Source organism: Enterobacter sp. Res13-Sevr-PEC09-46 (assembly GCF_015672585.1).
GTDB lineage: Bacteria > Pseudomonadota > Gammaproteobacteria > Enterobacterales > Enterobacteriaceae > Enterobacter > Enterobacter hormaechei_C.
Genome location: NZ_JADABR010000033.1, coordinates 57672 through 113955 on the forward strand (window position 1 = coordinate 57672; position 56284 = coordinate 113955).

General features: G+C 56.3%; 56 protein-coding genes and 1 tRNA gene (1 of these 57 running past the window's edge). 34 read left to right on the top strand and 23 right to left on the bottom strand.

All coding sequences use genetic code 11. The features are described 5' to 3' along the window. Positions 1-271 precede the first annotated feature (271 nt). The 7 genes from galP (at position 272) to ruvX (ending at position 5840) form a co-directional block, all read left to right on the top strand. The gene (galP, locus tag IMQ56_RS20265; protein WP_015571832.1) at positions 272-1669 is read left to right on the top strand and encodes a galactose/proton symporter; all 1398 of its coding nucleotides are present in this window, start codon (positions 272-274) and stop codon (positions 1667-1669) included. Between the two features lie 58 nt (positions 1670-1727). Then, on the top strand, positions 1728-2225 hold the full coding sequence (locus IMQ56_RS20270) for a SprT family zinc-dependent metalloprotease (protein ID WP_015571833.1): 498 nt from the start codon (positions 1728-1730) through the stop codon (positions 2223-2225). A gap of 94 nt (positions 2226-2319) precedes the next feature. Continuing rightward, on the top strand, positions 2320-3027 hold the full coding sequence (gene endA, locus IMQ56_RS20275; RefSeq protein ID WP_003860034.1) for a deoxyribonuclease I: 708 nt from the start codon (positions 2320-2322) through the stop codon (positions 3025-3027). Positions 3028-3078: 51 nt separating this feature from the next. After that, positions 3079-3810, top strand: a complete 732-nt coding sequence (gene rsmE, locus IMQ56_RS20280) for a 16S rRNA (uracil(1498)-N(3))-methyltransferase (RefSeq protein ID WP_017382923.1) — start codon at positions 3079-3081, stop codon at positions 3808-3810. A 31-nt stretch (positions 3811-3841) separates the two neighbouring features. Continuing rightward, positions 3842-4789 carry a glutathione synthase gene (gene gshB / locus IMQ56_RS20285; protein WP_015571835.1) on the top strand — a complete coding sequence of 316 codons (948 nt, stop codon included), beginning with the start codon at positions 3842-3844 and terminating at the stop codon, positions 4787-4789. 74 nt (positions 4790-4863) lie between these two features. After that, entirely contained in the window at positions 4864-5424 is a 561-nt protein-coding gene (locus tag IMQ56_RS20290) for a YqgE/AlgH family protein (protein ID WP_006811924.1), read from the top strand. Then, complete coding sequence (ruvX, locus tag IMQ56_RS20295) at positions 5424-5840, top strand: Holliday junction resolvase RuvX (RefSeq protein ID WP_006811925.1); 417 nt, start codon at positions 5424-5426, stop codon at positions 5838-5840. Before IMQ56_RS20290 ends, ruvX begins: the two co-directional genes overlap by 1 nt. Positions 5841-5849: 9 nt before the next feature. Here ruvX and IMQ56_RS20300 read toward each other — a convergent pair whose 3' ends face one another. Then, the gene (locus IMQ56_RS20300; protein WP_017692691.1) at positions 5850-6830 is read right to left on the bottom strand and encodes a type IV pilus twitching motility protein PilT; all 981 of its coding nucleotides are present in this window, start codon (positions 6828-6830) and stop codon (positions 5850-5852) included. Positions 6831-6847: 17 nt separating this feature from the next. On the opposite strand from IMQ56_RS20300, the gene IMQ56_RS20305 reads away from it, so the two are divergent. From IMQ56_RS20305 to IMQ56_RS20330, 6 genes are read left to right on the top strand one after another with little or no spacing between them, the layout of a single operon-like run. Next, a complete protein-coding gene (locus tag IMQ56_RS20305; RefSeq protein WP_017692690.1) occupies positions 6848-7549 on the top strand; it encodes a YggS family pyridoxal phosphate-dependent enzyme in 702 nt (233 codons plus the stop codon). Between the two features lie 21 nt (positions 7550-7570). Then, the gene (locus IMQ56_RS20310; RefSeq protein ID WP_015571838.1) at positions 7571-8137 is read left to right on the top strand and encodes a YggT family protein; all 567 of its coding nucleotides are present in this window, start codon (positions 7571-7573) and stop codon (positions 8135-8137) included. Then, the gene (gene yggU / locus IMQ56_RS20315; RefSeq protein ID WP_003860023.1) at positions 8134-8430 is read left to right on the top strand and encodes a DUF167 family protein YggU; all 297 of its coding nucleotides are present in this window, start codon (positions 8134-8136) and stop codon (positions 8428-8430) included. The genes IMQ56_RS20310 and yggU overlap by 4 nt, the downstream gene beginning before the upstream one ends. A 3-nt stretch (positions 8431-8433) precedes the next feature. Further along, complete coding sequence (locus tag IMQ56_RS20320) at positions 8434-9027, top strand: XTP/dITP diphosphatase (RefSeq protein ID WP_196063888.1); 594 nt, start codon at positions 8434-8436, stop codon at positions 9025-9027. After that, positions 9020-10168 carry a radical SAM family heme chaperone HemW gene (gene hemW, locus IMQ56_RS20325; protein WP_017382926.1) on the top strand — a complete coding sequence of 383 codons (1149 nt, stop codon included), beginning with the start codon at positions 9020-9022 and terminating at the stop codon, positions 10166-10168. Before IMQ56_RS20320 ends, hemW begins: the two co-directional genes overlap by 8 nt. A gap of 56 nt (positions 10169-10224) precedes the next feature. Beyond that, positions 10225-10563: an endonuclease domain-containing protein gene (locus tag IMQ56_RS20330; protein ID WP_048219509.1), complete on the top strand. Its 339-nt coding sequence runs from the start codon at positions 10225-10227 to the stop codon at positions 10561-10563. Between the two features lie 83 nt (positions 10564-10646). On the opposite strand, the gene IMQ56_RS20335 is transcribed toward IMQ56_RS20330, so the two are convergent. The 3 genes from IMQ56_RS20335 to trmB are packed head-to-tail and all read right to left on the bottom strand — an operon-like array spanning position 10647 to position 12465. Next, entirely contained in the window at positions 10647-11363 is a 717-nt protein-coding gene (locus IMQ56_RS20335) for a DUF2884 domain-containing protein (protein ID WP_003862419.1), read from the bottom strand. Positions 11364-11419: 56 nt separating this feature from the next. Next, a complete protein-coding gene (locus IMQ56_RS20340) occupies positions 11420-11746 on the bottom strand; it encodes a YggL family protein (protein ID WP_003862421.1) in 327 nt (108 codons plus the stop codon). After that, positions 11746-12465, bottom strand: coding sequence for a tRNA (guanosine(46)-N7)-methyltransferase TrmB (trmB, locus tag IMQ56_RS20345; RefSeq protein ID WP_015571843.1), 720 nt, complete (start codon positions 12463-12465; stop codon positions 11746-11748). Before trmB ends, IMQ56_RS20340 begins: the two co-directional genes overlap by 1 nt. 144 nt (positions 12466-12609) lie before the next feature. Here trmB and mutY point away from each other — a divergent pair, with 144 nt between their 5' ends. The 4 genes from mutY (at position 12610) to IMQ56_RS20365 (ending at position 16702) form a co-directional block, all read left to right on the top strand. Continuing rightward, positions 12610-13662: an A/G-specific adenine glycosylase gene (mutY, locus tag IMQ56_RS20350; protein ID WP_169810235.1), complete on the top strand. Its 1053-nt coding sequence runs from the start codon at positions 12610-12612 to the stop codon at positions 13660-13662. A gap of 26 nt (positions 13663-13688) precedes the next feature. Beyond that, a complete protein-coding gene (locus tag IMQ56_RS20355; RefSeq protein ID WP_003862425.1) occupies positions 13689-13961 on the top strand; it encodes an oxidative damage protection protein in 273 nt (90 codons plus the stop codon). 124 nt (positions 13962-14085) lie between these two features. Beyond that, entirely contained in the window at positions 14086-15162 is a 1077-nt protein-coding gene (mltC, locus tag IMQ56_RS20360) for a membrane-bound lytic murein transglycosylase MltC (RefSeq protein WP_017382930.1), read from the top strand. Between the two features lie 283 nt (positions 15163-15445). After that, entirely contained in the window at positions 15446-16702 is a 1257-nt protein-coding gene (locus IMQ56_RS20365; RefSeq protein WP_015571846.1) for a nucleoside permease, read from the top strand. 79 nt (positions 16703-16781) lie between these two features. Here IMQ56_RS20365 and citG read toward each other — a convergent pair whose 3' ends face one another. Genes citG through IMQ56_RS20405 form a run of 8 tightly spaced genes read right to left on the bottom strand, consistent with a single transcriptional unit; the run spans position 16782 to position 24093 of the window. Beyond that, complete coding sequence (gene citG, locus IMQ56_RS20370) at positions 16782-17585, bottom strand: triphosphoribosyl-dephospho-CoA synthase CitG (protein ID WP_047746952.1); 804 nt, start codon at positions 17583-17585, stop codon at positions 16782-16784. Beyond that, entirely contained in the window at positions 17563-18102 is a 540-nt protein-coding gene (citX, locus tag IMQ56_RS20375; RefSeq protein ID WP_022651835.1) for a citrate lyase holo-[acyl-carrier protein] synthase, read from the bottom strand. The genes citG and citX overlap by 23 nt, the downstream gene beginning before the upstream one ends. Continuing rightward, positions 18099-19622, bottom strand: coding sequence for a citrate lyase subunit alpha (gene citF, locus IMQ56_RS20380; RefSeq protein ID WP_023304410.1), 1524 nt, complete (start codon positions 19620-19622; stop codon positions 18099-18101). Before citF ends, citX begins: the two co-directional genes overlap by 4 nt. 10 nt (positions 19623-19632) lie before the next feature. After that, positions 19633-20508: a citrate (pro-3S)-lyase subunit beta gene (gene citE / locus IMQ56_RS20385; RefSeq protein ID WP_015571849.1), complete on the bottom strand. Its 876-nt coding sequence runs from the start codon at positions 20506-20508 to the stop codon at positions 19633-19635. Beyond that, on the bottom strand, positions 20505-20798 hold the full coding sequence (gene citD / locus IMQ56_RS20390; protein ID WP_017382935.1) for a citrate lyase acyl carrier protein: 294 nt from the start codon (positions 20796-20798) through the stop codon (positions 20505-20507). The genes citE and citD overlap by 4 nt, the downstream gene beginning before the upstream one ends. A 16-nt stretch (positions 20799-20814) precedes the next feature. Further along, positions 20815-21837, bottom strand: a complete 1023-nt coding sequence (gene citC, locus IMQ56_RS20395) for a [citrate (pro-3S)-lyase] ligase (protein ID WP_063158055.1) — start codon at positions 21835-21837, stop codon at positions 20815-20817. Positions 21838-21850: 13 nt separating this feature from the next. Continuing rightward, positions 21851-22714, bottom strand: coding sequence for a fumarylacetoacetate hydrolase family protein (locus IMQ56_RS20400; protein ID WP_015571851.1), 864 nt, complete (start codon positions 22712-22714; stop codon positions 21851-21853). A gap of 17 nt (positions 22715-22731) precedes the next feature. Next, positions 22732-24093: a 2-hydroxycarboxylate transporter family protein gene (locus IMQ56_RS20405; protein ID WP_015571852.1), complete on the bottom strand. Its 1362-nt coding sequence runs from the start codon at positions 24091-24093 to the stop codon at positions 22732-22734. Between the two features lie 345 nt (positions 24094-24438). On the opposite strand from IMQ56_RS20405, the gene IMQ56_RS20410 reads away from it, so the two are divergent. Both IMQ56_RS20410 and IMQ56_RS20415 read left to right on the top strand, forming a co-directional pair. After that, positions 24439-26076 carry a sensor histidine kinase gene (locus IMQ56_RS20410; protein WP_017382937.1) on the top strand — a complete coding sequence of 546 codons (1638 nt, stop codon included), beginning with the start codon at positions 24439-24441 and terminating at the stop codon, positions 26074-26076. Further along, positions 26066-26758 carry a response regulator gene (locus tag IMQ56_RS20415; RefSeq protein ID WP_015571854.1) on the top strand — a complete coding sequence of 231 codons (693 nt, stop codon included), beginning with the start codon at positions 26066-26068 and terminating at the stop codon, positions 26756-26758. The genes IMQ56_RS20410 and IMQ56_RS20415 overlap by 11 nt, the downstream gene beginning before the upstream one ends. A gap of 76 nt (positions 26759-26834) precedes the next feature. Here the strand turns inward: IMQ56_RS20415 and IMQ56_RS20420 are convergent, their stop codons facing one another. Continuing rightward, positions 26835-28973, bottom strand: coding sequence for an ornithine decarboxylase (locus IMQ56_RS20420; RefSeq protein WP_196063889.1), 2139 nt, complete (start codon positions 28971-28973; stop codon positions 26835-26837). Positions 28974-29154: 181 nt separating this feature from the next. On the opposite strand from IMQ56_RS20420, the gene IMQ56_RS20425 reads away from it, so the two are divergent. Together IMQ56_RS20425 and IMQ56_RS20430 are read left to right on the top strand one after the other, a co-directional pair. After that, the gene (locus IMQ56_RS20425; RefSeq protein WP_017692680.1) at positions 29155-29868 is read left to right on the top strand and encodes a DUF554 domain-containing protein; all 714 of its coding nucleotides are present in this window, start codon (positions 29155-29157) and stop codon (positions 29866-29868) included. A gap of 95 nt (positions 29869-29963) precedes the next feature. Continuing rightward, positions 29964-30039: transfer RNA gene (locus tag IMQ56_RS20430), tRNA-Phe, on the top strand. 76 nt (positions 30040-30115) lie between these two features. Here IMQ56_RS20430 and IMQ56_RS20435 read toward each other — a convergent pair. Together IMQ56_RS20435 and IMQ56_RS20440 are read right to left on the bottom strand one after the other, a co-directional pair. Continuing rightward, a complete protein-coding gene (locus tag IMQ56_RS20435) occupies positions 30116-31900 on the bottom strand; it encodes a hybrid sensor histidine kinase/response regulator (protein ID WP_047062718.1) in 1785 nt (594 codons plus the stop codon). Further along, a complete protein-coding gene (locus IMQ56_RS20440; RefSeq protein ID WP_017382736.1) occupies positions 31897-32529 on the bottom strand; it encodes a response regulator transcription factor in 633 nt (210 codons plus the stop codon). The genes IMQ56_RS20435 and IMQ56_RS20440 overlap by 4 nt, the downstream gene beginning before the upstream one ends. Before the next feature lie 175 nt (positions 32530-32704). On the opposite strand from IMQ56_RS20440, the gene IMQ56_RS20445 reads away from it, so the two are divergent. Continuing rightward, entirely contained in the window at positions 32705-33019 is a 315-nt protein-coding gene (locus IMQ56_RS20445) for a lipoprotein (protein ID WP_017382737.1), read from the top strand. Between the two features lie 116 nt (positions 33020-33135). Further along, positions 33136-36183, top strand: coding sequence for an autotransporter outer membrane beta-barrel domain-containing protein (locus IMQ56_RS20450; RefSeq protein WP_196063890.1), 3048 nt, complete (start codon positions 33136-33138; stop codon positions 36181-36183). Positions 36184-36244: 61 nt separating this feature from the next. On the opposite strand, the gene IMQ56_RS20455 is transcribed toward IMQ56_RS20450, so the two are convergent. Then, positions 36245-36772 carry a LuxR C-terminal-related transcriptional regulator gene (locus IMQ56_RS20455; RefSeq protein WP_045324834.1) on the bottom strand — a complete coding sequence of 176 codons (528 nt, stop codon included), beginning with the start codon at positions 36770-36772 and terminating at the stop codon, positions 36245-36247. Between the two features lie 668 nt (positions 36773-37440). On the opposite strand from IMQ56_RS20455, the gene pgaA reads away from it, so the two are divergent. Genes pgaA through pgaD form a run of 4 tightly spaced genes read left to right on the top strand, consistent with a single transcriptional unit; the run spans position 37441 to position 43580 of the window. Further along, positions 37441-39879, top strand: coding sequence for a poly-beta-1,6 N-acetyl-D-glucosamine export porin PgaA (gene pgaA / locus IMQ56_RS20460; RefSeq protein WP_039269773.1), 2439 nt, complete (start codon positions 37441-37443; stop codon positions 39877-39879). 8 nt (positions 39880-39887) lie between these two features. After that, positions 39888-41825, top strand: coding sequence for a poly-beta-1,6-N-acetyl-D-glucosamine N-deacetylase PgaB (gene pgaB / locus IMQ56_RS20465; RefSeq protein ID WP_047716343.1), 1938 nt, complete (start codon positions 39888-39890; stop codon positions 41823-41825). Continuing rightward, on the top strand, positions 41818-43149 hold the full coding sequence (gene pgaC, locus IMQ56_RS20470) for a poly-beta-1,6-N-acetyl-D-glucosamine synthase (RefSeq protein WP_015571860.1): 1332 nt from the start codon (positions 41818-41820) through the stop codon (positions 43147-43149). The genes pgaB and pgaC overlap by 8 nt, the downstream gene beginning before the upstream one ends. Further along, the gene (gene pgaD / locus IMQ56_RS20475) at positions 43146-43580 is read left to right on the top strand and encodes a poly-beta-1,6-N-acetyl-D-glucosamine biosynthesis protein PgaD (protein ID WP_032655018.1); all 435 of its coding nucleotides are present in this window, start codon (positions 43146-43148) and stop codon (positions 43578-43580) included. The genes pgaC and pgaD overlap by 4 nt, the downstream gene beginning before the upstream one ends. Positions 43581-43632: 52 nt before the next feature. Here pgaD and gss read toward each other — a convergent pair whose 3' ends face one another. Then, a complete protein-coding gene (gene gss, locus IMQ56_RS20480; RefSeq protein ID WP_015571862.1) occupies positions 43633-45495 on the bottom strand; it encodes a bifunctional glutathionylspermidine amidase/synthase in 1863 nt (620 codons plus the stop codon). Between the two features lie 183 nt (positions 45496-45678). Here gss and yghU point away from each other — a divergent pair, with 183 nt between their 5' ends. Both yghU and fucR read left to right on the top strand, forming a co-directional pair. Further along, complete coding sequence (gene yghU, locus IMQ56_RS20485) at positions 45679-46545, top strand: glutathione-dependent disulfide-bond oxidoreductase (protein WP_196063891.1); 867 nt, start codon at positions 45679-45681, stop codon at positions 46543-46545. A 76-nt stretch (positions 46546-46621) separates the two neighbouring features. After that, positions 46622-47383, top strand: coding sequence for an L-fucose operon activator (gene fucR / locus IMQ56_RS20490; protein WP_015571863.1), 762 nt, complete (start codon positions 46622-46624; stop codon positions 47381-47383). Here fucR and IMQ56_RS20495 read toward each other — a convergent pair. Then, positions 47373-48920, bottom strand: coding sequence for a methyl-accepting chemotaxis protein (locus IMQ56_RS20495; protein ID WP_017382744.1), 1548 nt, complete (start codon positions 48918-48920; stop codon positions 47373-47375). The genes fucR and IMQ56_RS20495 overlap by 11 nt on opposite strands. 151 nt (positions 48921-49071) lie before the next feature. Between IMQ56_RS20495 and IMQ56_RS20500 the strand changes: the two genes are divergently transcribed. Further along, entirely contained in the window at positions 49072-50112 is a 1041-nt protein-coding gene (locus IMQ56_RS20500) for an aldo/keto reductase (RefSeq protein ID WP_032649519.1), read from the top strand. Positions 50113-50193: 81 nt separating this feature from the next. Here IMQ56_RS20500 and IMQ56_RS20505 read toward each other — a convergent pair whose 3' ends face one another. Both IMQ56_RS20505 and IMQ56_RS20510 read right to left on the bottom strand, forming a co-directional pair. Continuing rightward, the gene (locus IMQ56_RS20505) at positions 50194-50682 is read right to left on the bottom strand and encodes a TIGR00645 family protein (protein ID WP_006811956.1); all 489 of its coding nucleotides are present in this window, start codon (positions 50680-50682) and stop codon (positions 50194-50196) included. A gap of 43 nt (positions 50683-50725) precedes the next feature. Next, positions 50726-51229: a hypothetical protein gene (locus IMQ56_RS20510; RefSeq protein ID WP_015571866.1), complete on the bottom strand. Its 504-nt coding sequence runs from the start codon at positions 51227-51229 to the stop codon at positions 50726-50728. Positions 51230-51332: 103 nt separating this feature from the next. Between IMQ56_RS20510 and IMQ56_RS20515 the strand changes: the two genes are divergently transcribed. Both IMQ56_RS20515 and IMQ56_RS20520 read left to right on the top strand, forming a co-directional pair. Beyond that, positions 51333-51737 carry a hypothetical protein gene (locus IMQ56_RS20515; RefSeq protein ID WP_032649523.1) on the top strand — a complete coding sequence of 135 codons (405 nt, stop codon included), beginning with the start codon at positions 51333-51335 and terminating at the stop codon, positions 51735-51737. Position 51738: 1 nt separating this feature from the next. After that, on the top strand, positions 51739-52164 hold the full coding sequence (locus IMQ56_RS20520) for a hypothetical protein (protein ID WP_017382748.1): 426 nt from the start codon (positions 51739-51741) through the stop codon (positions 52162-52164). Positions 52165-52244: 80 nt separating this feature from the next. Here the strand turns inward: IMQ56_RS20520 and exbD are convergent, their stop codons facing one another. After that, positions 52245-52670: a TonB system transport protein ExbD gene (exbD, locus tag IMQ56_RS20525; protein WP_001251472.1), complete on the bottom strand. Its 426-nt coding sequence runs from the start codon at positions 52668-52670 to the stop codon at positions 52245-52247. Between the two features lie 4 nt (positions 52671-52674). Beyond that, positions 52675-53406 carry a tol-pal system-associated acyl-CoA thioesterase gene (exbB, locus tag IMQ56_RS20530; RefSeq protein ID WP_003862482.1) on the bottom strand — a complete coding sequence of 244 codons (732 nt, stop codon included), beginning with the start codon at positions 53404-53406 and terminating at the stop codon, positions 52675-52677. Positions 53407-53657: 251 nt separating this feature from the next. Between exbB and metC the strand changes: the two genes are divergently transcribed. Both metC and yghB read left to right on the top strand, forming a co-directional pair. Then, positions 53658-54845 carry a cystathionine beta-lyase gene (gene metC, locus IMQ56_RS20535; protein ID WP_003862484.1) on the top strand — a complete coding sequence of 396 codons (1188 nt, stop codon included), beginning with the start codon at positions 53658-53660 and terminating at the stop codon, positions 54843-54845. 142 nt (positions 54846-54987) lie between these two features. Continuing rightward, positions 54988-55647, top strand: a complete 660-nt coding sequence (yghB, locus tag IMQ56_RS20540) for a DedA family general envelope maintenance protein YghB (protein WP_015571869.1) — start codon at positions 54988-54990, stop codon at positions 55645-55647. Positions 55648-55692: 45 nt separating this feature from the next. Here the strand turns inward: yghB and IMQ56_RS20545 are convergent, their stop codons facing one another. Then, positions 55693-56284: the 3' portion of an AraC family transcriptional regulator gene (locus tag IMQ56_RS20545; RefSeq protein WP_015571870.1), read on the bottom strand. 308 nt of this gene lie beyond the right edge of the window; the window shows 592 of its 900 coding nt (coding positions 309-900); its start codon lies beyond the right edge, outside the window; it ends in the stop codon at positions 55693-55695.

The window sequence follows — 56284 nt, forward strand, 5'->3', positions numbered from 1 at the left end:
TACACCTCACTCTCTATACCCCGCTTTCAGAATATTCTCTTTGCATGAACGCATTTCTTCTGCTGTTACATTCCCTTTCAGTTAAGTCTGAAATTTGTGCAAACGCGATGCACATCAATTAATTTACCTCTATATTTTCAAAGCTTTAATTATTTTTACGGTTACAAGCCAGTGTAACCGATTACACCGTTGTGATTTGACTCACATATTTTTATGAGCCGCTCACCTACTCTTAATATCGTAAAAACTGATAACCCAACTGGAGGGCATAATGCCTGACAATAATAAACAGGGGCGTACGTCCAATAAGGCAATGACGTTCTTCGTCTGCTTCCTCGCCGCTCTGGCAGGATTACTCTTTGGCCTGGATATTGGCGTAATTGCCGGTGCATTACCTTTCATCACCGATGAGTTCCAGATTAGCGCACACACTCAGGAATGGGTGGTTAGCTCCATGATGTTCGGTGCCGCCGTCGGCGCGGTCGGTAGCGGCTGGCTCTCCTTTAAGCTCGGGCGTAAAAAGAGCCTGATGATCGGCGCGATCCTGTTCGTTGCCGGCTCACTGTTCTCTGCCGCTGCGCCTAACGTTGAAGTGCTGATCATCTCCCGCGTGCTGCTCGGTCTGGCAGTGGGCGTGGCGTCTTATACTGCCCCGCTGTACCTGTCTGAAATCGCTCCGGAAAAAATCCGCGGCAGCATGATTTCCATGTATCAGCTGATGATCACTATCGGTATTCTGGGGGCTTATCTCTCGGATACCGCATTCAGCTACAGCGGCGCATGGCGCTGGATGCTGGGCGTAATCATCATTCCAGCCATCCTGCTGCTGATTGGCGTCTTCTTCCTGCCGGACAGTCCGCGCTGGTTCGCCGCCAAACGCCGCTTCCATGATGCCGAACGCGTGCTCTTACGCCTGCGTGATACCAGCGCCGAAGCCAAAAACGAGCTGGAAGAGATCCGCGAAAGCCTGAAGGTCAAACAGTCCGGCTGGGCGCTGTTCAAAGAGAACAGCAACTTCCGCCGCGCGGTGTTCCTCGGTGTGCTGTTACAGATCATGCAACAGTTCACCGGGATGAACGTCATCATGTATTACGCGCCGAAAATCTTCGAACTGGCGGGCTACACCAACACCACCGAGCAGATGTGGGGCACCGTGATCGTCGGCCTGACCAACGTGCTGGCGACCTTTATCGCTATCGGTCTGGTGGACCGCTGGGGACGTAAGCCAACCCTGACGCTGGGCTTCCTGGTGATGGCCGTCGGGATGGGCGTGCTGGGTACCATGATGCACATGGGCATTCACTCTCCAACGGCACAGTACTTCGCCGTGGCGATGCTGCTGATGTTTATCATTGGGTTTGCGATGAGCGCCGGTCCGCTGATTTGGGTGCTGTGCTCTGAGATCCAGCCGCTGAAAGGGCGTGATTTTGGTATCACCTGTTCTACCGCGACCAACTGGATTGCCAACATGATCGTCGGCGCAACGTTCCTGACCATGCTCAATACCCTGGGTAACGCCAATACCTTCTGGGTCTACGCCGGTCTGAACCTGTTCTTTATCGTTCTCACTATCTGGCTGGTTCCTGAAACCAAACATGTTTCACTGGAACACATTGAACGTAACCTGATGAAAGGTCGTCCTCTGCGCGAAATCGGCGCACACGACTGATCCTCCTGCGGGAGGCGCCTCTTGCGCCTCCCCGCTTCCCGCTTTATGCTCTGCCCCTATGAAAGCTCCCCGTCTCCCCATCGCCATTCAGCAAGCCGTCATGCGCAGCCTGCGGGAAAAACTCGCCCAGGCCAACCTGAAGCTCGGCCGCAATTATCCTGAACCGAAGCTGGTCTATCAGCAGCGTGGCACCGCGGCAGGCACCGCCTGGCTGGAATCGTATGAGATCCGCCTGAATCCGGTGCTGATGATGGAAAACCAGCAGGCGTTTATCGACGAAGTCGTCCCGCACGAACTGGCGCACCTGCTGGTGTGGAAACACTTTGGCCGCGTCGCGCCGCACGGCAAAGAGTGGAAATGGATGATGGAGGCGGTGCTCGGGGTTCCGGCTCGCCGCACCCATCAGTTCGAGCTGGAATCGGTACGCCGCAATACCTTCCCTTACCGCTGCCAGTGTCAGCAGCACCAGCTTACCGTCCGCCGCCATAACCGCGTGGTGCGCGGCGAGGCGACCTATCGCTGCGTTAAATGCGGCGAACCGCTGGTTGCGGAATAATCACTCGAACTTTCAGGAACTTTCCTGATCTGACTGATTGCATACGGGAACAACATTCGTTACGTTGCGGGCTCGTTTTGACACGGAGTGTAAGATGTCCCGTAATGTTTCTCTCGCGGTCGCTTTTCTGGCGACAGCGCTCTCCGGCCATGCTCTGGCCGACGGTATTCACAGTTTCTCTCAGGCAAAAACCGCGGGCGTAAAGATTAACGCCGACGTACCGGGTGATTTCTACTGCGGCTGTAAAATTAACTGGCAGGGTAAGAAAGGGGTCGTGGATCTTGGATCCTGCGGCTATAAGGTGCGCAAGAACGAGAATCGCGCCAGCCGAATCGAATGGGAACACGTTGTTCCGGCCTGGCAGTTTGGCCACCAGCGCCAGTGCTGGCAGGACGGTGGACGTAAAAATTGCGCAAAAGATCCGGTCTACCGCCAGATGGAAAGCGATATGCACAACCTGCAACCCGCCGTGGGTGAGGTCAATGGCGACCGCGGAAACTTCATGTACAGCCAGTGGAACGGTGGCGAAGGCCAGTACGGTCAGTGCGCCATGAAGGTCGATTTCAAAGAGAAAGTCGCCGAACCACCTGCCCGCGCGCGCGGCAGCATCGCCCGCACTTATTTTTATATGCGCGACCGCTACGATCTCAATCTTTCCCGCCAGCAGACGCAGCTCTTCAATGCCTGGGACAAGCTCTACCCGGTGACGGACTGGGAATGCCAGCGCGATGAACGTATCGCCAAAGTCCAGGGGAATCACAACCCTTACGTCCAGCGGGCTTGCCAGGCGCAAAAGAGCTAACCTACACTACGGCAATTCGCTTATATCGCATGACACATGGAATTTCTGACTATGCGCATCCCTCGCATCTATCACCCTGAACTGATTACCCCAGGCGGCGAAATCGCCCTGTCTGATGATGCCGCTAACCATGTAGGTCGCGTGCTGCGCATGGGGGCAGGCCAGGCGATTCAGCTCTTTGACGGCTCTAATCAGGTTTTCGACGCTGAAATTACGCGCGCCGATAAAAAAAGCGTGCACGTGAAGGTGCTGCGTGGCGACGTGGACGACCGGGAATCCCCGCTGCACATTCACCTGGGCCAGGTGATGTCGCGTGGGGAAAAGATGGAGTTCACCATTCAGAAATCCATTGAACTGGGTGTAAGCCTCATTACGCCACTTTTTTCTGAGCGCTGCGGCGTTAAACTGGATGCGGAACGTCTGAACAAAAAGATCCAGCAGTGGCAAAAAATTGCCATTGCGGCCTGCGAACAGAGCGGCCGCAACCGTATCCCGGAGATCCGCCCGGCGATGGATCTGGAGGACTGGTGTGCAGAAGAGGAAAGCGGGCTTAAGCTCAATCTTCATCCGCGCGCCAGCGCCAGCATCAATACGCTGCCGCTGCCCGTTGAGCGTGTACGCCTGCTGATTGGCCCGGAAGGCGGCCTGTCGGCTGACGAAATTGCCATGACGGCGCGTTACCAGTTTACTGATATTCTGTTGGGACCTCGCGTTCTGCGCACTGAGACAACGGCACTCACCGCCATTACCGCGCTACAGGTGCGATTTGGCGATCTGGGTTGAAGCAAAGCCTGACCCATAACCGGAGAAGAAGATGATTAAGCTCGGCATCGTGATGGACCCCATCGCAAACATTAACATCAAGAAAGACTCCAGCTTCGCTATGCTGCTGGAAGCGCAGCGTCGCGGCTATGAACTCCACTATATGGAGATGAACGATCTTTACCTGATCAACGGTGAAGCCCGCGCACGCACCCGCATCGTTAACGTCGAGCAGAACTACGAAAAATGGTACGAATTCGGTACCGAGCAGGATATTGCCCTGGCCGACCTTAACGTGATCCTGATGCGTAAAGATCCGCCGTTCGACACCGAATATATTTACGCCACCTATATCCTTGAGCGTGCCGAAGAGAAAGGAACGCTGATCGTCAACAAGCCGCAGAGCCTGCGCGACTGCAACGAGAAGCTCTATACCGCATGGTTCTCTGACCTGACGCCGGAAACGCTCGTCACCCGCAGCAAAACGCAGCTGAAAGAATTCTGGCAGAAGCACGGCGACATCATCATGAAACCGCTGGACGGCATGGGTGGCGCGTCGATCTTCCGCGTGAAAGAGGGCGATCCGAACATTGGCGTGATTGCCGAAACGCTGACCGAGCTGGGAACCCGCTACTGCATGGCGCAGAACTATCTGCCGGCCATTAAAGACGGCGACAAGCGTGTGCTGGTCGTAGACGGCGAGCCGGTGCCTTACTGCCTGGCGCGTATCCCGCAGGGAGGGGAAACCCGTGGCAACCTGGCGGCTGGCGGCCGTGGCGAACCGCGTCCGTTAAGCGAAAGCGACTGGGAAATTGCCCGCCGCGTCGGCCCTACGCTGAAAGCCAAAGGCCTGATCTTCGTCGGCCTCGATATCATCGGCGATCGCCTGACCGAAGTGAACGTCACCAGCCCGACCTGCATTCGTGAAATCGAAGCGGAATTCCCGATCTCGATCACCGGAATGCTGATGGACGCTATCGAAAAACGTTTACAGAAATAACCTGTGACAGCGCCTGTGTTTATCCCCATACTGGGCGCTGTCGCTTTTTAAACCAGGAAACAGTACCTCTGACAATGAATTTACAGCATCACTTTCTTATTGCCATGCCTGCTCTCCAGGATCCGATTTTCCGCCGCTCCGTGGTCTATATTTGCGAATACAACGAAGACGGCGCGATGGGGATTATCATCAATAAGCCGCTGGAAAACCTCCAGGTGGAAGGCATTCTGGACAAGCTGAAAATCCCTGCTGAAGCGCGGCTGCCGGAAATCCGTCTCGATAAACCGGTGATGCTCGGCGGCCCGCTTGCAGAAGATCGTGGCTTTATCCTGCATACCCCGCCGGTTTTCTCGTCCAGCATTCGTATCTCCGATAACACCGTCGTCACCACCTCTCGCGACGTGCTTGAAACGCTAGGCACTGCCAGTCAGCCTTCTGAGGTGCTGGTTGCGCTCGGCTACGCCTCCTGGGAAAAAGGGCAGCTGGAACAAGAAATTCTGGACAACGCCTGGCTGACAGCCCCTGCGGATATGAATATCCTGTTTAAAACCCCTATCGCCGATCGCTGGCGTGACGCGGCAAAACTGATTGGCATTGATATTCTGACCATGCCTGGTGTTGCGGGGCACGCGTAATGAGCGGCACCCTTCTCGCCTTCGACTTCGGCACCAAAAGCATCGGCGTCGCTGTGGGTCAACGGATCACCGGCACCGCTCGCCCGCTCACGGCGCTGAAAGCTAACGACGGCACGCCGGACTGGAACCTTATTGAGCGCTTGCTCAAAGAGTGGCAGCCGGACGACGTGATTGTCGGCCTGCCGCTAAACATGGACGGCACCGAGCAACCGCTTACCGCCCGCGCGCGCAAATTCGCGAACAAAATCCATGGCCGCTTTGGCGTCTCCGTTAAGCTGCACGATGAACGTTTGAGCACCGTCGAGGCACGCGCTGGCCTGTTCGAGCACGGTGGCTTCCGGGCGCTGAACAAAGGCAGCGTGGATTCAGCTTCAGCCGTCATTATCCTCGAAAGCTATTTCGAACAGGGTTACTGAGCGCCGGGGCTACAGCCGCCCCTGCGCCCGTCGCTCCGCCAGACTCTGCTCAAAGTTCTGCATTCCCGCCTGCTGCCCCGTTTGAATAATGCCCGGCAGTTGCCAGGTTTTGCCTTCGCGGATCAGGTTTGCCGCCGCCGAGGTATTCACCAGTAGCTCATACAGCGCCACGCGCCCGCCCTGGACATCCTGACGTAGCTTCTGCGCCAGGACCGCACGCAGGCTTCCCGCCAGCTGATTACGCACCGGATCTTTCTCCTGAGCCGGAAAGGTGTCGACCAGGCGCTCGATCGCCTGCGCCGCACCGCGCGTGTGCAGCGTGGCTAACACCAGATGGCCGGTTTCCGCCGCCGTCAGCGCCAGGCGTATCGTCTCGCTGTCGCGCAGCTCACCAAGCAGAATCACATCCGGATCTTCACGCAGCGCGCTGCGCAGCGCCTCGGCAAAGGACGGGCTGTGCTGGCCTATCTCCCGCTGCTGAATCAGGCAACGTTCGCTCTGGTACATAAACTCCACCGGATCTTCCAGGGTCAGAATATGCCCGTCCGTCTGGTGATTGAGGAAATCGACCATAGCGGCCAGGGTGGTCGATTTCCCACTGCCGGTGGCGCCGGTGACCAGAATCAGGCCATTGTCATTGGACAGTAGTTCCGGGATCGCTCGCGGCACACCTAGCGCAGAGAGCTGCGGGCACGTCAGCGGCAACAGCCGCAGCGCAATCGAAACGCCGAGCATATGCTTAAACGCACTGCCGCGCAGCCGCTGACGGCCTGCGAGGGTAACGGCAAAATCCACCTGCCCGTTTGCCCACCATGCGCCCTGCTGTTCGTCGTTGAGCCACGCTTTTAATAACGCCTCCACATCCGGGGGCGGAAACGGCGCAGGTTCAAGACGGCCTGACCTGCGCCAGCGCGGTGGCGAATCACTGCACAGGTGTAGATCGGAGACGTTATGCTTTACACTAAGGGCCACAATTTCTTCCACATCCATAGACTACTCCTCGGAAAATGAACGACATTGCGCATAACCTGGCACAGGTCCGGGACAAAATCTCAGCCGCGGCAACGCGTTGCGGCCGTGCTCCAGAAGAAATTACGTTGCTTGCAGTCAGCAAAACTAAGCCTGCGAGCGCCATCGCAGAAGCGATAGCCGCCGGTCATCGTGCCTTTGGTGAAAACTATGTGCAGGAAGGCGTGGATAAAATTCGCGCTTTCCGGGAACGGGGAAATACAGACCTGCAATGGCACTTTATCGGTCCGCTACAGTCGAACAAAAGCCGTCTGGTAGCAGAGCACTTTGACTGGTGCCACACCATCGATCGTCTGCGCATCGCTACCCGTCTGAGCGACCAGCGCCCTATGGAGATGCCAGCGCTTAACGTGCTGATTCAAATCAACATCAGCGATGAAAACAGCAAGTCCGGCATTACGCTGGGCGAACTGGAGGCGCTGGCGGCAGACGTGGCGGCGCTGCCGCGCTTAACCCTGCGCGGGCTGATGGCTATCCCGGCGCCAGAGTCAAGTTATGAAAGGCAGTTTGCCGTGGCACAGCAAATGGCTGTAGCATTTGAGGCGCTTAAAGCGCGCTATGACACGGTAGACACGCTTTCTCTGGGCATGTCGGACGATATGGAAGCCGCCATCGCGGCAGGCAGCACCATGGTGCGCATCGGCACGGCAATTTTCGGTGCGCGCGATTACCCCCAATAATAAGGAAACCTGAGGAACGCCATGAAGACGTTGACTTTCCTGCTTTCAACGGTCATTGAACTGTATACGATGGCGCTGCTGTTGCGCGTCTGGATGCAGTGGGCCCGTTGTGATTTTTACAATCCATTCTCACAATTTATCGTGAAAATCACGCAGCCCGTTGTGGGGCCGCTTCGCCGCGTCATTCCGGCAATGGGGCCAATTGACAGTTCATCTCTGCTGATGGCGTTTATTCTGAGCGTTATCAAAGCGATCGTGCTGTTTATGGTCATCACTTTCCAGCCGATTATCTGGATTTCAGCCGTTCTGATCCTGGTTAAAACCGTCGGCTCGCTGATCTTCTGGGTCCTGCTGGTGATGGCGATCATGAGCTGGGTAAGCCGGGGCCGTAGCCCGGTGGAGTACGCGTTGATTCAGCTGACTGAACCGTTGCTGCGTCCGATTCGTAGCCTGCTGCCTGCAATGGGCGGAATCGACTTCTCCCCGATGCTTCTCGTTCTGCTGCTGTACGTGCTGAATATGGGTATCGCGGAACTGTTACAGGCGACGGGTAATATGCTGCTGCCGGGGCTGTGGATGGCGTTATGAGTGCAGTTAGCCCCTGCGCCGACGGGCTGGTTTTACGGCTGTACATTCAGCCGAAAGCCAGCCGCGACAGTATTGTTGGGCTGCATGGCGACGAGCTAAAAGTCGCCATCACTGCCCCGCCGGTTGACGGCCAGGCGAATGCGCATCTGACCAAATATCTGGCTAAACAGTTTCGCGTCGCTAAAAGCCAGGTCATCATTGAGAAAGGTGAACTTGGCCGGCATAAACAGGTAAAAATCCTTAACCCGCAATCTATCCCGACGGAAGTCGCGGCTCTGACAGAACAGGACTAAACCATGCAGAAAGTTGTTCTCGCCACCGGTAACGCCGGTAAAGTGCGCGAGCTGGCCTCGCTATTAAATGATTTTGGGCTGGACGTGGTGGCTCAGACCGAGCTGGGCGTGGACTCCGCCGAAGAGACCGGCCTGACGTTTATCGAAAACGCCATTCTGAAAGCGCGCCATGCGGCGCATATCACCGGACTGCCCGCGATAGCCGATGACTCCGGTCTGGCCGTGGATTTTCTGGGCGGTGCGCCGGGGATTTACTCCGCCCGCTATTCCGGGGTGGACGCCACCGACCAGCAGAATCTGGAAAAGCTGCTTGTGGCCCTGAAAGACGTCCCTGACGAACAGCGTACCGCGCAGTTCCACTGCGTGCTGGTCTACATGCGTCACGCGGAAGATCCCACGCCGATTGTCTGTCACGGCAGCTGGCCGGGCGTGATCACCCGTGAAGCGGCGGGCAACGGCGGCTTTGGTTACGACCCGATTTTCTTTGTCCCGACCGAGGGAAAAACCGCTGCGGAACTCACCTGCGAAGAGAAAAGCGCGATCTCCCACCGTGGACGCGCCCTGAAACTGTTACTGGAAGCACTGCGTAATGGCTAATTTGCCGCCTCTGAGTCTTTATATTCACATCCCATGGTGCGTGCAGAAATGCCCGTACTGCGATTTCAACTCGCACGCGCTGAAGGGCGAAGTGCCGCACGATGATTACGTCGCGCATCTGCTGGCCGATCTGGATGCTGATGTATCGTACGCACAGGGACGTGAAGTGAAGACCATTTTTATTGGTGGCGGTACACCGAGCCTTCTTTCAGGCCCGGCGATGCAGACGCTGCTGGATGGAGTGCGCGCACGCCTGAACCTGGCAGTGGATGCTGAAATTACGATGGAAGCCAACCCCGGTACCGTTGAGGCCGATCGTTTTGTCGAGTATCAACGCGCGGGCGTGAACCGTATCTCTATCGGCGTGCAGAGCTTTAGCGAGCCAAAGCTGAAGCGTCTGGGGCGTATCCACGGTCCGGAAGAGGCAAAGCGCGCGGCAAACCTGGCAACAGGGCTTGGGCTGCGCAGCTTTAACCTCGACCTGATGCACGGCCTGCCGGATCAGTCTCTCGAAGAAGCGCTGGACGACCTGCGTCAGGCGATTGAACTGAATCCGCCGCATCTGTCGTGGTATCAGCTGACCATTGAGCCGAACACCCTGTTTGGTTCCCGTCCTCCGGTGCTGCCGGACGACGACGCGCTGTGGGATATCTTCGAGCAGGGCCACCAGCTTTTGACCGCGGCGGGGTATCAGCAATACGAAACGTCGGCGTATGCGAAGCCGGGCTATCAGTGTCAGCACAATCTGAACTACTGGCGTTTTGGTGATTATCTGGGAATTGGCTGCGGCGCACATGGCAAAGTGACCTTCCCGGACGGACGCATTCTGCGTACCGCCAAAACGCGTCACCCGCGCGGGTATATGGAAGGCCGCTACCTGGAGCGTCAGCACGACGTCGAGGCGGCGGATAAGCCGTTTGAGTTCTTTATGAACCGCTTCCGTCTGCTGGAAGCCGCACCGCGCGCGGAATTTACGCGTTATACCGGGCTGCCGGAGTCAGTGATTCGTCCGCAGATTGACGAGGCGCTGGCGCAGGGGTATCTGACCGAGTGTGATGAGTCCTGGCAGATCACCGAGCACGGCAAGCTGTTCTTAAACTCCCTTCTTGAGCTGTTCCTCGCTGAAAATCCTGAAGGCTGATTCAGAATTTTACATCCCGTTCTGCTGGCTGAGGGAAAGGCTGGCAGAGTGTGGGGATGGAAAAATCAAAACAACTCCGCAAACAAATGACACCCGAAGAAGTACGCCTCTGGTATTTGCTCAGAGGTCGTCGTTTCTTCGGGTATAAGTTTCGTCGTCAGATGCCGGTTGGGCCGTATATCGTGGATTTTGCCTGCTTTAAGGCGAAGCTGATTATTGAGCTGGACGGTGGGCAGCATCAGAACAAAGAGAAGTATGATTCTCACCGTACCGAGTTTTTGAATGCGAACGGCTGGGAAGTCGTACGGTTCTGGAATAATGAATTCAGGACTAATGAGGAGCAGGTGCTGATGGCTATTTTGCAACGATTGCAATGCCTGATGCCCTCACCCTAACCCTCTCCCACAGGGAGAGGGAACTGGTTACTCCCTCTCCCTGTGGGAGAGGGCCGGGGTGAGGGGTCCTGCGCGCAGAGGCGTTACTTCAGCGTCCCCACCAGCGCCTTCCGACTGTCTTCCAGCGACACCACGCGTTTACACACGTCTTTGCCGAACTGCTGGAAATCGGCTTCCTGATTCTTCCACTCGTTCTGAATCGAGGTTTGCAGTCCGCCCAGGCTACCCAGTACACCCTGCAACGGATTACCGCCACCCTTCAGCACCGCTTTGGCGCCCATCTCGTTGATGCTGTCCTGGAGAATGCCGCCCATCGCCTGGTTCACCAGCTGCTGACCGTCGGCACGCACCTGATCGATCGCCTTATAGTGGAACGTCAGGCCATCAGAGCGCGTCTCGATAATACGGTTCATCTGCTCTTTCAGCTGTTTATCCAGCTTCGTCAGGCGGGTGCGCATATTGCTGCTCTCCCCCACCTCTTTGGTGATGATTTTATCCAGCGCCACGCGGCTCTTTTCAACGCGGGTCAGCGCGCCATCGTTGATCCAGGGCAGCGCGGTACGCAACTCGGCCTGGTAGTCCATCGCCTGCTCGCGCTGGGCGGCCGTCAGGTTTTGCGGTTTGCCGTTAAAGGTCACGTTGCCATCCGGCGTAATCACCAGATTGCCGTTCTCGCCCTTAACCTGCACGGTTTGCGGACTCAGCACCACGTCATCACGCGGGGTGACGCTACATTTATACTCCGCATGGGCGGTGGATCCGATTGCCAGTAAAGCAACAGCCAGCAACGTTTTGCGCATCTTTAACACTCCCTCAGACAAAATGGGCCAGCTAATGCTGGCCCGTTCTTGCTTTATTAGTCCCACCAAACGTCGAAAAGTTCGCTAACGCGGACATCTTCCAGTTTGTGGTCTTCAAGCCATTTGCGTACCAGCGCCTGATGCTCTTCGGTGCATTTCCCCACTTCCTGGGTGCAAATCAGACCTTCCCACGCCAGATAGCCGCTACCGTCGAAGGCCAGCTTGTTTGGCTCGATCACCTCGTTGATAAACGCATCAACGTCCTGATCGATCTGCTCAACGCTGGTGCCTTCCGGGAAACGCCAGGCAACGGAGAAACCCACTTCCTGGAATTCTTCGATGTGCATCTTTTTACGCAGACGACGGCTACGATTCTTTGCCATTATTTCACCCTCTCGAACATTAAGTCCCATACGCCGTGACCAAGACGATGGCCACGCTGTTCAAATTTTGTCACCGGACGTGAATCCGGACGCGGTACGTAGTCGTTGCTTTCAGACTGATTTTTATACCCGTCCAGGGACGACATCACTTCCAGCATATGTTCCGCATAAGGTTCCCAGTCGGTTGCCATGTGGAAAACGCCGCCCAGCTTGAGCTTACTTTTCACCAGCTCGGCAAACGGCGCCTGAACGATACGGCGTTTATTATGACGCGCTTTGTGCCATGGGTCAGGGAAAAAGAGCTGAACCATGTTCAAAGAATTGTCAGGAATCATTTTGTGCAGCACTTCCACCGCGTCGTGACACATGACGCGCAGGTTCTCAACGCCCTCTTCGTGGGCCGTTGCCAGGCACGCGCCGACGCCCGGCGAGTGAACTTCGATACCGAGGAAGTTCTGCTCCGGGCGCGCTTTTGCCATGGTCACCAGCGAGGTGCCCATGCCAAAACCAATCTCCAGCGTCACTGGCGCGTCGCGGCCAAACAGGTCGGTGAAGTCGAGCGGTTGCTCGCTGAACTCAACGCCCATCACCGGCCAGTAGTTGTCCAGCGCGTGTTGCTGCCCTTTTGTCAGGCGCCCCTGACGGCGGACAAAGCTGCGAATACGGCGCAGCGGGCGACCGTTTTCATCAAATTCCGGTGAAATGACGTCGTTTTTCATAAAAGAGTTGTCTGCTTGTGAGAATGTTCGGGAAACGGGCATTATCCAAAGTTAAGGCTTCTATGCAAGCATGGGAAAGATCCGGTTTACAGCAGATTGACGCTGTGCTGCAATCTGCGTCCCTGATTAAGCGAATCGATGACCATGCAAGCCTCTCAATTTTCAGCCCAGGTGCTGGACTGGTACGACAAATACGGGCGTAAAACCCTGCCCTGGCAAATTGAAAAAACGCCGTACAAAGTATGGCTCTCCGAGGTGATGTTGCAACAAACGCAGGTCGCGACGGTCATTCCTTACTTCGAGCGTTTTATGGCGCGCTTCCCGACAATCACCGATCTGGCCAACGCGCCGCTGGACGAGGTACTGCACCTGTGGACAGGCCTCGGCTATTACGCCCGCGCGCGCAACCTGCACAAAGCCGCAAAGCAGGTCGCCACCCGCCACAACGGTAAATTCCCGGAGACCTTTGACGAGGTGGCGGATTTGCCCGGCGTCGGGCGTTCAACCGCAGGCGCAATCCTCTCCCTCTCTTTAGGCAAACATTTCCCTATTCTCGACGGCAACGTCAAGCGCGTGCTCGCACGCTGCTACGCCATAGATGGCTGGCCGGGCAAGAAAGAGGTTGAGAAACGCCTGTGGGAGATCAGTGAAGCGGTCACTCCGGCGAAAGGGGTGGAGCGTTTTAACCAGGCGATGATGGATCTGGGCGCGATGGTCTGCACCCGTTCAAAACCGAAGTGCGAACTTTGCCCGGTAAACAACCTCTGCGTGGCGTATGCGAACCACACCTGGGCGCAGTATCCGGGGAAAAAACCGAAGCAGACGCTGCCTGAACGCACCGGGTACATGCTGCTGATGCAGCATGGCGACGAGGTGTTTCTCGCTCAGCGCCCGCCGAGTGGCCTGTGGGGTGGTCTATACTGCTTCCCACAGTTTGAGGATGAAGCCTCGCTTCGGGCATGGCTTGAACAGCGCGGCATTGCGGCCGATACCCTGACGCAACTCAACGCGTTCCGTCATACCTTCAGCCATTTCCATCTGGATATTGTGCCGATGTGGCTTCCCGTGTCCTCATTCACGTCGTGCATGGATGAAGGCAACGCTCTCTGGTATAACTTAGCGCAACCGCCATCAGTCGGGCTGGCGGCTCCCGTGGAGCGCCTGTTACAGCAATTACGTGTCGGTGCAATGGTTTAGCATCGGCAAGACAAAGAGGAATGAGTATGGCCAGAACCATTTTTTGTACTTTCCTACAGCGCGACGCTGAAGGCCAGGATTTCCAGCTCTACCCGGGCGACCTGGGTAAGCGCATTTACAACGAGATCTCCAAAGAAGCCTGGGGACAGTGGCAGAAGAAGCAGACCATGCTGATCAACGAGAAAAAGCTCAGCATGATGAACCCGGAACACCGCAAACTGCTGGAGCAGGAGATGGTGAACTTCCTGTTCGAGGGTAAAGACGTCCATATCGAAGGCTATACGCCACCGGAAAAATAATACTCTGCGGCTACTGCCCGGCGGCGCTGCGCTTGCACGGGCCTACGGTTTCGTAGGCCGGGTAAGCGCAGCGCCACCCGGCAACAGCAACCCCAAAGCAAACACAACACGCACTCCCGGAATGATGAAAAAACTTTTAGCGCTAGCCCTTGTTGCGCCGTTGCTTGTGTCTTGTTCTTCCAAAAAAGGCGATGAATACAACGAAGCCTGGGTCAAGGACACCAACGGTTTTGACATTTTGATGGGGCAGTTTGCCCACAACATCGAGAACATATGGGGATTTAACGAAGTTCTTATTGCCGGACCGAAGGACTACGTTAAGTACACCGACGCCTATCAGACCCGTAGCCACATCAACTTCGATGACGGTACGATTACGGTTGAAACCATCGCAGGGACTGAACCTGCGGCGCATTTACGTCAGGCCATCATCAAAACCCTGCTGATGGGCGACGATCCGGGGTCTATCGACCTCTACTCTGATGCCGATGACATCACCATCTCCAAAGAGCCGTTTCTGTATGGCCAGGTCGTTGACCAGACCGGTCAGCCGATCCGCTGGGAAGGCCGCGCCACGAAATTTGCCGACTACCTGCTGCAAACGCGCCTGAAAAGCCGCACCAACGGCCTGAAAGTGATCTACAGCGTCACGATCAACCTGGTGCCGAACCACCTCGACAAGCGTGCGCATAAGTATCTGGGCATGGTGCGTCAGGCGTCGCGTAAGTATGGCGTGGATGAGTCGCTGATCCTGGCGATTATGCAGACCGAGTCCTCGTTCAACCCCTACGCGGTAAGCCGTTCCGACGCGCTGGGGCTGATGCAGGTTGTACAGCACAGCGCCGGTAAAGACGTGTTCCGCGCACAGGGGAAATCCGGCACGCCGAGCCGCAGCTACCTGTTCGATCCGCAAAGCAACATTGATACCGGTACGGCCTACCTGGCGATGCTGAACAATGTCTACCTGGGCGGGATTGATAACCCAACCTCACGCCGCTATGCGGTGATCACCGCCTATAACGGTGGCGCGGGCAGCGTGCTGCGCGTCTTCTCAAATGACAAAGTGCAGGCCGCGAACATCATCAACAGCATGGCGCCGGGGGATGTCTACTCAACCCTCACCACCCGCCACCCGTCTGCGGAATCACGCCGCTATCTGTATAAGGTGAATACGGCGCAGAAGAACTACCGTCGCCGCTAGAAAACTACCCCTCACCCTGCCCTCTCCCAGAGGGAGAGGGTATTCAAGTTCCCTCTCCCTCTGGGAGAGGGTTAGGGTGAGGGGACATCAGACCGCACCCATCTCACCCCACCCATACGAAAATGCTATTTGCATCACAATCCAGACTGCAAATTAATGTGGATTGCATTTTTTTGCGGGAGGTAACAAAACATATCGTTGCCAACTGATAGAATTGCATCAAATAACAACCCTGAATGTTCCCAAAACAACATATCTCCCGCTCACTTGTGAGGAAAGTAACATGAACCTTAAGCTGCAGCTTAAAATCTTGTCGTTTCTGCAGTTCTGCCTGTGGGGTAGCTGGCTGACTACACTCGGCTCCTATATGTTTGTGACGCTCAAGTTCGATGGTGCGTCGATCGGTGCCGTTTACAGCTCGCTGGGTATTGCGGCTGTCTTCATGCCAACGCTGCTTGGTATCGTGGCGGATAAATGGCTAAGCGCGAAATGGCTGTATATGCTTTGCCACCTGGTGGGTGCGGGGACGCTGTTTATGGCGGCCGAAGTGACCACGCCGGGGGCGATGTTCATGGTGATCCTGCTTAACTCGCTGGCCTATATGCCAACGCTTGGCCTGATCAACACCATCTCCTACTATCGCCTGAAATCTGCCGGTCTGGATATCGTCACCGACTTCCCGCCAATCCGTATCTGGGGCACCATCGGCTTTATCATGGCGATGTGGGGCGTGAGCTTCGCGGGCTTCGAGCTGAGCCATATGCAGCTCTACATCGGCGCGGCGCTCTCCGTACTGCTGGCGCTGTTCACCCTGACACTGCCCACCATTCCGGTATCTAATCAGCAGAAAAACCAGAGCTGGAGCACCATGCTTGGCCTGGACGCCTTCGCACTGTTTAAAAACAAGCGCATGGCGATCTTCTTTATCTTCTCCATGCTGCTGGGCGCGGAACTGCAAATCACCAACATGTTCGGTAATACCTTCCTGCACAGCTTCGATAACGATCCGCTGTTTGCCGGGAGCTTTATCGTCGAACACGCGTCGGTGATGATGTCCATCTCGCAGATCTCCGAGACGCTGTTCATCCTGACCATCCCGTTCTTCCTGAGCCGCTACGGTATCAAGAACGTCATGCTGATCAGTATCGCCGCCTGGATGTTGCGCTTCGGTCTGTTCGCCTATGGCGACCCGAGCGCGTTCGGCACCGTGCTGCTGGTTCTGTCGATGATTGTTTACGGCTGTGCCTTCGACTTCTTCAACATCTCCGGCTCGGTGTTTGTGGAAAAAGAGGTGAAGCCTGAAATCCGCGCCAGTGCGCAGGGCATGTTCCTGATGATGACCAACGGCTTCGGCTGTATTCTGGGCGGCGTGGTGAGCGGCAAAGTGGTTGAGATGTATACCACTAACGGCATCACCAACTGGCAACCAGTGTGGCTGATCTTCGCCGGGTACTCGCTGGTGCTGTTCTTCGCGTTCATCGCGCTGTTCAAGTACAAGCACGTGCGCGAACCGCACGGTGCGCAGCCGATCGCGCATTGATTGTTGTGCCCGGTGGCGCTGCGCTTACCGGGCCTACAAAACCAGACCGTAGGCCGGGTAAGGCGTAGCCGCCACCCGGCTATTTTATTCCAGAAAGTACCCACCCCACCGACAGCAAATCCGCGCTGCCGCCCGGGCTCAGGTTGCGTTCAATCAATGCCTTATCCATCTTCAGCAACGCCTCGCAGTCCCAGCCGTTAGCCAGCAGTTCCCGCGCGTAGCCCTGAACGTAGCGCAGCCCCTCAATGCCGCCGCGCGAAACGAGATTGCTGTCCTGATTTACCGCCATCAGGCGCAACAGCAGGCCGTGAAGCGACTGACCGTTCCACGCATCCAAAGCCTTACGCACCGTGGCAAAGCCGCTTTCTGCCTCGCCACGCGCGCCGGTTAAACCGTACAGCTGAAACTGCCGCTCCCCCGCCGTTGCCTGCCCACTGCGCCCGGCCAGCTCCCTCGCCACCAGCCCATGACAGATGTTACTTACCTCACAACAGAGGCTATCCGCAGAGATATTTTTCACACGCCCGGCGGCGAAGCAGAGCAAACCGAGGGCAAAAATCCCGCCCTTGTGGGTATTTACCCCGCCCGTGGCGGCGTACATTGCCTGCTCGCAGGCCATTCCCATTGGGCGAAGAATCCGCAACTGCCGATCGGCAGGTTTGGCCGCATGTGCTTCCCCCAGTTCCGCAAACCGGGCAAACCACGGCGTAATCGCCATAATGCTGCGGACAAACAAGGCATGGTCCATATCGCGATGGGAGCCGTTATTGAGCCTGTCCACCAGCCCCGGTTTTGGCGTCAGCTCCAGCTCCTGCCACAGCGCCGCTTCGGCAAGCGCAGGCACGTCAACCGGGCGCGGTTCAGTCGCGAGCAAACCAGTCATCGATCATCTTCTCCACGCGGGAAACCACCTGCTCAGCGGGGTGATTGCGCGAACGGGAACAGGCGTGGGCGGGCTCGTCACAGATCAGGCAGCGTCTGAGATTCGCCCCCAGCGACTGACGCCCGACGTGGCCGTTTTCAGGGCAGATCACATCCAGATCCCACAGCCTGCCGAGTGGGTGCGTCTGCTCCAGTTCTGCACAGTGCGCCTTAATTTCCGCCGCCGGATGCGCGATGCACCACAAGGCTTCAGGTCCGGTGGGTAGCCACAGCACCTTACGGTCCAGCACCTGCCAGCGGTTTTCCCACAGCAGCTGGTCGCACATTTGCAGCGCCACGCCCATGGTGTTGCGATAGCGAAGGCTGTCTTTGATTTCCCCGGGCGTAACCAGCGTGAGGGAGATCACCGGTTGTTGATAGTGCGCAAGCATGTCAGCCTGGCGCGCTGCGCGGCGCTCTTTCGCCGCCAGCAGTTCGTCCAGGCTGACACCCGTCCGCACGGGTGTCGCAATAGTCACACTTCCTCCTTTACCTGTCGAACGGTGTCGATCACGCTGCCGTCGCGGTAGCGGATCACCCCGACGATTTTGTCGGTGAACTCAATCGGTTTCGGTACGCCTGTCAACGAAATCGCTCGCTCATACAGCGCGTTGATATCTACAACCTTCAGCCCTGCTTCCATAAGTCGTTCGCGGATCTCCGGGCGCGCCGGGTTGACCGCAATACCGTGGTCGGTGACCAGCACGTCAATGCTCTCCCCCGGCGTGAGGCGGGTGGTAACGCGCTTCACGACGGTCGGGATGCGGCTTCGCAGCAGCGGCGCGACCACAATGGTCAGGTTGGCTGCCGCCGCCACGTCGCAGTGTCCGCCGGATGCGCCACGCATCACGCCATCGGAGCCGGTGATGACATTGACGTTAAAGTCGACGTCGATTTCCAGGGCGCTGAGGATCACCACGTCGAGCTGGTCGCAGCTTGCCGCCTTGCTGCCGGGGTTGGCGTAGACGTTGGTGGAGATCTCCACGTGGTTCGGGTTGCGCGCCAGCGAGGCCGCTGCCTGGCCGTCAAAGCACTGGGTGTCGAGCAGCTTTTCGATGAGCCCCTTCTCGTGCAGATCCACCAGGCTGCCGGTGATGCCGCCAAGGGCGAAGCGCGCCTTCACGCCGCCGCGCTCCATCTTCTCTTCCATAAAACGGGTGCAGGCGGTAGCCGCTGCACCGGAGCCGGTCTGCATCGAGAAGCCTGGTTTGAAATAGCCAGAGTGTTCAATCACGTCCGCCGCATATCGGGCGATCATCAGCTCGCGCGGGTTGCTGGTGACGCGCGCCGCGCCGACGCTGATTTTCGCCGGGTCGCCCACGCTCTCCACCTGCACGATGTAGTCCACCTGATCCTGCACCAGGCTGGCGGGCATATTGGGGAATGGCACCAGCGCTTCGGTCAGCAGCACCACCTTACGGGCAAAGTGCGCATCCACCATGGCGTAGCCCAGCGAGCCGCAGCAGGATTTGCCGTGCGTCCCGTTGGCGTTGCCAAACTCATCGCTGCACGGCACGCCGAGAAACGCCACGTCGATATTCAGCTCGCCGTCCTGGAGCAGCTTCACGCGCCCGCCGTGGGAGTGAATTTGCACCGGCTCGTCCATCAGCCCGTGGGAGATGGCATCCGCCAGCCTGCCGCGCATGCCGGAGGTGTAAATCCGGGTGATGACGCCACTCTCGATATGCTCGATCAGCGCGTCGTTGCAGGTCATCAGCGAGCTGGAAGCCAGGGTCAGATTTTTGAAACCCATCCGCGCCAGCAGCGCCACGACGGTGTTGATCACCCGGTCGCCTTCGCGAAAGGCATGGTGGAAGGAGATGGTCATCCCGTCCTGCAAGCCGCTGCGCTTAACCGCCTCTTCAATTGAGGCGCAGAGCTTGCGGCTGTGCTTCGCCTCGCTGTCCGCCAGCCACGGCGTCGCGCTGTGGGCGGTATCAAAGGGTTTCAGATCCCGCAGATGGGGGAAATTTACATGGAGAAGTTCTGTCTGATTCATTATGTCATCCTTACCGACGCACGCCAGAGGCCGCCGCGCGCTCCAGCACCACCTGCGCGTGGTTAATAATCGGTGCATCCACCATTTTGCCGTTGAGCGACACCACGCCCAGGCCGTTACGCTCGCCCTCTTCTGCCGCCTCAATCACCCTTTTGGCGTGATCCACCTCTTCCTGAGTCGGGGCGTAGGCGTTGTGCAGCAGGTCTATCTGGCGCGGGTTAATCAGCGATTTGCCGTTGAAGCCCATCTTGCGGATCAGGTCGACCTCGCGCAGGAACCCGGCTTCGTCGTTAACGTCGGACCACACCACGTCGAAGGCGTCGATACCGGCGGCGCGTGCGGCGTGCAGCACGGCGCAGCGGGCATAGAACAGCTCGGTGCCGTCGCCGCGCTCGGTCTGCATGTCCATCACGTAGTCAAAGGCGGCCAGCGCGATGCCGATCAGGCGCGGGGAGCTGCGGGCAATCGCCACGGCGTTGATGACGCCAATGGCCGATTCAATCGCCGCCATCACGCGGGTGGAACCCACATCACGCCCGCACTCCTTCTCGATACGCTCGAGGTGGCCTTCCAGCTCGTAAATATCGTCCGGGGTGTCGGTTTTCGGCAGGCGAATCACGTCCACGCCCGCGCGCACGGCGGCCTCCAGATCCAGCAGACCAAACGGCGTGCTCAGCGGGTTAATGCGCACCACGGTTTCGATATCCTGATACATTGGGTGCTGCAACGCGTGGAACACCAGCATGCGTGCGGTGTCTTTCTCGCGCAGGGCCACGGCGTCCTCAAGGTCAAACATGATGGAGTCGGGGCGGTAGATAAAGGCGGTAGAGAGCATGGCGGCATTGGCGCCTGGCAGGAACAGCATACTGCGGCGGAGTTTGCTCATTTCAGCGCCCCCCAGTTGATGGCCTGTTCATCGGCGGCACGCAGAAGCGCGCTTTGCAGGCGAGCGCGGATCACACAGTCCAGCGCCCCTTTGTCTTCAATAATGATTAATCCCTGGTGCACGTTCATGGCGCGCAATGTGTCGTTGACCACCTGGCGTATTTGCTCGCCAAACTGCTTAATCACTTCACTGTGGATGACAATCTCCAGCTCACCGTGAGCGGGGGCGATTTTCACCATCAGGTCGCTGGACTCCTGCGTTCCGGCCAGCGCCTCCCTTACAATATTCATGATAAATTCCTGATAGTTATGCGACTTCCGCACTCGCACGATAATGTGCTTCGAGGTGCGCGAAGGTGGAGTCCGGGACAATCTCCCGGATCCGGGAAAACTGCTGTGTCTTGAGTAAACGGCGCACTTCCGAGGCCGAAATGGCGTTGCCGGTGGCTTTGATGCGCGGCATCTCCACCACGTCGATGTGCGAGGCCAGCAGGTCGTGCAGCGTCTGGTTGTATTGCCGCGTGATGTCGCAGAACGGCTCCGAGCCGATGAAGCGGTGCGTGATGCCCAGCGCCGGGGCGATATAGTCCCGGAAGATCAGCACGTCGATCTCGCTCCACGCCTGCTGCACTTTGCCGGTCTCCTTCAGGAAGTAGGCCGGAAACGTGGCGCGGGAGATGATGTACTGCGAGCCTTCATGCACCACCACGTTCGGCAGATGCGCCACGCCCGCACGCACCATCTCAATGCGCGCGCTGAACGGGAAGAACGAGGCGTCTTCACGCACCACAAACAGATGCAGGGCATCGCACTGCGCCGCCGCCTGCTCCACCAGATGACGGTGGCCGAGGGTGAACGGATTGGCGTTCATCACGATCGCGCCCGTTTTTTCCCCACACCGGCGCTTCGCGCGCAGGGATCGGCAGTAGCGCGCGATCCCCTGCGGAGTGTTCTCCATTAGCACCGCGTTGTTCCCGCTCTGGGCAATCGGCCAGAAACCGCTGCGGCCAAAGCGCTCCTTATTGCACGGACGGGTGCAGAGGAAGAGGTGAAAATGGCCGCGCTCCAGCGCCGCGTTTTCCACCTCTGCAAGCAGACGCGCGCTGAGGTTTTCCCCACGAAGCTGCTCGTTGACCGCCACGCATTTGATGACGTTGGCAGCCAGCCCGGCGCAACCCACCAGCTGCGCGCCGGACCAGGCTTCGACAAACAGCGTGATGTCGTTGTCCAGGCCAAGGCCGCTGTCTGCCAGCAGGTAGCGGATCTGGCTTAAGCGTTCTGGGTGTTTCGCCACAACGGTGTGCCGAAAATCAATGGGTTGCGATTGCATGCTGCCGCCTTACTCAGTGCGCTGCCGCGAGCCCGACGGCTGGCGCTTCCACGATCACGTTGCTCAGATGACCGATATGCTCGATCTCCACCTCAATGCGATCCCCCTCCTTCATAAACAGCGGCGGGTTGCGCTTTTTACCCACGCCACCAGGCGAGCCGGTGATGATCACGTCGCCCGGGCTGAGACGGGTGAAGGTGCTGATGTACTCGATCAGCTCCGCCACCTTGTGGATCATGCTGCTGGTGTTGTCTTCCTGCACCATGCGGCCGTTCAGCCAGGTGCGGATCGCCAGGCTGTGCGGGTCCGGGATCTCATCCGCCGTCGCCATCCACGGGCCGAACGCCCCGGTCTGGCGCCAGTTTTTCCCGGCGGTGAACCAGGTGTGCTGCCAGTCGCGGGCGGAGCCGTCCATGTAACAGCTGTAGCCCGCCACGTGGCGCAGGGCGTCGTCGCGGCTGATGTTCTCCCCGCCTTTGCCGATGATCACCGCCAGCTCGCCTTCGTAGTCGAACTCGCTGGAGTGGCGCGGCTTCAGCACCGGCTCGTTGTGGCCGGTCTGTGAATCCGGGAAGCGGACAAACAGCGTCGGGGCCGGGTTGTGCTGGTCAAACTCCTTGCGCTTGTCGGCATAGTTCATGCCCACGCAGAGGATTTTTTCCGGCTGGACAATCACCGGTAAGAAGGTGATGGCGTTCAGCGGTACATCCACCGCGTCGTTCAGAAAACGGGTGGCCTGCGCCAGCCCGTTCCCCTGCAACAGCGCTTTAAGGTCGCCATAGCGGTCGCCCAGGCGGCGGCCCAAATCAATCACGCCTTCGGCCTGTACGATGCCGTAGCTGCGTTTTCCCTGGTATAAAAAGCTTGCGAGTTTCATTGTTCTTTCCTGAAAACTTAAACGAGGAAGTTGCCCAGAATCAGCAGTGAGACAGAGACGTTAATCGCGCCGCCGATACGGGTAGCAATCTGGGCGAATGGCATCAGGCTCATGCGGTTGCCTGCGGTCAGGATCGCCACGTCACCGGTGCCGCCCTGCCCGCTCTGACAGCAGGAGACGATGGCGACATCAATCGGGTGCATACCAATCTTTTTGCCAACGAAGAATCCGGTCGCCACCAGCGCGGAAACGGTGCTGACAATCACCAGCAGGTTGCTGACGGTGAACGCCGCCACCAGTTCATGCCATGGGGTAATCGCCACGCCGACAGCGAAGAGGATTGGGTAGGTCACGGAGGTCTGGAAGAATTTGTACACCACCTGGGAACCCTCCAGCAGACGCGGAGAGGCGCCGTTGCAGAGCTTCACCAGCACCGCCATAAACAACATGCCCACCGGCGCTGGCAGACCAATCAGCTTGTGACCGAGCATGCCCAGCATGTACAGCAGCACCGCCAGCAGCGCGCCCGAGGCGATTGTCGTCACGTCCGCTTTGCCGGAGAACGCAGGTTGGGAAACAGTGGCATCAGCGTTGGCGCGATTCGGCATCAGCTGGCCTTCACCGGTCAGGTGCGGGTAGCGTTTACCGAGCTGGTTGAGGCAACCGGAGATAATGATCGCCGTCAGGCCGCCGAGCATCACCATCGGCAGCACGCGGCCGAGCGCCACGCCCTGATCCATATGCAGCAGGGTGGCATAGCCGATAGAGAGCGGGATCGCCCCTTCCCCGACGCCGCCCGCCATGATCGGCAGAATGATAAAGAAGAAGATCTGGAACGGCTCGAGGCCCAGCGCCAGCCCAACACCCATGCCGACAATCATGCCGACGATTTCACCGCACAGCATCGGGAAGAAGATGCGCAGGAAGCCCTGGATCAGCACGGTGCGGTTCATACTCATGATGCTGCCGACGATAATGCAGCAGATATAGAGGTAGAGAATATTGGTGGATTTATAGAATTTGGTCGTGGACTCAACCACCACGTCCGGCAGCAGGCCGTAATAGACCAGCGCGGAAGGGATAAAGGTGGCGCAAATTGCCGCCGCACCGAGCTTGCCGACAATCGGCAGGCGTTTGCCGAACTCACCGCAGGCAAAGCCGAAGAAGGCCAGCGTGGCCACCATGACCACAATGTCGCTCGGCAGTTTTCCGCCCAGGCAATCAATCGCAATCAGCGCGCCCGCCAGAACGAACAGCGGCAGAGGAATAATCCCGATTTTCCAGGTATCCATAATATGCCACCAGCGCTCTTTGAGCGATGGCCGCTGAATATCAATCGGGTCGTGGGTAACAGAGAATGAATCGTCAGTTGTGCTCATAATAAGCCCCTTAGTTATTTTGTGCGTTCAGCTTAGAGTCACAAAGGCTTACTTTATGTGAGGGATGGCATATTAAAAGCGAAGTTTTAATGGACGCTATGGTTTTAATGGTTTCTTTTATTTAATGTGATTTACGCCTTATTTATTGCCGTGGTTTTTATGGTTTCTTTTCTTAACTGAACAAAGAAATAACATTTATTCATTTAACCTTAAGAGGATGAGACTTTCGGAAAAATCTTTTACAGGCTGCGCTGTGCAAGGGATCACAAGTTTTCGGCAAAGCGGGCATCCTGGCTTTAAAAGATGATATATTCAGCCGACCTGTTGATATCTCGCGTGATAGTTATGAAAGTATCGTTTCAGATCAAGCTGTTTATTTCGCTGGTCGCCTTTTTCTCAGTGCTGTTCGCATTACTGGGCGGATATTATTATGTCGATGTCGGCAGGCAGCTTTATCAGGAAATGAGCGCGCGCGCAAAAATACAGGCCGAAGAAATTGCGCTTATTCCTACCCTGCGAAAAGAAGTCGAACAAAAGGATATCCTGGGTATCCATGACTTTATGCAGAAAATAGCCGCCCGCAGCGACGCCAGTTTTATTGTGATTGGTGACAATAAGGGGCTGCATCTTTTCCACTCCGTGTTTGCCGACCGGGTAGGCAAAACGCTGGTTGGCGGAGATAACGACGAGGTATTACACGGCAAAAGCACCATCACCATCCGCAAGGGCGGGTTAGGCATTTCGCTGCGCAGCAAAGCGCCCATTTTTAATGATGCCGGGCAGGTGGTGGGGATTGTTTCGGTAGGCTATCTCACGAGCTATCTGGACACCATCACCGTCAACAAGGTGGTTAATATCCTGATTGCCGCCGTGCTGCTGCTTATCGCCCTGTTTATTTTCTCCTGGTTCTTCACCCGCAGCATCAAGAAGCAGATATTCTCTCTGGAGCCGCGCGAAATCGGCCTGCTGGTGCGCCAGCAAAAGGCGATGATGGAATCCATTTATGAAGGGGTGATTGCCATCGACGACGATCTCCGCATTGAGGTGATCAACCAGGCGGCGCGTAAATTATTAGGCTTACGCCAGCCCGCCCGCGAACTGCGGGGTCAGCTCATCAGCCAGGTGATCGCGCCCGTCCCGTTCTTCAACGCGCAAACCATGCTTGCGAAAGACACCCACGATGAGATCTGTCGCTTTAACGATCTCACAGTTATTGCCAGCCGGGTGCGGATCATGCTGGAAGATGCGTTGCAGGGCTGGGTGATCACCTTTCGCGATCGCAACGAGATCGACTCGCTCAGCGCCCAGCTCAGCCAGGTGAAGCGCTACGTTGATAACCTGCGCATCATGCGCCATGAACAGCTGAACCGCATGACTACGCTGTCCGGCCTGCTGCATATGGGCCGTTATGACGAAGCGATTCGCTACATACAGGCGCAGTCGGAACACGCTCAGGAGCTGCTGGACTTTATCTCGTCCCGCTTTAGCTCTCCGACGCTGTGTGGTTTGCTGCTTGGAAAGGCCGCCCGCGCGCGTGAAAAAGGCGTTGAGCTGAGTTTCGACCCGGCCTGCCGGGTGGATAAACCGTTCCTGCCGCTGCTCGAATCGGAACTTATCTCGATCATCGGGAACTTGCTGGATAACGCCATTGAAGCGACCCAGCGTGCACCGCTCCCGCATGCCCCGGTGGACGTGCTGATAAAGCTGAACGAGCAGGAACTGATTATTGAAGTCGCCGACCAGGGCGTCGGCATCACACCGGAGATCCGCGACCGGATCTTTGAGCGCGGCATCACCACCAAAACGCGCGGCGATCATGGTATTGGCCTGTATCTGATTGAAAGCTATGTCACACAGGCTGGCGGTGCAATTGAAGTTGCCGATAACACCCCACGCGGTGCCATTTTCTCACTGTTTATTCCCGCCACGGGAACGGCCCGGCACCCCGTACAGGAACTGGAAGATACCGACTATGCAACATGAACTTATCGACGTACTGATTGTTGAAGACGAGAACGAACTGGCGCAACTGCACGCGGAGCTTATCGGTAAACATCCGCGCCTGAGGCTGGTGGGGATTGCCGCGTCGCTGGCCGACGCGCAGGTACAACTGGAGAGCAAACAGCCGAAGCTGATGCTGCTGGATAACTACCTGCCGGACGGCAAAGGCATCACCCTTATCAGCAACCCGATGCTCACCCGCGCCAACTGCTCGGTGATTTTCATCACCGCCGCCAGCGATATGGACACCTGTAGCCAGGCAATTCGTAACGGCGCGTTCGACTACATCCTCAAGCCGGTTTCCTGGAAGCGCCTGAGCCAGTCGCTGGAACGTTTTGTGCAGTTTGCCGAACAGCAGCGCGTCTGGAAGATTGTCGACCAGCAGAACGTAGATTCACTCTATCAATTGCAGGCGAAAAACTATCGCCTGGACAACGGCAGCAAAGGGATAGAGGAGAACACGCTGGCGCGGGTGCAAATGCTGTTTAACAACAAGGCGGCGCACTGTTTTACGGTGGATGAGGTGGTGAGCGAGACGGGCCTGAGTAAAACCACCACCCGGCGCTATCTGGAACACTGCGTGGAGGTGGGTTTTCTGACAGTGGAGATGCTGTACGGGAAGATTGGGCATCCGAGAAGGATGTACCGCCGCGCAGAAGCCTGACGCAGTATTGTAGGCCCGGTAAGCTTGCGCCACCGGGCAACTCGCCGGGTGGCGCTAACGCTTACCCGGCCTACGTTCAGACATTCAATACGTATCCATACAGCCGCTTAATCCCGTCCGCATCTTTCTCGCTGTAAACGCCCTGCAACTCTGGGGAGAAACCCGGCAGCATATTAATGCCCTCTTCCAGCGCCAGGAAATAGCGCTGTACTGCTCCACCCCAGACTTCCCCGGGCACCACACACAGCACGCCCGGCGGGTATGGCAGCGCACCTTCGGCGGCAATGCGTCCTTCAGCGTCACGAATACGCACCAGTTCGACGTTCCCGCGAATGTACTCCTGGTTGGCATCCTGCGGGTTCATCACCACGGCAGGCAGACTCTCCTGACGGAACATCGCCTTCTGTAAATCCTTCACGTTAAAGCTGACGTAGAGATCGTGCATCTCCTGGCACAGCTGACGGATCGTGTAGTCGCGGTAACGCACCGGGTATTTCTGATAGATAGTCGGAAGCACATCCGCGAGCGGTGTGTCGTCTTCAATATGCTGTTCAAACTGCCCCAGCATTGCCACCAGCTGCATTAGCTTCTCCGCGCTCTCGGCTGGCGTCAGCAGGAACAGGATGGAGTTGAGATCGCACTTCTCCGGCACAATGCCGTTCTCGCGCAGGTAGTGGGCGAGAATGGTCGCCGGAATGCCGAAATCGGTATAGTGACCTGTTTCAGCATCAATGCCCGGCGTGGTCAGCAGCAGCTTGCACGGATCGACGAAATACTGCTCGCGGGCATAGCCTTCAAAACCGTGCCATTTTGCACCCGGTTCAAAACTAAAGAAGCGACGCTCGCTGGCGATAGCCTGTGTGGGGTGATCCTGCCATGGCCGCCCCGCCACCACCGGCGGGATAAACGGTTTGATCATATTGCAGTTGGCGATGATGGCCTTGCGTGCTTCAATGCCCAGCTCGACGCACTCCGCCCACAGCCTGCGTCCGCTCTCGCCCTCGTGGATCTTGGCGTTCACGTCCAGCGCCGCAAACAGCGGGTAAAACGGGCTGGTGGAGGCATGCAGCATGAACGCATTGTTCAACCGCTTGTGCGGGCAGAAGCGCGACTGACCGCGAATATGGTTATCCTTTTTATGGATCTGCGACGTTTGCGAGAACCCGGCCTGCTGCTTGTGGACCGACTGGGTCACGAAAATTCCCGGATCGTTCTCGTTCAGTTCCAGCAGAAGCGGAGACGTTTCCGCCATCATCGGGATAAATTGCTCGTAGCCGACCCAGGCGGAGTCAAAGAGGATGTAGTCGCAAAGGTGACCGATCTTGTCGATCACCTGACGGGCGTTGTAGATCGTGCCATCGTAGGTGCCGAGCTGAATGATCGCCAGACGGAACGGGCGCGCCTCGGTGGCTTTCTGCGGCGCGACGTCACGGATCAGTTCCCGCAGCCAGGCCTCATCAAAGCAGTGCTCATCAATCCCGCCGATAAAACCAAACGGATTACGGGCTGCCTCAAGATAGACAGGCGTTGCCCCGGCCTGGATCAGCGCTCCATGATGGTTGGACTTGTGGTTGTTACGATCGAACAGCACCAGATCGCCACGGGTCAGCAGCGCATTGGTCACCACTTTATTGGCCGCCGACGTGCCGTTCAGCACGAAGTAGGTTTTATCCGCGTTGAACACTTTCGCCGCGAACTTTTGCGCGTGCTTGGCGGAGCCTTCGTGGATCAGCAAATCACCGAGCTTCACGTCGGCATTGCACATATCAGCACGAAACACGTTTTCACCGAAGAAGTCGTAAAACTGCCGCCCCGCCGGGTGTTTTTTGAAAAAGGCGCCGTGCTGGTGACCCGGACAGGCAAAGGTGCTGTTTCCCATCGCCACATACTGGCTCAGGGTGTCAAAAAAGGGTGGCAGCAGGTTCTCTTCATACCGGCAGGCGGCAGATTCCAGTTCCAGCAATTCCTGTGCTTTACCTGAGATGATCGCCGTGACACCCTCTGGCATCTCTCCTGGCTCTGTTGAGAACATAAATACCGGTAGCTGAAAGCCCGTACGCTTCAGCAATGCGAGAATGCCGCTGTAGCTTTCAACAACCGTAATGACGACTGCCGCCACATCGGTGAAATCAGTGTTATCCAGCATAACTTTTTCGCGATGCGTAGAAACTTTGGATACCAGCTCACGGCTGACGGCAATTTTCATGGTTTTCATAAGCGCAAACACCCTCACCGAACGGCGAGACAGGAAGGAGAAAATTCGCGCAATCATGTCACCTTTTATTTTCAGGTGCAAGAAGGAATCAGTATGCGTTACGCCTCCCAAAGCTAAGCGTAATCAGGGACGAACGTGCCATAATCATGCAATGCCAGTGCTTAAATAACAGGAGTTAAACGTGGTAATTGGACCCTTTATCAATGCGGGAGCCGTATTGCTGGGCGGTGTACTTGGGGCAGTATTAAGTCAGCGCCTGCCGGAGCGTATTCGCGTCTCCATGCCTTCTATTTTTGGCCTGGCGTCGTTAGGGATTGGTATCCTTTTAGTGGTGAAATGCGCCAACCTGCCGGTGATGGTACTGGCGACGCTGCTCGGCGCGCTCATCGGCGAGTTTTGCTATCTGGAAAAAGGTATTAATCACGCGGTAGGCAAAGCCAAAAATCTGATTGCCCGACCAGGCAAGGCAAAGCACGGCACGCACGAGTCGTTTATTCAGAACTACGTTGCGATCATTATTCTGTTCTGCGCCAGCGGCACGGGGATATTCGGTTCGATGCAGGAAGGGATGACCGGCGATCCCAGCATATTGATTGCGAAAGCGTTTCTGGATTTCTTTACTGCCACCATTTTTGCCACCACCCTCGGCATCGCCGTCGCCGCGATTTGTGTGCCGATGTTGCTTATTCAGCTGGCGCTGGCCACCTGCGCCACGCTGATCCTGCCGCTGACAACGCCAGCGATGATGGCAGACTTTACCGCCGTCGGCGGCCTGTTGCTGCTGGCGACAGGGCTGCGCATCTGTGGCATTAAGATGTTTGCAGTGGTGAACATGCTCCCTGCCCTGCTGCTCGCGATGCCGCTTTCCGCGCTCTGGACGCGCTTTTTCGCTTAAGTTTGCGACGAAATGGTGAGAGAGTGTGCAGTCTGCACCGAAAGCAACAAATTTCGTTGACGCCGGAGGGAGGATCGGGTTTAATGCGCCCCGTTGCCCGGATAGCTCAGTCGGTAGAGCAGGGGATTGAAAATCCCCGTGTCCTTGGTTCGATTCCGAGTCCGGGCACCAAATTTATATTAACGGACCTCCACGGAGGTCCGTTTTTGCATTATGAACCCGCCAGAATCGACACTTCTGCATTCCCTTAATGACATCCCGACCACTGCGTCAGCAGCGCATGCAGTTTAGCCGGCTCCAGAGGCTTGCGGAGCACCAGGTAACCCTCCTGCTCCGCCTCCAGCAGAACCGGTGAATTAAATTCGCCGCTGACTATCGCGCCGCTCATATCCGGCAGACGTTCAAAAAGCGCTTTCAGGATATCGAAGCCGCTTTCGCCGGATCGCAGGCGCTGGTCGCACAGCACGGCGAACGGCGTAAAGCCGTCGTCGATTATGGCAAACGCTTCTTCAGCCGAGGCCGCACAGCGTACATCGATTCCCCAGACGCTCATCAGGCTCTCCCAGGCAGACGTCACCAGCGGGTCGTCATCAACGACCAGGCAGGAACCGTGCAGCGGCGCATAGCGTACCGGCGTGGCGGTGTTGTCAGCGGCGGGCGGGATGTCCAGCGCAATGTCTTCGCCAGCATATTGGGTAAAGCGCATCCAGAAGCGGGAGCCTTTCCCTTCAATGGATTGCATTCCGTATTTTACCTTCATGAGCTTGGCACAACGGGCAACGACGGCCAGCCCCAGCCCGTGTCCGGCGCTGTCGATCTTCCATGCCAGCTCGGGGCGGTAGTAAGGTGAGAAGATTTTGCCCTTCTCTTCATCGGCGATACCGACTCCCGTGTCCCACACCTCCACCATACACTCGTCACCGCGCGGTCGGATGGCGACCAGCACCCCGCCCTGGAGCGTGTAGCGAAGGGCGTTTTGAATCAGGTTAATCAGGGACTGTCGCACCAGCAACGGATCGCCCATCACGTCGATACGGCGTTTAGGCCGCCGGATGCACAGCCTAAGCGCGCGACTGTTGGCCTCTTCACGAAACAGCGTGATGACCGAGTCGAGCAGAGCGCCGATATCCACTTTGGTCGGGGCAGAGAGGACATTCCCGGATTCTATTTTGCTCAGATCGAGCAGAGAATTGAGCATTAAATGCACCGAGCGAACGCTCTGCTGAAGGTCAAGGAGTTGCGGCGTCAGGCTGTCGTCCCGGTTTCGGTGGAGGATGGCTTCGATCAGAAAGCCCATAGCGTGCACGGGCTGGCGCAGATCGTGGCTGGCGGTGGTCAGAAACTGATTTTTATCCAGCAATGCCTGCTCCGCGTCCTCTTTGGCCTGACGAAACTGTTCCGCAAGGCGTGAGCTTTTTTCCTCAAGCAGCGCTTGCTGAATAAAGAACGCATGGGAAGTTAACGCATGGCGGTAAATCGCGAAGCCGTAAAGCAGATTCAGCATGAGCACGATGAACATCAACTCATCCAGCCGCCAGATAATACCGAGGTTAAGCACCCCCCAGGAGGCGAAGAAAAAACGCGTAAAGGTACTGATGACAGGCGTCAGATGCGTCGCATTGGCGGCGACGATGGCGGCAATGCTGATATTAAGTAACAGGAAAAAGTCAAAATTCTGCGTCTGTGGCGTAATTAAATAGAGTGATGAAATTCCCAGCCCGTGAATAAAGGCGATATTATTAATACGCGGAAGCCAGCGCCGCAGAACGTCCCTTTCACCGTTTTCTTTCGCTTCACGCTGATAGCGTCGGTGCAATATTCGTATCGCCACGGCACATAGCAGATAAATAATTATCCAGATAATCGTTGGGCCGAGTTCGTCCCCAAGCATATAAATCCAGATGGCGAAAGGAATACCAACAAAGGGCACTGCACTAAAGCTAAATACCAGCCGCAGAAAGGTGTTGTTTAGCAAACGGATCTGCGCCGGAGCAGAGATACCATCATTTTGTAAGCTCTGAAAAAACCTCATTCCGACGGTTCCTGCTTGCCATGCAGAAGCGTGATGGCTTCGACCCGGCTGTTAACGCCTATCTTTTTCAATATATTGCTGATGTGTTCTTTGACCGTGGGCTCAGAAATTGAAAGCTGGGCGGCGATGCGTTTATTTGGCAGGCCGCGCATAATCATATTTAACACGTCTATTTGTCGCGGCGTTAAGTTAAATTTACTTAACTTCTCATTATTCGTCTTAACGGAAATTTCGTTTCCCTCAGGAAACCATGTCTGATTATCAGTGAGTGCGAAAACGGCCCGCGAGAACATCTCAGGTGGCTCGCTTTTCAATACAAAACCGTGTCCCCCGGCGGCATTAACTTTGCGCCAGATATCATTATTGTCATCCCCGCTGACCACCAGGAGTCGTACCTGTGGGTAAAGTTGCTTTACTTCTTTGAGTAATTTCAGGGCCGTTCCGGAAGAGAGCCAAAAATCGATTACCAGCAAACGTGGCGGGCCATGATCCCTAATTTGGCGGTAGCAATCATCCTCATTCGTCACCACACACGCCTGCTTAAAATGGCAATGTGTAATCAGAAAATTGGCGATGCCGCTTGCTACCAATGGATGGTCATCAACGACTAACGCATAATTCTGTCCCAAAGGAGCCTCCTTTTACCTTCGCATATCTTAGAGTACAGATGAATTATTATCTACCCACCCTACTTTAGGAGGGTTTTTTCGATTAGGAAAGAGAAATATATTATTCGCTGATTTGGGTAAAAGAAAACATAAATACAATCAGTGAAATTAACTGGTTGGATATCAAGGATAATTTATGAAAAAACCACTCATCGTTTTAACCGTTACGTTGATGCTAGCCGGTTGTTCCACGTTGAAAACCGATCAGGCTATTCCACTCCTACAGGCGGAGACCGCTAAAATGCTGGGACTGGGCTCATCGGATGAAATAACCGTATCCAACGTTAATGGCGCCCAGCCGGACGCACTGGGAGGACAAAAACTCTCTTATCGCGCCACGACAGAAAAAGGGCGTATTTTCGATTGTTCATCGATGATGATGCCGGGAATTTTAGGATCTGCACCGACGCTGAGCGCGCCAACCTGTACACCAGTTGTCACACATAAATAATTAGCACCGCATTAAAAGGCGTACTGAAATAACGCCTTTTACGTTATCTGACGTATCTGAGTTTTCATATAAAAACGATGTTCCTGACATCATGCTAATGAGTACGGAGATAGCCCGTGAATAACTCTACATCACATTCTTTAGCGGTTAAGACACCGCTTTCCAGACTTTACCTCGCTCTATTTTCCGCGCCGCTGTTACTTTTTTTACCTGCCGATGTCGCGCGTGCAGCCGATGCCTTTTTTGATGGCGAGTCGCGTATTACCGAAACGCTGGGTTACACCGGAGATGTTTATGTTGGACGTAACCAACGCGGAAACCTGCTGATCGATAATGGCAAAATCACCGCCTATAACATCAATATCGGTCGGCTGTTCGACGGCAAAATTTATGAAAGCGTGGTCACGGTCCGTGGGCCAGACGCTGAGCTTAACGCGGTGAACGATCGGTACGTCCTTCGCGGCGACCTGAATCTTGGCCTCGGCACCCTGCGAGTCGAAGAGGGCGCGCTGGCGAGCGCAAAGGAGATCGTTGTCGGCACCACCCGCGGCTACGACAGCCACCTAATCGCCACGGGTGCCGGCTCTCGTGTGACCAGTAATTTTCTCAGTGTAGGCACCGATCTGGGCGCACGCTCCACGCTTGCGATTGAAGACGGCGCGTCGCTCAGCACCGCTTACGATGCGCGCATCGGCAACGGTACCGGGCCGGGTGAAACCGACACGCTGAGCCCGAAAGCCACCGTCACGGGGAGCGGGTCACAGTGGAACGTTGGCCGTACGTTGACGCTATATGGCGACCTGGATGTGCTGAACGGCGGAACGGTTAACGTTGGCGGCGTGCAGGTGGCGGGCGTCTCCGGCGCAGGGAAAACTGCCGAACTGGTTATTGCAGGCAAGGACTCGCGCTTTACCAGCGGCAGCAGCGTGAGCGTGGGCGATTACGGCAATGGCGTGCTGTCTGTGATTGACGGCGGTTCATTTTCCGCTGGCAGCAATGCGCTGATCGTGGGGACATCGGGTTCCGGCTCGAACCGGGGTGCGCTCATCATCGGCAGCCGCGGCAATATGGACACCGGCACGGGTTTAACTGAGCCAACGCTTGGCACGGCGGGCGGCGCAGGTACCCTCGATGCGAAGACGGCAATCAGCCTTCGTGGCGGACTGTTCGGCAGCTATGTCTACTTCAACCATACCGACGGAAATTACCTCTTCAGCAACACGATGAGCGGTGAAGGTGATGTGATCAACACCTCCGGGCAGACGACGCTGAACGGCGATCTTTCGGCACTCAAGGCGAACGTAACCGCGCGGGGCGGTAAAGTCATCCTTGCCAGCAATATTAATACCCAGCCAGAAGACGATATCTTTGACGTCCAGACCCTTAGCGCGGAGAACGGCGGTACGCTGATCCTCAACGCGACGGCGGGTTCAGACGTCAGCAACGGGGTGGGTTACAGCAGCGCCGCGTCAATCAAGTCCGGCGGCACGCTGGGCGGCAACGGGACGCTGGGCCAGACCGAGATCCTGTCCGGCGGACATATCTCGCCCGGCGACGGCAATATCGGTACGTTGACGCTGAAACGCTATCTGAACTTTATCGGCGAATCCTTCTATGACGTGGATATCGCAGGAGATGGCCGTAGCGACCAGCTACTGGTATCGGGCAAAACTACCATCAGCAATCAGGCTAAGGTACAGGTCACCGCGCTGGATCCGCAAACCAGCTATAAAACGGGCCAAAGCTACCGCATTTTGACCTCCGACGGGGGAATCGACGGTGAGTTCGCCGGAGCGATCTCCAAATCCGCCTTCCTCGACGTGGCGCTTAAGCAAAGCACCAACGCCGTCGATCTGACCATCGCGCAGAAAGAGACCGGTGGCGAGAATCCTGGAGGAGAAAACCCCGGAGGCGAAAACCCTGGCGGTGAGAATCCTGGCGGTGAAAACCCCGGAGGCGAAAATCCGGGCGGTGAAAACCCCGGAGGTGAAAACCCGGGCGGTGAGAATCCTGGCGGTGAAAACCCGGGCAGCGGCAAGCCGGGCATTTTCCAGACCGTGGCCCAAAGCAGCAACCAGTGGAATACCGCGGGCGCGCTTTCCACGCTGACGCAGAGCGGCCCGTCGCTGGCGCTGTATAACTCGCTGCTTCTGCTGAGCGCACCGCAAGCGCGCGAGGCGTTCAACCAGCTTTCGGGTGAAGTTTATCCGTCAATGCAGTCCAACCTGATCGCTGGCAGCACGCAGGTGTTTAACGTGTTAAACCAGCGGATGCAGCGCGCGTTTGATAACGACAGCCTGCCGATACCACCGTTAGCCATGTCGCTGGTGCAGCAGCCGGAGCCGCAAAACAATGGCGTCTGGGGCCAGACCTTCAGTTCATGGAGCCGAAACAGCGGCGACGGTAACGTGGGCAAGCTGGACGGCAACACCACCGGCTTCCTGCTGGGGGCAGATCGCAAGCTGGCGGACCATAATGTGCGTGTCGGCGGCTACTTCGGCTACAGCCGGGGTGATTACGACGTCGACAGCCGTCGCTCCTCAACGGATACCGACAACTATCACCTTGGCCTGTATGCGGCGGGTCAACAGGATGCGTTCTCCCTTCGCGGCGCGCTGGGATACACCTGGCACAAGATCGAAGGCGAGCGCAATGTTGATTTCAGCGGCTTCTCGGATCGGCTGAAGTCAGATTACGACGCGAACTCCCTGCTGGCGTTCACCGAAGCGGGCTACCGTTTCGGCCAGCCAGACAGGAATATTGAGCCGTTCGTCAATTTATCGTACATCCGGCTGCATACCGACAGCTTCAGGGAAGACGGCGGTGCCGCTGCGCTGAGCGTCCGTAACGAAACGATGAACACCTTCTATACGACACTCGGGTTGCGCGGTGTGACCGAGTTGCCGAAGCACGTTAACCTCTACGGTTCGTTGGGCTGGCAGCACGCCTATGGCGATAAGAATACCTCTTCGCGCATGGCGTTTGCGGGCAGCGACGCGTTCATTACTCAGGGACAGGCCGTGGATGAGGATGTGATGGTCGGTGATATCGGCGTGAGCGTACAGCTGTCGCGTGCTGCGACGCTGGATGTGGGTTACCAGGGACAATATGGTGCGGATACCCGCGTCAACTCTGTTAACGCCAATCTGCGCTGGTCGTTCTGAATTATTTCCATTAAAAGAACCCGCCCTCGTGGCGGGTTTCTGCTTTTGGCTTCTGACGAAGCTAGGGATCGTTCCCAACCACGTCCAGCAGTTTGTTTTTAAAGATAAACAAACACGCCTCGTTGAAGTTACCTGCTCCTAACCGCTCCGACAGCACCGTTCGCTTGCGATAGAGGCTTTTAACCGACATATTCAGCTTATCTGCAATCTCTTCCATTGACCTCCCTGCCTTCAGCAACCTGATCATTATCGCTTCGTGTCGACTCAGCCGTAAGTTAAGCAGCCATTTGGTTGTCAGACGCCTGCCTTTCATATCAAGCACCAGATTGAATAACGACGCCATATCCGGAGCCGTAAGCGACGTGTTCATAAACAGCTTCATACTGAGAAGATCCTCCTCTCGAGGACGCATATCCAGCATAACGCAGCAGATCGTTTTTCTCGTTCTGGCCGGATGGCGTATCAGGTAATCATATAAACGGAGCGGCGTACGGCTATCAATCAGTACAGTATATTCATTTGCGTCGGTATCAAATATGTTTCTGTCTATCGAACTGAGGCAAATTATATCCGGGAAAAATAGCCGCATCCCCCTGACAAGGAAACAATCCTGAGTCACTAACACTATTGAAGTCGCCACTAACCATCCCTTTTAGATTAAAGCAAGCCCGCCTCTTAAGAAACAAGAACGCTTTCGTTTATAGCGTTTTACATTAACGGCAAATGTTTTCTGGCTTTGATCATCCCTCAATATGACATTGGTGAGCTAGACTTTTTGTAGACTATCACTCAATGCCTGGCGTTAATTATAAATAAAAAAGAATTTCAGAAAAGTCACTTCTCTGAACATTAAGAATTTTTGTCATGAAACTTCCCAAACATGCACCAGAAAGTACTTTAATTAACTCAGCAGAACTTCATTTCTAATATAAAAAAACAGGAAGCAGCAAAAGAAAAAATATTTAACATCAATCAGTTAAAAAGAACAATCCTGCACTGAATTATCTAAAAAACTTACTTCTTCCAGAATTATCTCAAAACCTCCCAGCCGCTTTTCAACTTATTTATCCCCCAACATATCGGGTGTACATTAAGCCCAATCAGACCACTGAGATGAGGGCTCATAATTACCTTTAAGTAAGTACCCCATAACGTAGCATCATTCAGATTTAATGTTCTCCTTTATGCCCTTTAACACAGAGTTAAAAGGCGGCCGTGTTATGCAATGGATTCACGATAAACAAATGGCAAATAGATATGGAAAGATCGCTTAGCTTCACTACGTTATTCTTTTATCGCACCACAATATTATTGCTCCTGCTTTTACTCTTTCCTGTTCTGGTTCAGGCTGATGAATCCGTTTATGAGCATCAGATACAACAGGCACGTAACGGTAATTACGCTCTGTTTCTTGATTACCTACAGCGCTATGAGCAACAGCATGCTTTAACACCCGGACAGGTTGCGGACTGGTTACAGGTAGCCTCCTGGGCAGGACGCGATGATGAGGTTATCCGGGTCTGGCAGCGTTATGGTATTTATATGCCGCTGCCCGCTCGCGCCATCGCTGCTGTCGCCCAGTCCAGAAGAAACCAAAAAGCCTGGCCATCCGCCTTATCGCTGTGGAAAGAGGCGCTCAGCCTTGCGCCAGATAACGACGATTACCGCATCGGCTATGTTAAGACCCTGGCCGATGCCCGCAGAGATCGCCTCGCGCTTTCGGAAGCCCGGCAGCTGGTTAAGGACGATCCTTCTCCCGCGCACCTTGAGACGCTCTCCTATGTCTGGATGCGCCAGGGAAAAAACGGGGACCGGCTGCTGGCGGACATGCGTGCACTGAACGCCGCTCCCGAGAATAATGCCCTTCTTCGCGAGACGATCGATGCGTTAACGGAAAACCGGGTAAGCACGCCTGCACTCTGGCTGTCGCAAAGCGCGGCGATGTCTCCCGCGGAGCGCCGCCGCCTTGAGCGTAACGCCGCGGCTGAAAGGGTACGCCTGGCGGATGTGCCTGGCAGAACGGAGAAAGAGCGCCTGCGGCTGGCACAAAACGCGTTAGATCGCTATCACACCCTGCTTTCCCGCTGGCAAAACGAACCGCAGGCGGCTGAAGACGTCGTCCTTGCCCGTATCGATCGGCTTGGCGCCCTGTATGCGCAGGGTAATTACCGGCAGGTCATTAGCGAATATGAGGCGTTGACGGCCGCACAGCATCCGGTACCGGACTGGGCCATCGGCTGGGTGATCTCGGCATATTTGCAGGAGAAAAACACCGTCGCCGCCTTCTCGCTTGTGCAACGCTATCCACACTACGCCTCCGATCCGCAGGATGAGGAGCATGCGCTTTTCTACGCCTGGCTGGATACGGGGCAGTATCAGACCGCCCGCCGCTACGTTGAGCGCGAGACCCGCAGCGTTCCCTGGACCCGCTACGATTTCGGATCCCCGACCGCTCAGCCGAACGATCGGTGGCTCACCGGACAGTCTCTCAAACTTAACTATTTGCTGGCGACCAACGCCCTGCCGGAGGCCGAAAAGCTGTCGTATCGTCTGGCATCAACGGCGCCGGGAAATCAGGGGTTACAGATTGATTATGCCGCCCTGCTTCAGGCCAGAGGCCTGCCGCGCGCGGCCGAGCAAAAGCTTAAACGAGCAGAGGCGCTTGAACCCGCGAATCTGGAGCTTGAAAAACAGCAGGCTTACGTCGCAATGGACCTTCAGGAGTGGCGTCAGATGGATTTACTGGCTGATGACGTGATTGCTCGCGCCCCCGCCGATCGCAGCGCCCGTCGCCTGGACAGGCTCAGAGCGGTCCACCACATGTCTGAGCTGCGTCTGAACGCGGGTAAAGGATTGCACTCAGATAACCCCGTCAGCGGTAGCCACGACATGAGCTGGGACGCCACGCTCTATGGCCCGCCCGTGGCGGATAACTGGCGGCTGTTTGCCGGCGCCCGCTATGCCCAGGGGAATTTCGACGAAGGTAAAGGCATCAGCCGCCACCTGTTGGGCGGCGTTGAGTGGCGCCCACGTGACCTCACGCTCGAAGCCGAGCTCTCCAGCAACCGCTATCACGGCACAAACAGGCCGGGCGCACGGCTCTCAACAACCTACAGCCTGAGTGATAACTGGCAGGTCAGCGGTAACCTCGAACACTTGTCACGTGCGACACCCTTACGGGCATTACGCAATGGGATCAGCGCCAACCGGGGTGAAGGTGGGGTGCGCTGGTATCAAAACGAGCGACGTGAATACCAGTTCAACGCCGCCGTCAGCCGCTTCTCGGACCACAACCGCCGTCAGGAATACACCCTCTCTGGGAAAGAGCGTCTCTGGCAGACCCCGACCCTGACGCTGGATCTCGAACCGGGGATCGCCGCCAGTAAAAACAGCCTGCGGAATACGCTCTATTACAACCCGGCACGGGATCTGTCCGTGACGGCTGCCCTGTCCGTTGACCATGAGATGTACCGCCACTACGACACCCTCTGGAGCCAGCAGTTCGTGGCAGGAGGGGGCAGCTACTGGCAGAAAAATCAGTCCGCGGGTGCCGTTACCCTGCTGGGTTACGGGCAACGCATCCAGTGGAACAACGTTGTCGATACTGGCGTGATGCTGAACTGGGATAAGCGCCCTTACGACGGCAAACGCGAGAGCAATCTCTCCGTCACGTTAGATGCGACTTTACGCTTTTAAGGATGAATATGCTGAACACACGTTTTTCTATAAGCCTGATCGTCATCGGCTGGCTCTGCCTCAGCGCGAACCTCTGCGCGCAGCCGCTCTCCTTTATGGCCCCTGAAAAGAGGCCGCAGCTGGAGGCCAGCAAACCCTGGCCGGAGAATCAGTTTCTGGTCCTGGCCTACCACGACGTTGAAGATGATGCCGCCGATCAGCGCTACCTCTCCGTTCGCACCAGCGCGTTAAACGAGCAGATAAGCTGGCTTTTGCACAACGGCTATCACGCCATCAGCGTGCAGGACATTCTGGATGCGCATGAAGGGAAAAAAGCGCTGCCGCCGAAAGCCGTTTTGCTCAGCTTTGACGACGGCTACAGCAGCTTTTACACCCGGGTCTGGCCTCTGCTTCAGGCCTGGAACGTTCCTGCGCTGTGGGCGCCGGTGGGCAGTTGGGTGGATACGCCGGCAAATCAAAAAGTTAACTTCGGCGGTCTGATGACGCCCCGCGATCGCTTTGCCACCTGGGATATGGTACGAGAGCTCAGCCAGTCCCCGCTGATTGAGATTGGCTCGCATACCTGGGACTCGCATTACGGCATTCCGGCCAACCCGCAGGGAAGCCGTGAACCCGCCATCGCCAACCGTTTTTTCGATAACGCGACGGGGCATTACGAAACCGATGAACACTTCAACCAGCGGATCGCCGCAGACGTACGGAAAGTCACCGATAAAATCACCCAGGTGACGGGAAAAGCGCCGCGTGCCTGGGTGTGGCCCTATGGGGCTGCCAACGGTACGTCGCTCGCTATCGCCCAGAAACAGGGCTATCAGTTGGCCTTTACCCTGGAGGACGGGCTGGGAAACGTGCGCGACCTCGGCAACATCCCGCGCCTGCTGATCGCCGGAAATCCGTCGATAAAAACCTTTGCCAACACGGTTAGCCGCGTTCAGGAGTTTGACCCGGTGCGCGTCATGCATGTCGATCTCGATTACGTCTACGATCCCGATCCGGCCCAGCAGACGAAAAACATCAACAAACTCGTCCAGCGGGTCTACGACATGAAAATCAGCCATGTGTTTCTCCAGGCGTTTTCGGATCCGCGGGGCGACGGCAGGATCGATGCGCTCTATTTCCCCAACCGTCGGCTCCCGGTCCGGGCCGATCTCTTTAATTTTGTCGCCTGGCAGCTACAAACCCGCGCGGGAGTGAAAGTCTTCGCGTGGATGCCGGTTCTCTCTTTCGATCTCAGTCCAGCCTTGCCGCGCGTGCAGCGCCGGGATCGTCAAACGGGAGCGTTGACCGTGGCCGCCGAGCCCTATATCAGGCTCTCCCCGTGGAGTCCGCAGGTTCGCCAGCAGGTGACGGAGATCTATGAAGATCTGGCCCGCTATGCCAGCTTCAATGGCATCTTATTTCATGACGATGCGGTGCTGACGGACGTTGACGATGCCGGGCAGGACACGACCCGGCAGAAGAGTCTGCGGCTTATCGGCTTTACCCGCACCCTGAGCCAGGCGGTGAAAAACATCCGTGGCCCGCAGATCAAAACCGCGCGGAACATGTTCGCGTTGCCCATTCTCGAGCCGGAAAGCGAGGCATGGTTTGCGCAAAATCTGGATGATTTTCTGGCGGCCTACGACTGGACGGTGCCGATGGCAATGCCGCTGATGGAGTCCGTCCCGGCAGAAGAGAGCAATGCCTGGCTGACGCGTTTAGTCAAAGCCGTCGCCGCACGCCCCGGCGCGCTGAATAAAACGATTTTTGAGCTACAGGCCAGGGACTGGGCACAGAAACCGCAGCGTGCCGTAGCCGATGAACGTCTGATGGAGTGGATGCGGGTGCTCCAGCTGAACGGCATCAAAAATTACGGTTATTACCCCGACGACTTCCTCAACAACCAACCTGATATCTCACGTATCAGACCTGAATTTTCTTCGTACTGGTATCCTGACAATGACTGATCGCATTATCGCCTTCTCTATTTTGTGTCTGGTATTCGGGTTGCCGTTAGGCGTAGCCGCGCTGTTTACCGGCGAACTGATTCTGGACTTTGTCTTTTTCTGGCCGCTGTTTATGTCCGTGCTCTGGGTAACCGGCGGCCTCTATTTCTGGTTTCAGCTTGAACGGCACTGGTCGTGGGATAACGCAACACCCGCCCCCGCCTTAGCCGGTGAGCCGTTAATCTCGATTCTTATTCCCTGCTTCAATGAGGAACGCAACGCACGGGAGACCATTAGCGCCGCGCTGGGTCAGCGGTACTGGAATGTGGAAGTTATCGCCATCAACGACGGTTCTTCTGATAACACGGCGGAGGTACTGCAACAGCTGGCGCGAGAGCAACCGCGCCTGCGGGTGATTAATCTCGCGGAGAACCAGGGGAAAGCCGTGGCGCTCAAGGCCGGCGCTGCGGCGGCCCGGGGCGATTTGCTGGTCTGCATTGACGGCGACGCCCTGCTCGACCGCGACACCGCGGCGTATCTGGTGGCACCGCTGATTCAGTATCCCCACGTTGGGGCCGTCACCGGGAATCCGCGTATTCGCACGCGCTCAACGCTGATTGGCCGCATTCAGGTGGGCGAGTTTTCTTCCATTATTGGCCTTATCAAGCGAACGCAGCGGATCTATGGCCGGGTCTTTACCGTCTCCGGCGTCATCGCCGCCTTTCGCCGACAGGCGCTGGCGGATGTCGGGTACTGGAGCCCGGACATGATCACAGAGGATATCGACATAAGCTGGAAGCTTCAGCTTCGCCACTGGGATATCTTTTTCGAGCCGCGGGCACTGTGCTGGATCCTGATGCCGGAGACGCTAAAGGGGCTGTGGAAACAGCGTCTGCGCTGGGCGCAGGGGGGGGCAGAGGTGTTTCTGGTTAACCTGCGCAAGATGGCCCGCTGGGAGCATCATCGCATGTGGCCCCTGTTTCTTGAGTACGCGCTATCAACGCTGTGGGCGTTTGCCTATGGGGCAACCGTGGTGTTGTTCATTCTCAGCCATATTATCCCTCTTCCCGCGAACCTGGCCGTTGCGAGCCTGTTTCCCCCGGCGTTTACCGGGCTGCTGCTGGGTGTGATGTGCCTGCTGCAATTCCTCGTCAGTTTGTATATCGAGCGGCGCTACGAGCGGAAAGTGGCAGGCTCGCTGTTCTGGGTAATCTGGTTCCCGATGGTGTACTGGATGATTGGCCTGTTTACCACCCTCGTGGCATTTCCGAAAGTCATGCTTAAACGTAAACGCGCCCGCGCGCGCTGGATCAGTCCGGACCGGGGTAAAGGGAGCATTCAATGAACGAGAATACGTTAATTTTGACTGAACAGCGGCTGGCACCGCGTCTTTTCGATGCCGCATTAACGCTGATAGCCTGGGGAGGATTCCTGTTTTTCCTTTACGCCAGGCTGTGGATGCAGTTAACCGAGGAGGGCGATCACCGCTGGAGCGTGATTATCGCCTCTTTTAATACGGTGCTGGTCTATCTGCTGATTGCCGCGTTCAACGGCTGGCTGCTGATCCTGTGGTATCAGTACAATCGCCGCCGCGCGCATGTGAGGCGGCGTCATCCGGAAATGTTGCGCCATGACGAGCTTGCCCAAAGTTTTAACGTCACGCCGCAAATTATGTCCGAGATGAGCCAGTACAACCTGCTGACGGTTTACCATGACCAGATTGGCCGGATCATTGATTTGAAGATCAGCGAGCAGCAGGAAGAGGAAGAGCAGTAATGAAACGCCCCCGCAACATGCCCTGCGGGGGCGTTTTTATAACAGGGAGACGTTATTTATCTTTCACCACAATCAGCGGTTCAATATCGCTCTCTTTCTTCACCACCAGCGAGTCATCCCCGCGCAGACAGGTTCCGCCATAGTTCCCGCCCACGGTAAAGGTGCAGACCTGAATGTATCTGCCGTCAACTTTCGGCAGGCACCATAGCTGCTGGTAGATATTTTTGCGGTCAACAAACTTGCCGCTGGACTGGTCCAGCAGTTCGTCCTGGGCGCCGATCAGATCGATATTGCTCCCGCAGCGTCCGGCGATCGGTTTAACGGCATAACCGGTCCGTTTGAGCAGATCGTTGACCTCAAAATCGGTATCCAGCAGGTAACGGTGGTTCGGGAACAGCTGCCACAGCACCGGCAGGATCGCCTTGTTACCTGGGATCACCGTCCACAGCGGTTCAAAGACCAGCACTTCCGGGCGCAGCAGGACGTCAATCAGGCGCACTTCACCTTGCGGGTGACCGGTGCGGATAGGCACGGCGGCGTACTCGGTTTCGCTCACCTCGCGGATCTGCTCAATCGCCGTTTCCCACGCCCAGGTTTTCCATACGCAGTTGACGTGACGGCCTTCATCATCAATCAGTTGCCCGGCGGCATCCCAGCTCAGCGCCCCCAGTCCATGCAGGATTTTGGTTTCAAACCCGGCCTGGATCAGCGAGCGCTGAATAAAGAGCGCGTGGTAATCCTCTTCGATATCGTTGTCCTGCATGATATGGACGAACGGCCGCGCGTGGCTGTGCTTCCATGCGCCGGTCAGCTCCTCCAGCAAGCCTTCCGCCGGATTGTGGCCGGTGCCGCGATAGCCGTTTTTCACCCACTCTTCAAGAATGAGCCCGCCCTCGGTATGGCAGGAGGCGGAATCCGCGTTGTACTCGTAAACCTTGATGCCGCGTTCATCCATGCAGAAATCCATACGACCGGTGATCATATGGTGACGACGCCACTGCCAGGAAAGGCGCAGACGCGGCCAGAGAATTTTCGGGATGTCGAAAAGCGCGAGTAAGCTGTCGTCTTTCAGCACCTTGTCGGTGGCATGAAGGTACATCAGATGCAGTTCGTTGGTGGCTTTGATCAGCTCCTGCTCGGCGCTTTCGGTAATGGTGAAGTACTGGCAGGGATCGTTGTTGATAACGTGGCCGTTGGCGCGAACGTACGCCTGTTGCAGGGCGTCGTTTTCATTGAGCCATTTTCCGTCGAACTGACGGTTGTTCTTCAATCGCGCGCCGCTGATTTTCAGCAGTTCACCGTCGATCTCCGGCTGAGGAATACTGTGTTCCGTCTCCTCCGTCTGGATCATCCAGCCGAGGATCTCGGTATCGTTGAACGTGTCATGAAGCGTATAGCAACCGTCCTCCACGCTCAGACGCAGCTCGCGCGTCCACTGCTGCCCCATCGGCAGCGGGGAGTGAATAACGTTCTGCTCGGCAATGCGCACTCTGTCATCCAGCAGCTGGGTAATGACGGCGACGTGGCCGGTTTCATGAAACTCACCGCCCTTTTGCCAGATGAGCAGCGCACCGGCCTGCGGCGCGCGTTTTGAGCCATTAGCAAAGGCCTGTAGCGGCAAAATATTGTCGTTTACCACCTGGCGCAAAAAACGCAGGGAGAAGATCTCCCACGCCATCCCGACGTCGGTAAAGACAAACCCGTGATTGAGAAACAAGAAACGGCGCGCAAACTCAACGCACTGCCATTTATGGCCCATGTATTCGTTGCCGATATAGCTGCGAAATTCCGCGTCTTCCGGATAGTGACGCGGATCGAGACTGCCGTAATTTGAAGAGTAAATCGCCACGCCACCCGGCGCATAACCTAATAACGTCCCGAAGGGTGCGTCACTGCTTAACGTTCCTTTACGCATGTGTCCAACCTAAAACAGGCAGGCGGCAATTTTTTTGTGGGGTTGTCGTCGTCTGCACGTTGTAATTAACTGACAGAGGTGGCGTTATCATACACCCGCCCTGCCCATTACGCTCGCATCGTTAAACGGTTCCTGCATCTCCTGCTACACTGCCTCAACACAACACCAAAAAGGCAGGCCAACATGTCAGATAACACCTATCAGCCACCGAAAGTGTGGGAATGGAAACAGAATAACGGCGGCGCGTTCGCCAATATCAACCGTACCGTCTCGGGCGCGACGCATGAGAAAGAGCTACCTGTGGGCGCGCACCCGCTCCAGCTGTACTCTCTCGGTACGCCGAATGGACAGAAAGTTACCATCATGCTGGAAGAGCTGCTGGCGCTGGGCGTGACGGGCGCGGAATACGACGCATGGTTAATCCGCATTGGTGAGGGCGATCAGTTCTCCAGCGGTTTTGTCGACGTGAACCCGAACTCGAAGATCCCGGCCCTGCGTGACCACTCCACCACCCCGCCGACGCGCGTCTTTGAATCCGGCAATATCCTGCTCTACCTGGCCGAGAAATTTGGTCACTTCCTGCCAAAAGATCCGGCAGGACGAACGGAAACCCTGAACTGGCTGTTCTGGTTACAGGGCGCGGCCCCGTTCCTCGGCGGCGGTTTTGGCCACTTCTATAACTACGCACCGGTGAAGATTGAGTACGCTATCGATCGCTTCACTATGGAAGCTAAACGCCTGTTCGACGTGCTGGACAAACAGCTGGCGCGCGGTCGTTACGTAGCGGGTGAGGAATATACCATTGCGGATATGGCAGTCTGGCCATGGTTTGGCTGCGTGGCGCTGGGCAGCGTGTATAACGCCGCCGAGTTCCTGGATGCCGGGAAGTACACCAACGTGCAGCGCTGGGCAAAAGATGTGGCGAATCGTCCGGCCGTTAAACGCGGGCGCATTGTTAACCGTACCAACGGCGAGCTGAACGAGCAGTTACATGAGCGTCATTCAGCAAGCGACTTCGATACCCAGACGGAAGATAAACGTCAGGGTTGATCCATGACCGGGCGGTTCGCCGCCCTTCTTCCGCGATGAGAAAAATGCGTCAGCACGCGTGCGCAAGGAGCCTCGTATGTCAGACCAGACGCTAAAAGCGACCCGACAGCAGAGTCTTATCACCTTGCTGAGTAAAAGCGACTGGCTGACTACCGATGTGCTGGCTGAAAAGCTCTCCGTCAGCAAAGAGACGATCCGCCGGGATCTGAAGTCGTTGCAGCAGCAGGGGAAGCTTCTGCGCCAGCACGGGCGCGCGCGTCTGATTCACCCGGACAGCCGCGACAGCGGTGAACCCTTTGGCGCACGCCTGAAAAGCCATTATGCCGACAAAGCCGATATTGCCCGCCACGCGCTGGGCTGGATCAGCGAAGGGATGACCATCGCCCTCGACGCCAGCTCAACCTGCTTTCATCTGGCGCGCCAGTTGCCGGACATCGACCTCACCGTATTTACCAACAGTCTGCCTATCTGCCACGAGATGGCAAAGCGCGAGCGGATCACGCTTATCTGCTCCGGCGGAACGCTTGAGCGTAAGTATCGCTGCTATGTTAACCCGGCGCTGGTGACGCAGCTAAAAGGGCTGGAGATCGATCTGTTCATCTTCTCGTGTGAAGGGGTCGATGAGCATGGCGTCCTTTGGGATCCGTCCGAGCACAACGCGGGCTTTAAGGCGCTGCTGTTAAACCGCGCCAGCCAGTCGCTGCTGCTGATCGACAAAAGTAAATTTATGCGGGCAAGTGAAGTGAAAATTGGTCAGCTGTCGCAGGTGACACAGATTATTCAGAGCGATAAACGTCAGGCCGCCAGAGACGGCCTGACACGAGAGGTTACGCGGTGAGACGGAATTTCTGCACTGAGCGCTGGAGTTCTTCGGTCTGCCGTTCAAGTGCGGCGGCGGCGGCGGAAACCTGCTCCACCAGCGAGGCGTTCTGCTGGGTCACGCCGTCCATCTGCGTGATGGCAACGCCGACCTGAGAAATACCTTTGCTCTGCTCCTCTGACGCGGTGGCGATCTGCTTCATAATGACGGTCACTTCCGTCACGTCGCGCAGGATCGCTTCCATCGTGGTGCCGGTATCGTTCACCAGCTGCGCCCCATGCTCCACGCGGGCAACGGAATCTGCAATCAGCCCTTCGATCTCTTTTGCCGCATTCGCGCTGCGGCTGGCCAGATTACGCACCTCACCCGCCACGACCGCAAAGCCCCGCCCCTGCTCCCCGGCCCGGGCCGCTTCCACCGCGGCGTTCAGCGCCAGAATATTGGTCTGGAAGGCGATGCTGTTGATGACGGTAGTGATTTCAGCGATTTTTTTCGAGCTGTCCGAAATGCCGCTCATGGTTGTGACCACATCTTCCACCAGCGAGCCGCCGCGGCTGGCCGTACTGGAGGCGACATCCGCAAGCTGGCTGGCCTGGCGCGCGCTTTCGGCGTTCAGCTTCACCGTTGCGGTTAGCTGCTCCATGCTGGCCGCGGTCTCTTCCAGCGCGGCGGCCTGCTCTTCGGTACGCGAAGAGAGATCGTTATTCCCGCTGGAGATCTCCGTTGCCCCGCGCCAGATATTCTCGCTGCCGGAACGAATCGTGCTGACCGCTTCCCGCAGGCTGTCCTGCATGGCGCTCAGCAGCGGCACCAGTTGCCCCACGCAGTTGCGGCCAAAGGATTCAATCGGCTGGCTGAGATCGCCCTGCGCAATCTGGCGGAACTGCTGACGGATACGATCCAGCGGTTTTACCAGTATCGCCACCAGGTAGCGGTCGGTGAACAGCAGGATCAACAGACCCACGATCGTGGCGGTGATAATCACCGTCCGGGTCATACTGGTGAGGCCGTCGACCACCACGCGCGTGCTGTCGAGCGCCTTCGCCGCGGTGTTGTTAAAGTTCTCAGCCGCTGACCCGAATGCACGGCTTAGCGGCGGCGTGACGTTGTTGGCATGCTGACGATAGCCTTCGAGCGTCGCCTGCTTCGCCTGCGCCATCTGCGGCGTCACGCCACGATCGAGCAGCGCCTGCCAGGTGGAAATCACCTGCGCAGACACCTTTTCATCCATCGGGCCCGGAGAGATAGCTTTCATCTCTGCCAGCTTTTTACTCATGTTATCCAGCGCCTGCTGAGCAGGAGCCAGGTCCGGCGTGCCGCCCGCCGCTTTGACTTCCATCGCCCGGCTCAGGCGGGTGACGAAACGGAAATACTGATCGTTGCCCTGGCTCAGCACCGTCATTTGCCGGACCAGCTGGCGGTCAACATCATTACCATCAGAAACACGAGACAGAGACCAGGTGCTGTAAAGCCCCACGCCTGCCCACATGACACAAAAGATCCCCAGTATCGTCAGCATGACGAAACGGATGGTGAAATTACGAAGCATCTTCATTGAGTATTCCTTGCCGTGAGGGTGAATTCGCCCAGAGGCGAGTACTACCCTCTTTATCGGCAGATACCGCAGAAAATATACTTTTTTGTTATCGAGTCGGCATAGAATGAAAACGTTGTTTCGAAAATTCACCGACAAGAAAGGAGACATCATGTCCTGGCACCCTTACACTGGCCGATACGAAAACATGCAGTACCGATACTGCGGCAAAAGCGGCCTGCGCTTACCGGCACTGTCGCTAGGCCTGTGGCACAGCTTCGGTCACGTTCAGCCGCTCGATTCCCAGCGCGCGCTGCTGCGTAAGGCCTTCGATCTCGGTATTACCCACTTTGACCTTGCCAACAACTACGGCCCCCCACCAGGCAGCGCTGAAGAGAATTTTGGCCGTCTGCTGCGGGAGGATTTTGCCGGGTATCGTGACGAGCTGATCATCTCCACCAAAGCGGGCTACGACATGTGGCCAGGGCCTTATGGTTCGGGCGGTTCACGTAAATACCTGCTCGCCAGCCTCGACCAGAGCCTGAAACGCATGGGTGTGGAGTATGTGGATATTTTCTATTCTCACCGCGTAGACGAAAACACGCCGATGGAAGAGACCGCCTCCGCGCTGGCGCACGCGGTGCAGAGCGGAAAAGCGCTGTACGTCGGCATTTCGTCCTACTCCACGGAACGCACGGCGGTAATGGCCGAATTGCTGCGCGAGTGGAAGATCCCGCTTTTGATCCACCAGCCGTCTTACAACCTGCTTAACCGCTGGGTCGACAAGACCGGCCTGCTGGACGCGCTGGAGAAAAACGGAACGGGCTGTATCGCCTTTACCCCGCTGGCACAGGGCCTGCTCACCGGAAAATACCTGAACGGTATTCCGGACGGTTCACGTATGCAACGCGAAGGGAAAAAAGTGCGCGGCCTGACGGAGAAAATGCTGACGGAAGCCAACCTGAGCAGCCTTCGTTTGCTGAACGAGATGGCGCACGCGCGCGGGCAGACGATGGCGCAGATGGCGCTAAGCTGGCTGTTGAAAGATGAGCGTGTAACGTCGGTGCTGATTGGCGCGAGCCGCCCGGAGCAGCTGGAAGAGAACGTTCAGGCGCTGAATAACCTGCGCTTTAGCGAAGATGAACTGACGCGGATTGACCAGCACGTTGCGGATGGTGAGCTGAATTTGTGGCAGGCGTCGTCGGACAAATAAATAGTGCGGTCCGATGCTTTCGCCCCTCACCCTAACCCTCTCCCCAGAGGGGAGAGGGTTAGGGTGAGGGGCATGGTGAATTTATTTCTTACTGATCTTATCCAGATACCCCATCACAAACGCCGACAGCACAAACGTCAGGTGGATAATCACATACCACATCAGCTTATTATCCGGGACGTTTTTCGCGTCCATAAAGACGCGTAACAGGTGTATAGACGAAATCGCCACAATCGACGCCGCGACTTTATTCTTCAGCGATGAGGCATCCATTTTCCCCAGCCAGTTGAGCTTTTCTTTGTGCTCGGCGATATCAAGCTGAGAGACGAAATTCTCATAACCGGAGAACATCACCATCACCAGTAACCCCCCCACCAGCGTCATATCCACCAGCGACAGCAGAACCAGAATCAAATCGGCTTCTGCCACGGAAAAAATGTTTGGCAGGACGTGAAATATCTCCTGGAAGAACTTGATCGTCAGGGCGACCAACGCCAGGGAGAGACCAAAATAGACGGGTGCGAGCAGCCAGCGAGAGGCATACATTGCGTTTTCAAAGAAGCGTTCCATAAAATCCTGTCTGCAAACGAAACCAGCGCTCAGTATATCTCAACTATACCTCGTTGGGATCCACATCCGGACGCGCATACTCCGGCCAGACCAGCGCGACCAGTTCCGGGTAGGCTTCCAGGCTAAACTCGCGAAAACACTGGCGCAGATTTAATACGTCTAAATCGGAGTACGACACCTTCTCGCCATTCAGACAGCGCTTTTTGATATTGTCGTAATATTTATAAACCGCCGAATTAAGGTCGCTACAACGGCGCTGCGCGTCGAACAGGCCGGGCGTATCATTAATTTCAGCCATTTTCATTCGCTTAATTGTCGCATGGAGAAAATCGATATATTCGTGATTAACCCGCCAGTACCAGACCGGCGTCACGGCGTTCATCAATACGGAGAAATGATCTTCCCCCTCCTCTTTCGACATCAATTCAGGCTGCGGCGGTTCACTGGCGTCTTTTGACGCTTTCGTTTTATTTAACGCTTGCATCAATAAAAGCACGCCAGCGGTCAGTAATAGTAACGTTATGACCGTAAAGAAAATGCTGTTCATGGGTAGGCTCCATTTTTTTTGATTTTAAAATTGCCTCATGTTATTGTCAACGAATCTCACCCTTTTTCCACCCCCACCTTTTTTGAAATTAAAGGAAATTAAAATGCTGCCCGACAATCTTGTCCCGGCAAAGTACCACATTACGCCTGTGGAACAGCCTTCGACGGAAGCAGATAAAGAGGCGAATTTCACTCAAGGAAAAAGAAAACTCTCCGACTATGAAGCCGACATATTAATTGGTGTTTCACGCACCGGCAAATCCCGTAATATGGTGCTGGAAGAGCACGATCGCCATTTAAAAGAGCGTTTATTTCGCGCCATCAAGATTGAAGCCTTAGTTCATCTACTAAATGATTTACAGGCCGAAGGGGAAATAGATGCCCAGACGCTAAGTCAAATAATGACCGAGAAAACGCAGCAAATAAATGAGGCCGGCAATGAAATTTGGCTTAATTTAATTACGCGTGAAAAAAACAATCCCATTTTTTATAACCTGGGGGAAGATTAACGTGAATGATGACAGCGGTAATAACGTTTATTTGACTTTAGATGATAAGAAAAGCGATGAATTTATCTTAAAGCAGAATCTCGACGCCCTGAAAAAGATAAAAAATGACGAGATGACGCGAATTACGCAGGATTTGGTTTCGATTCCGGCCACGCTGGTGCGCCTGAAATGGCAGAATCGTCGGGAGATTTACGCCTTGCAGGCCAAGGAGGAGATTTACGGCGCGGTGATGAACGCCATTATTGAACAGCGCCCTGAGCTTAAAGAGAAGATCCTCGGGCGACTGGAGGCGAACTATCAGTACCTGCTGGCACGCGAGACAGCCACCCTGCGCCTGACCCGTAAACTCTCGGAAGGTCATTACCGAACTTCAAACGTGACCTGTGTAGCGCTTGATGAAGAGGCGCCGACGGCGCCTTCAGTGTGAGTCAACAATGATTGTTGCGGAATGCAGGCCGGGTAAGGCGACGCCGCCACCCGGCAGGGAAGGCTGCAAAAGCCTTCGCTTTACTTCGCGGCCGCTTTCTCTTCGCCGACCAGACCAATCTTCAGGTATCCCGCCTGATGCAGCGTGTCCATTACCTTCATCATGGTTTCATAATCGACGGTTTTATCCGCGCGGAAGAAGACGGTGGTGTCTTTCTTGCCGCCGGTCAGCTGGTCCAGCGCCGGAATAACCGAGGCATCCGTCACCGGGTCGTTGCCCAGGAACATGGACTTATCGGCCTTCACGGACAGGTAGATAGGTTTTTCCGGACGCGGCTGCGGCTGGCTGGAGGACGCAGGCAGATTCACCTTCACGTCCACCGTCGCCAGCGGTGCGGCAACCATAAAGATAATCAGCAGAACCAGCATGACGTCGATAAACGGCGTCACGTTGATCTCATGCATTTCTCCGTTATCGTCCAGATTTTCATTAAGACGCATTGCCATACAATCAACCTACGCGCAGTTTGGACGCCGCATGTACCGGTTTAACGGCGCTGGCGTTCAGGTCCAGATCGCGGCTTTGCAGCAGCAGAACCTGCGCGGCAACGTCACCCAGTGTGGCTTTGTAACTGCCAATCATGCGCGCGAAGATGTTATAGATAACAACCGCCGGGATAGCAGCAACCAGACCGATAGCCGTGGCCAGCAGCGCTTCTGCGATACCCGGCGCGACGACCGCAAGGTTAGTGGTTTGCGTCTGGGCGATACCGATAAAGCTGTTCATGATGCCCCAGACGGTACCGAACAGGCCAACGAACGGGGAGATGGCGCCGATAGTCGCCAGGTAGCCGTTACCGCGGCCCATATGACGACCCACGGCCGCAACGCGACGCTCCAGACGGAAGCCGGTACGCTCTTTAATGCCTTCGTTATCTTCACTGCCTGCGGAGAGTTCCAGCTCGTTCTGAGCTTCGTTCACTAACAGGGTAGTCAGGCTTTTCGCATGGAAGGATGAGGTGATATCAGAAGCCTGATCCAGAGAGCGGGCTTCCGCCAGCTGCTTCTGCTCACGCTTGAGGCGGCGTTTTTGTGAAAGAAGTTCGGCGCTCTTGCTGAAGAAGATAGCCCAGGTGATCACGGACGCCAGAATCAGGCCGATCATCACAATCTTAACTACGATGTCAGCATGTTGATACATGCCCCAAACGGAGAGATCCGTCTGCATCAAATTATTACCCACTCTGTATCTCCAGGACGCAAATCACAAAATCTGAACGTAATAATATCAAAACGTCGTCGAATTGATAGTAGTTCTCATTAGTATTTACATAGTGCCGTAATTTTCGCTCACTTTCCTTGCGCTTACGCAGTAAAAATTTCTTATGCGAATTTTTGATAATATTTTCTGCTTATTCGATAAGCATCCGGATGCACATTCTGACAATCGTGGTAGTCTGGACGTCCAGACGTATAAAAATAGGGTTAGCGAACATGACTAAAAAGCAGCTTGAGACCACGCTGGTGCAGGCAGGACGCAGTAAGAAATACACGCAGGGCTCGGTCAACAGCGTGATCCAGCGCGCCTCCTCGCTGGTGTTTGATACCGTTGAAGATAAAAAAATCGCTACGCGTAATCGCGCGAAGGGCGGGCTGTTTTACGGTCGTCGTGGCACGTTAACCCATTTCTCGTTGCAGGAAGCCATGTGTGAACTGGAGGGCGGCGCGGGCTGCGCGCTGTTCCCGTGCGGCGCGGCGGCGGTCGCCAATACCATTCTGGCGTTTGTGGAACAGGGTGACCACGTCCTGATGACCAATACCGCTTACGAGCCAAGCCAGGACTTCTGCACCAAAATACTCAGCAAGCTCGGCGTCACCACCAGCTGGTTCGATCCGCTGATTGGGGCCGGTATTGCCGGGCTTATTCAGCCCAACACGCGCGTTGTGTTCCTGGAATCTCCCGGCTCCATCACCATGGAAGTGCATGACGTCCCGGCCATCGTGAAGGCGGTGCGCAGCATAGCGCCGGAAGCGATCATCATGATCGACAACACCTGGGCGGCAGGTGTGCTGTTTAAAGCCCTGGAATTTGACATCGATATCTCCATTCAGGCGGCAACCAAATACCTGATTGGCCATTCCGACGGCATGATCGGTACGGCGGTGTCTAACGCCCGCTGCTGGGATCAATTGCGTGAAAACGCCTACCTGATGGGCCAGATGGTGGATGCCGATACCGCCTACATGACCAGCCGGGGCATCCGTACGCTCGGCGTACGTTTGCGTCAGCATCACGAAAGCAGCCTGCAAATTGCACAGTGGCTGGCACTGCATCCGCAGGTGGAGCGCGTTAACCATCCGGCGCTGCCGGGCAGCAAGGGCCACGAATACTGGCAACGTGACTTTACGGGCAGCAGCGGGTTGTTCTCATTTGTTCTTAAAAAGCGCCTGAATGACGCCGAACTGGCAAGCTATCTGGATAACTTTACCCTCTTCAGCATGGCCTATTCATGGGGTGGGTTTGAATCGCTGATCCTGCCCAACCAGCCGGAGCAGATTGCGGCCCTGCGCCCGGGCGGCGAGGTGGACTTCGAGGGGACCTTAATCCGCCTGCATATCGGGCTGGAAAATGTGGACGATTTAATTGCGGATTTATCGGCAGGATTTGAGCGCATCGTGTAAAGTGCTGGCTGAAATGTACTCCCCGGACGCTATTCTGAACACCGCAAGCAGAAAAGTCTGTATGAGATGCGCCTGCGATCAACCCCGACAGGCAAAATTGGGAGTACAATAGCGTTATATCTGCTGTTCCACAGGAAAGTCCATGGCTGTTATTCAAAATATCATCACGGCGCTCTGGCAACACGATTTTGCCGCGCTGGCGGACCCGCATGTCGTCGGGATTGTCTATTTCGTGATGTTCGCGACGCTGTTTCTGGAAAATGGATTACTGCCAGCCTCATTTTTACCCGGTGACAGCCTGCTCCTGCTCGCAGGGGCGTTAATCGGCAAGGGCGTGATGGACTTCGCACCGACAATGGTGATCCTCACCTCTGCGGCCAGTCTCGGCTGTTGGCTGAGCTACCTGCAAGGGCGCTGGCTTGGAAACACTCGCGTGGTGAAAGGCTGGCTGGCGCAGCTGCCGCATAAATATCACCAGCGCGCGACCTGCATGTTTGACCGTCACGGCCTGCTGGCGTTACTTGCCGGGCGTTTTCTGGCGTTTGTTCGTACCCTGTTGCCTACCATGGCGGGTATTTCAGGCCTCTCTAACCGCCGCTTCCAGTTCTTCAACTGGCTGAGCGCCCTGCTCTGGGTAGGCGTGGTCACCACGCTCGGCTACGCGCTGAATATGATCCCCTTTGTTAAGCGCCATGAAGACCAGGTGATGACCTTCCTGATGATCCTGCCGATTTTCCTGCTGGTTGCAGGGCTGGTGGGTACCATTGCGGTGGTGATTAAGAAAAAGTATTGCAGCGCATAAATAAAAGCCGGGTGGCGCTACCGCTTACCCGGCCTCCGTTTCCCCTCAGGCTCCCTGCATGGTTCTTATACGTGACGCATCTTCCCCCGGTGTGACGCCGAAGTAGCGCTTAAACTCCCGACTAAACTGCGACGCGCTTTCATACCCGACCCGCATCGCCGCGGCGCTGGCCTTCATGCCATCGTGGATCATCAGCATCCGCGCCTTATGCAGACGGTAGGTTTTGAGGTACTGCAACGGCGACGTGCTGGTGACAGATTTAAAGTTATGGTGAAACGCCGAGACGCTCATATTGGCTTCCGCCGCCAGCTGGTCAACGCTGAGGTTTTCCGTGTACTGGCTCTCGATGCGCTTCAGCACGCGGCTAATCAGGCTGAAGTGCGTTTGCCGGCTTACCAGCGCCAGCAGCGCCCCGCCGCCCGGTCCCAGCAGCACATGGTAAAGAATTTCGCGGATAATCTGTTTTCCGAGAATACGCGCATCCAGCGGCCTTTCCATCACGTCTAACAGGCGTTCAATCGCGCAGAGAATTTCCTCCGACAGGGTCGCGGAGTTGATACCGCTTGCCGCCATTGACGGCCGGAAAAGTTCGTCCTCCCCAATCTCCATCAGCAGCTCCTGCAACTGGAGGATGTCG

Excerpts from the sequence above, each read along its gene's own strand:
- galP (WP_015571832.1), top strand. The coding sequence starts at position 272 with ATGCCTGACAATAATAAACAGGGGCGTACGTCCAATAAGGCAATGACG.
- IMQ56_RS20270 (WP_015571833.1), top strand. The coding sequence starts at position 1,728 with ATGAAAGCTCCCCGTCTCCCCATCGCCATTCAGCAAGCCGTCATGCGC.
- endA (WP_003860034.1), top strand. The coding sequence starts at position 2,320 with ATGTCCCGTAATGTTTCTCTCGCGGTCGCTTTTCTGGCGACAGCGCTC.
- rsmE (WP_017382923.1), top strand. The coding sequence starts at position 3,079 with ATGCGCATCCCTCGCATCTATCACCCTGAACTGATTACCCCAGGCGGC.
- gshB (WP_015571835.1), top strand. The coding sequence starts at position 3,842 with ATGATTAAGCTCGGCATCGTGATGGACCCCATCGCAAACATTAACATC.
- IMQ56_RS20290 (WP_006811924.1), top strand. The coding sequence starts at position 4,864 with ATGAATTTACAGCATCACTTTCTTATTGCCATGCCTGCTCTCCAGGAT.
- ruvX (WP_006811925.1), top strand. The coding sequence starts at position 5,424 with ATGAGCGGCACCCTTCTCGCCTTCGACTTCGGCACCAAAAGCATCGGC.
- IMQ56_RS20300 (WP_017692691.1), bottom strand. The coding sequence starts at position 6,830 with ATGGATGTGGAAGAAATTGTGGCCCTTAGTGTAAAGCATAACGTCTCC.
- IMQ56_RS20305 (WP_017692690.1), top strand. The coding sequence starts at position 6,848 with ATGAACGACATTGCGCATAACCTGGCACAGGTCCGGGACAAAATCTCA.
- IMQ56_RS20310 (WP_015571838.1), top strand. The coding sequence starts at position 7,571 with ATGAAGACGTTGACTTTCCTGCTTTCAACGGTCATTGAACTGTATACG.
- yggU (WP_003860023.1), top strand. The coding sequence starts at position 8,134 with ATGAGTGCAGTTAGCCCCTGCGCCGACGGGCTGGTTTTACGGCTGTAC.
- IMQ56_RS20320 (WP_196063888.1), top strand. The coding sequence starts at position 8,434 with ATGCAGAAAGTTGTTCTCGCCACCGGTAACGCCGGTAAAGTGCGCGAG.
- hemW (WP_017382926.1), top strand. The coding sequence starts at position 9,020 with ATGGCTAATTTGCCGCCTCTGAGTCTTTATATTCACATCCCATGGTGC.
- IMQ56_RS20330 (WP_048219509.1), top strand. The coding sequence starts at position 10,225 with ATGGAAAAATCAAAACAACTCCGCAAACAAATGACACCCGAAGAAGTA.
- IMQ56_RS20335 (WP_003862419.1), bottom strand. The coding sequence starts at position 11,363 with ATGCGCAAAACGTTGCTGGCTGTTGCTTTACTGGCAATCGGATCCACC.
- IMQ56_RS20340 (WP_003862421.1), bottom strand. The coding sequence starts at position 11,746 with ATGGCAAAGAATCGTAGCCGTCGTCTGCGTAAAAAGATGCACATCGAA.
- trmB (WP_015571843.1), bottom strand. The coding sequence starts at position 12,465 with ATGAAAAACGACGTCATTTCACCGGAATTTGATGAAAACGGTCGCCCG.
- mutY (WP_169810235.1), top strand. The coding sequence starts at position 12,610 with ATGCAAGCCTCTCAATTTTCAGCCCAGGTGCTGGACTGGTACGACAAA.
- IMQ56_RS20355 (WP_003862425.1), top strand. The coding sequence starts at position 13,689 with ATGGCCAGAACCATTTTTTGTACTTTCCTACAGCGCGACGCTGAAGGC.
- mltC (WP_017382930.1), top strand. The coding sequence starts at position 14,086 with ATGAAAAAACTTTTAGCGCTAGCCCTTGTTGCGCCGTTGCTTGTGTCT.
- IMQ56_RS20365 (WP_015571846.1), top strand. The coding sequence starts at position 15,446 with ATGAACCTTAAGCTGCAGCTTAAAATCTTGTCGTTTCTGCAGTTCTGC.
- citG (WP_047746952.1), bottom strand. The coding sequence starts at position 17,585 with ATGACTGGTTTGCTCGCGACTGAACCGCGCCCGGTTGACGTGCCTGCG.
- citF (WP_023304410.1), bottom strand. The coding sequence starts at position 19,622 with ATGAATCAGACAGAACTTCTCCATGTAAATTTCCCCCATCTGCGGGAT.
- citE (WP_015571849.1), bottom strand. The coding sequence starts at position 20,508 with ATGAGCAAACTCCGCCGCAGTATGCTGTTCCTGCCAGGCGCCAATGCC.
- citD (WP_017382935.1), bottom strand. The coding sequence starts at position 20,798 with ATGAATATTGTAAGGGAGGCGCTGGCCGGAACGCAGGAGTCCAGCGAC.
- citC (WP_063158055.1), bottom strand. The coding sequence starts at position 21,837 with ATGCAATCGCAACCCATTGATTTTCGGCACACCGTTGTGGCGAAACAC.
- IMQ56_RS20400 (WP_015571851.1), bottom strand. The coding sequence starts at position 22,714 with ATGAAACTCGCAAGCTTTTTATACCAGGGAAAACGCAGCTACGGCATC.
- IMQ56_RS20405 (WP_015571852.1), bottom strand. The coding sequence starts at position 24,093 with ATGAGCACAACTGACGATTCATTCTCTGTTACCCACGACCCGATTGAT.
- IMQ56_RS20410 (WP_017382937.1), top strand. The coding sequence starts at position 24,439 with ATGAAAGTATCGTTTCAGATCAAGCTGTTTATTTCGCTGGTCGCCTTT.
- IMQ56_RS20415 (WP_015571854.1), top strand. The coding sequence starts at position 26,066 with ATGCAACATGAACTTATCGACGTACTGATTGTTGAAGACGAGAACGAA.
- IMQ56_RS20420 (WP_196063889.1), bottom strand. The coding sequence starts at position 28,973 with ATGAAAACCATGAAAATTGCCGTCAGCCGTGAGCTGGTATCCAAAGTT.
- IMQ56_RS20435 (WP_047062718.1), bottom strand. The coding sequence starts at position 31,900 with ATGAGGTTTTTTCAGAGCTTACAAAATGATGGTATCTCTGCTCCGGCG.
- IMQ56_RS20445 (WP_017382737.1), top strand. The coding sequence starts at position 32,705 with ATGAAAAAACCACTCATCGTTTTAACCGTTACGTTGATGCTAGCCGGT.
- IMQ56_RS20455 (WP_045324834.1), bottom strand. The coding sequence starts at position 36,772 with ATGCGGCTATTTTTCCCGGATATAATTTGCCTCAGTTCGATAGACAGA.
- pgaA (WP_039269773.1), top strand. The coding sequence starts at position 37,441 with ATGGAAAGATCGCTTAGCTTCACTACGTTATTCTTTTATCGCACCACA.
- pgaB (WP_047716343.1), top strand. The coding sequence starts at position 39,888 with ATGCTGAACACACGTTTTTCTATAAGCCTGATCGTCATCGGCTGGCTC.
- pgaC (WP_015571860.1), top strand. The coding sequence starts at position 41,818 with ATGACTGATCGCATTATCGCCTTCTCTATTTTGTGTCTGGTATTCGGG.
- pgaD (WP_032655018.1), top strand. The coding sequence starts at position 43,146 with ATGAACGAGAATACGTTAATTTTGACTGAACAGCGGCTGGCACCGCGT.
- gss (WP_015571862.1), bottom strand. The coding sequence starts at position 45,495 with ATGCGTAAAGGAACGTTAAGCAGTGACGCACCCTTCGGGACGTTATTA.
- yghU (WP_196063891.1), top strand. The coding sequence starts at position 45,679 with ATGTCAGATAACACCTATCAGCCACCGAAAGTGTGGGAATGGAAACAG.
- fucR (WP_015571863.1), top strand. The coding sequence starts at position 46,622 with ATGTCAGACCAGACGCTAAAAGCGACCCGACAGCAGAGTCTTATCACC.
- IMQ56_RS20495 (WP_017382744.1), bottom strand. The coding sequence starts at position 48,920 with ATGAAGATGCTTCGTAATTTCACCATCCGTTTCGTCATGCTGACGATA.
- IMQ56_RS20500 (WP_032649519.1), top strand. The coding sequence starts at position 49,072 with ATGTCCTGGCACCCTTACACTGGCCGATACGAAAACATGCAGTACCGA.
- IMQ56_RS20505 (WP_006811956.1), bottom strand. The coding sequence starts at position 50,682 with ATGGAACGCTTCTTTGAAAACGCAATGTATGCCTCTCGCTGGCTGCTC.
- IMQ56_RS20510 (WP_015571866.1), bottom strand. The coding sequence starts at position 51,229 with ATGAACAGCATTTTCTTTACGGTCATAACGTTACTATTACTGACCGCT.
- IMQ56_RS20515 (WP_032649523.1), top strand. The coding sequence starts at position 51,333 with ATGCTGCCCGACAATCTTGTCCCGGCAAAGTACCACATTACGCCTGTG.
- exbD (WP_001251472.1), bottom strand. The coding sequence starts at position 52,670 with ATGGCAATGCGTCTTAATGAAAATCTGGACGATAACGGAGAAATGCAT.
- metC (WP_003862484.1), top strand. The coding sequence starts at position 53,658 with ATGACTAAAAAGCAGCTTGAGACCACGCTGGTGCAGGCAGGACGCAGT.
- yghB (WP_015571869.1), top strand. The coding sequence starts at position 54,988 with ATGGCTGTTATTCAAAATATCATCACGGCGCTCTGGCAACACGATTTT.